Raw genomic sequence first — 57,671 nt, 5'->3', positions numbered from 1 at the left:
TTGTGGTAATTTAAGTTCAGCATTACTTTTTTCTAAAGCTTCTTTTGATGTTTCTTTTGAAGTTGATTTTACATATGATTGGGAAGTTTTGTTATCATCTAATGGTTTGTTGTTATTTTGATTTTTATCATTTGAGTTTGTATTTTTATTATCTTGTGGAGTTTTATTTTCATCCTTGGTATCTTGTGATTTATCACCTATGGCTTCTATTTTATATTCTCTTGGTTCAAATACATCAACAAGGAAATCTCCATCATCTTGTGGGGATATTTCTTTTAGTTCATTATAAGTACCATCACTAAGCTTCTCATTTAACATGTATTTTTCAGCATTAGGATTTAAATTGTTTTTTACTTGTATTTTTACTGGCTCATCAAATGATATAAGTGCTTGTTCATCATTTGATTGAATTAAGCTTGCTAGAAAACTAAAGGTTGAATTATTTTTATCTATATCTTTTGAATTAAATTTAACTTTTAAATCTTTATTATTATCTAAAACGGTTAATCCTAAATCTCTTAGAATAAAGCTTGCTTTACCATTATTAGTTTCCATAATCACTTTTTGATCTAAATCTTTATCGTTTAAAGGAATAGTTGCTTCTTCACCTTTTATAATTATATCTTCTAAGTTTTTAGTCTCTTCTTTGTAAACAGGTAGTTTCAAAGCATTTATGTCTGTTTTATAAAAATTGTAGGGTGCTTTATTTCCTTTATAAAATTCATTTAATGCTATAAGAGCTCTAAAAGCTTCTTCTGTAGCCATATAATTATCTTCAGTATCTTTCTTTAAGTGTTTAAAAGTACCATTTTCGCCTTTAAACTTTAGTAAGGCAGATACTAAGTTTTCACCATTTTTACTGAACTTTTCTCCTTGAGGATCTACTCCTGCGGCAGTTAAAGATAATATTGTAAATGAAATGCTTTCACTTGAATCTCCACCAACCCAAGCATTTGTGTAACATCCATTATCATTTTGTAGCTTTGAAAGAGTTGTTACTGCACTTTCAATTAAATCATTTATTTCCTTTGTTTTATTATCGGACATAGTTAATGCTAGTAGCACTGTTGCAGTAGTATCTATATCTGTACTTCCCCAGCCCCAAGCTGCTGAAGTAACTCCGTTTGTATTATCATCTATTTTAGATTTAATAAGTTCTTGTAATAAAACATTTTTATTATTCTTATATTCACCTTTTACATTTGCAAAATCCCAAGCAAAAACACCAAAGGCATCTCCAAAGGTATAAAATGTTTTTAAATTTAAATTATTGTATAATTCATTTACTAAATTCATACCATTGAAGTTATAAGGGTTATATCCTTGTGAAACAAGATACATTATTGATTTTTCATAAGAAGTTGCCCCTGAAAATTTATCTTTGCTTCCATGAGTCTTAACCCAATTTTTAACCTCAGAAGCATCTTGTTTTACTCCAAACTTTTGTAAATCTATAGCGCTCCATTCATCTTTATTATTTTTTTTCATGTACTCTAAAGTAGAATTTAATTCTTTTTGAATATCACTTTGAGATACCTTAATATCTTGAGCCATTACTATTGTGCTATTTAAGGATATTAAGTTTACAATAGTAAATATAGTTAATACTAATAAGGATAAAATCTTATTTTTAAAAATCTTTTTCATATTTTTATTCCTCCAATAAATTTATTTTAAAGTTTATATAAATGATTAAATTATTAATTGAACAAATTTTGACTAATTTAAAAGTCATTAAATTCTTTTTACATATAACTTTTTTCTATATCTTTTAAATATCTTCAATATTTTTTCATAGAAAATCATAGAGAAGATAAAACTTCCTCCTCCATGTAAAATATCAAAAGGTAATCCACTTATGAAAACACCTAAGATTTCTATAGCATTAGTAGTCTTTAGAAATACCACTATGTGCCATATATTCATTATCCAATCAAACATGAATCCAAATATAAAACATAAAATTGAGAATTTTAATATTCCCATATTTCTTTCTTTATTTTTATTACCTAAAACTCCACTAATAGCGCCAACAAGTCCCCAAGAAAACATTTGCCATGGAGTCCAGGGGCCTTGTCCAAAAAATATATTTGAGAGAAAAGCTGAAGTAGCTCCTACTATAAAGCCTTCATAAACCCCAAATACATAGCCTGTTGCAGCTACTAAAAAGGTTACAGGTTTAACATTTGGTAATGGTGCAAAAACTACTCTAGACATAGCTATAAATCCAGAGAGAGTTCCTAAAAATGCAATTTCCTTAACTCCTATTTTGCTTTTTTCAAAATATATATAAGTTGAGACTAATATAGATAAAACGCCAAAGGTTGAAATTAATCCAAAGCTTTCCTTTAGACTCGGAATTAAAGTTAATATCATAATTGCAATTACAGATAATATTCCAATAAAAATTCCTAACTTTTTCATAATTTTTCACCACACATAGAAGATGTAACAGATTTTAAGCTATACATATGGCCACCTAATATTTTGTTTATATTTGTTGAGTAAAAAATACTATTTTTTATTATTTCATCTTTAGTTCCTGAGGCAACAATTTCACCATTTAAAAGAAGCATTAATTCATCGCAATAGGTGTAATTAAAATTCATATCATGAGTTATAACTATTATTGAAGAACCTTGCTTTTTTAGTTTTAATAAAAGCTCACCCAAGTCTTCTTTTAACTTATTGTCCAAACCCCTAGTAGGTTCATCAAGTATAATGACTTTGGGTTTAAGTACTAGCATGGTTGCTATAGCTACTCTTTGTCTTTGTCCTCCACTTAAATCTTTTGGGTTTTGATCTTTAATGTTATAAATATCTAGATTTTTAAGAATATCTTCAATGTATTTTTCGTCCTGTATTCCATGATTGGCTAATGTAAATTTAAGTTCTTCATAAACAGTATCTTTTGAAATATAATCATTAGGATTTTGAGAAACATAAGCAACATATTTAGATAAATCTTTTAATGAAACCTTTTTATTATCTTTACCTAATATTTTTATATTTCCTTTATAATCTTTAAGGTTCATAATACATTTCATTAAGGTACTTTTACCAGCTCCATTCTCTCCCATAACCCCTAATATGCTTGATTTTTTTAATATAAAGTTAATATCTTTTAATACTGATAAGCCTTCATAGTCACTGCTTAAGTTTTTTATTTCTATTACAGTCTCACCTAATTTAGTTTCAATACTTTTTTTAGTTTGCAAAAATTCTTTAGATTTTTCTCTGAAAAGTTTCCTTATTTGCTTAATAGAAAGACTGTAATCTTGAATTTTACACAATTTTTGTAACCTTAAATAATCAGGAAGAAAAAGTTCTCTTTCATTTTTAGCTTTTTTATAAAAATCGTCCTTTGTGCCTAAAAAATCTATTTTTCCATCTTCCATATAACAAATTTTATCAGCTAGAGAAAACCACTTATCTACTCTTTGTTCTACTACAATAAATGTAATTCCTAAGTCTTCATTTATTTTCTTTACTAAATTAATAATATCTTCAGAGGCTACTGGATCTAATTGAGATGTTGGTTCATCCATAACTATACATCTAGGCATATAAGCTAATGCAGAAGCTAGTGCTACTTTTTGTTTTTCTCCGCCGGAAAGTGTTTTTATATCTCTAAAAGCTAAATGAGTTATTCCGATAAATTCAAGTGTTTCCCATACTCTTCTTCTAATTTCTTTACTTTCCACACCTATGTTAGAAAGACCAAAGGCAACTTCCCTATGTACCTTATTCATCAAAAGCTGTTTTTCTGGATCTTGAAAAACCATACTTATGTTAGATGCTCTAACAGTATGAGGCATATTTTCTATATTCTCTCCATAAAGCTTTACCTCACCTGAAATTTCACCTCCATAGAAATATGGAACAGCTCCTGTTAAGGCCTTGCATAGTGTAGACTTTCCTGAACCTGATTTTCCTAATACCAATAATATTTCTTCTTTGTCTAAACTTAAATTAATATCCTTGACTGAAGATTCTTGCTTATCAGGATACTTATAGTTTAAATTGTTTATTTTAATAAACTCCATTAATATTACTCCCTTAAAAACATAATTATAAAAATCAAATTGAAACATAAAAACAGTGATGATACACCTAGGTTTATACAATTGTTAAACTTAACTCCAGAATATATATCAAATTTCATATATCCTAGATGGCAAGAAATTAAATAAATGCTTAATGTAGCTAAAGATAGGGTTATTATTATAAAATCTTGTTTTTCAAATTTTTCTTTCATATAATAGGTTCTTCTATTACTTAAGAATCCTCTAACATATGCTCCTTCGCCTATAATGAAGGATTGATCTAGCGTATCTTCTAAAAGTATTAGCATAAGTGGCATATAGTTTTTAACCTGCTTAAACTTGCTCTTTTCATTAAAATCTATTCCTCTTAAAATATAAATTTCTTTTAATCTTTCAAATCTTTCTTTTAAATTTGGTATAAGTTTCACTCCTACCATAATAAGCAAAGTAGATTTAGGTAATTTATGAGAAAAATATGATACAGCTTTATCTGAATCTACTAAAACATCTAAAAAGAAAAATGTACATATTGCGCCATAAAGTTTTCCACTCATTATTGCACCATATATTAAAGCTTCTAAGGTAAATACTTTATCAAAAATTTCGAATAAAACTTTTGAACCTGCGGTTACAAATAAGCAATTAAATAAAATTATTAAAAGTGCAAAGGGTAAGAAGTAAATTAGACTATTTTTAATTTTTTCTTTTTGATTTTTAATTTTTAATATGAGTAAGTTAAAAAGTATTATAGTTATTATGATTACAAAATTATCTGTTGAAAATATAATACTTAGCATTAAAATAAACACTATTATTGGAGTTAGTACATGGTATGTTTTTTCATTCATTCTATCCTCCTATTAATTGATTTTTTGAATATCTCATAAAGCAAAAAAAAAATTCTAAAGACTACCTTTAGAATTTTAAACACGACAAATAAGCATACGCAAAATACAATTTTTTACATATGAAAATAAGCCACATCCTCCCTCCGAAGATAGGTTATAAACCCCATATTCATTAAGATATCCTGGCTTCCACTTCATCCTTCAAATAACCTTCCCAAGAAAATTTATAAAAATTTCTCAGTGGTATATCTATTTGTCGTCCATGGTTACAGTAGCGGGGGCTGCTGTGGCATCTAACCACATTCCCTCAATGAATACTGATATTCAATTACATTACTATATTACTATATACTTACAATAATAGCAACTTGTATTTATATTAAGTTAAGTGCTTAATTTTTATGCTATAAAATAGTGAAGGCTGATGCATTGACTAGACTGTCGTTACATCAGATCTACTATTAGTTATTTTTTATGATTATGCATTTAAAAAATTTCCTTAATTATGGCTTCAAACTAATAATATGTTCAATTCTTGATTTTGCGCCACAGCTTGATTCTATAACCTTATAATTTTTACTTCTCATTAATTGTTTACATTCATTTATATCTTGTAATAATTTTTCTAGATCATTTTTATTAGTATAACCTTTAAAATCATCATTGTTAATATGAAAATCTAATTTATCATATATAAAATCTGGTATTTCTTTTAATTTAAAACACTCTATTTCAACACAAATATAATATGCAGTTTTTGTAAATATATTGTGATTTAATATTCTTCATTCTTCTTCAAATGTTTTTGTTGCACCTTGAATCTTCAAAAAAAGTTTCTATTTTTGCGCAGTTCAATAGGTTTATTAGCCTTAGATAGTTTAACTCTGAAATGGCACCCATTTTGATTTTTCAGCTAAATCTTGCACAATCCTAGCCAATGAATTGCCAATCTCTCTTTCACTGTCAATTGATTTAACACAATGAACATGCAATATGTTTTGACTTAAATCTGATAAATCATGCCATTGTGGAAGTATTGGAAAATAAAATCGAGGTTCTTGGTTTTTTATCTCACAATTACATATTTTACATATGGTAGTTTTTTTGTTCATGCTTGTCCCCCCTTTGTCCTATTATTAATATCTATCATCTTGGAAGCTAATTAAACATATTTTTAGAATTGATTGAATGCTTTTGTTTTTTGCAAAGAAAATTATATAAGCTATAAATTTAAAATCCTATGAAATTAATATTTCATAGGATGGATATTGATAAGAAATATTGAGAATGTAAGTAAATTTTAGTTTTCTTATATTCTCAATATACCTTTTTATATGATGTTATTAATATACGATTTAGTTATTATCTAAATTTTCTTCATTTTCTTCTTTAGATTTATTTGTTGTTTCTATTTCTTTGCTTTTTTCTGAAACTTTTATATTATTAATTACTTTGTTAAGTTCATTGTTTGAAGCGTTTTCTAAACTAGACATAGCACTATGTAGTTTAGAAAGTTGTTTAGCATTAAAAGAACCACTTTCTTTATGAACTTTTCTCATGTTTAAATAAGAAGCTTCAACTCCTAATTGTGCTTTAGTAGCATTTAATTGATGTATATTTCCCATAGAATTTTTTGCTTCTATTAATTTAACAAGGCTTCTTGAAATTATAACACCATCTTTAACTTTATCTCCATTAAGTCTATCTCTTTCTGCTGCCTCTTTTTGAGCTTTTTCTTCAGTCTTTTCCTTTTGTTTATCTAATTCTTTTTGTTTTTCAATGACTTTTTCTTGTTGAATTTGTTTTTCAAGTTCTTTTATATTCTCATCAATAGTTAATAGTTGAGCTTTCTTCTCATCGGCAGATAGTTTGTCATTCCCGTTAATTTTCGACTTACTTTCCTTCAGTTTAGTTATTTGTTCTTGTAGATTTTCTATTAAGGACTTTTTCTTTACCTTTAAATTATTATCTGCCTTTAAATTTTCATTTTTTTTATTAGCTTCTTCATTTTTATTAATACTTATATTGGCAGTTTTAAAAAAGCTATTATTTTGGTTTACAGTTGAAATATTCACACTTACATCCCCCTTCTAATAATTATTATCGGATTTAATATTAGAATCTTTAGAATATCAATCCTTATAAGAGAAATATTACCAGAAGGCAAAGTATATTTAATTATATTATATAGATATATTTTTTAATATCATTTGGTATTTGTAGTAGCAAGTAAAGTCTTTGGGGTTAATTACTTTATTTCTCCAAATAGTAATGTTGCATCATCACTTACTTTGAACCTTGGATATACATTACAATTAAGATCTATTAGCTCTCTATTTCTCAATTTTTCTAGAAGTTCATTTACATTTTCTTTTTTTGCTTTATAGAAGAAATCTTTATAATTATTAGCTAAGTCTAAAGTATCATAATACCTAGAGAATCCATCGCTTAGAATAAAAAATTCAAATTTATCTTTTAGTTCTATTTTATTATAAATTCCATTATCTATAGCGTTCTTATCAAATTCTAATATCCAATATCCATTATTAGTATTTTTAAGGTATCTATTTTTTATAAGAATATCTTCGTTAGCTTTTTTAGCATCTAAGTAATCTAAATTATTTTCCATAGATATTCTTAATATTTTTTCTTTAGCTTCATCGTCAAGTCTTTCTATATTACTATCTTGAATCAAACGAAGCTCATTATTATAGCTATATATTAGAGGGGAATCCCCAAGGATAAAATATTCTAAATGATTATCAAGCTTTCTAATTATAGTTATTGTTGAAGACGGATAATCAACCTTATCCAAAGAGTTTGTACCACTAAACTTCATATACTCTTTTTTTATAGTGTCTATTCCAATTTTTAATATATCTAACAAAGGTCCATCTTCTAATAAGGCTTCTTTTAGATATGAATTCCATTTATTAACAAACCATTTGGCATCTGTATCAGAATTAGTTACTTTAATTTTATTAAGGCCTGTAGAACCGTCTAGTAACCAAGCTGAGTTTTCGTTAAATCCAAAGATATCTTCATTAAAAGCATTTCCCTCATTAGTTAAACTTTTGTTTATAATTAAATTCATCAGTATCTCCTTTAGTAAATTTATTTAATATATAAGAAAGTATAAAACTCCCTATCGTTAAAAAGTTATATAATATCAGCAGGATAAGATAAACCTATTTGTCTTCTAGCTTCATCCATAATTTCCATAACTATTTTGGAGTTTTCAAAGGTGTTTATTTTGGATTCAAATTTATTATTATTTATTAAATCAATAAATTCAGTTACTTCATAATACATATTTTCAGATACATGTGAAGTTGATAGTTCTTCTGTATTACCGTCTCTATATATTATTTTTACTTTTTCAAAACTATTAATTTGTTCTATTATTATACTACCTTCTTCTCCTTGAATTTCAGAAGGTAAATATGAGTTGCATATTTTTGAGTGGTTTATTAGTGCTTCCATGTTATCATATTTTAGACTAACAATTCCTTCACCATCAACCCCCGACTCTAGTAAAAGGCCACTAGCCTTTATTTCTTTAGGTTTTCCAAAAAGATTGACCATAGGAGCAATACAATACACTCCTATATCCATAAGAGAACCATTTGAGAATACAGGGTTAAAGGTATTTAATACCCTTCCTTGCTTATATTCATCATATCTTGATGAGTAGCGGCAGAAGTTTCCTACATATTTTCTGATTTGTCCTATTTTATGTAAGTTTTCTTTTATAATTTGAAAATTAGGTAATATAGTAGTTTTCATTGCTTCCATTAATAAAACATTATTTTCTTTTGCTGTTTTAATCATTTCAGAAACTTCTATACTATTTGAAGCAAAGGGTTTTTCACAAAGAACGTGTTTTTTATTTTTAAGAAATAAGATACTTTGAGAAGCATGAAAAGAGTTTGGAGAAGCTATATAAACTGCATCTACTAAATCACTTTGGGCCATTTTATTAAGATCTGTAAAAGTATGTTTTGCATTGTATTTTTTAGCAAATTCTTTGGCTGTACTTTCGTTTCTTGAATATACTGCATTTAAGCAAAAATCTTTATTTAAGAAAGCTCCTTTAAGAAAAGTTTCAGTTATTTTACTTGTACCTATTATAGCAAATCTAATCATTTTAAATCTCCTTTGTATATCTAGTGTACAGAATTATACACCAATTAATTTTATTTACACATAGTTTAAATAAATCATTTTAACTAGTATATAAATGATAACATATAGGAAAATTTAAGACAATTTACGCTATGTAAACATTTTTTTAACTAATTGCAAACATAATTATATGAAGTTTTTATATATGTTATATCAATCTTGTTATTAAAACTCATTATGTGTTAAGTTTTTCTTAAAATAATTTGATTATAATCTTAATCATATCTTTTTAATATTTTTAAAAATTACATCTAAATAGGATATCTTTTTTATTAAGTTTTTGTTTTAATTCTTTTACTAGTTCTACAGAGTTATCAAAGTGATTTGATAGGGATAAATTATAATTATTAAGATTCATTCTAAAATTTAATATAACACTGGTACCTTTACACTTTATTAAAAGTTCTTTAATATCTTCAAGTTTAATAATAACTTCTGCTTCACATTCGCCCCTATCATCTTCAAGTTCCATCTTACAAAAACTAATTAATCCACGCAAAATAAGCTCATCATCAGTAATAGTAGCGCCAAGTTTTTTACCTTCTTTAAGCATTTGTTCTATTTTAGGTTTGTTTCTAGCAATAGATAAAGAAGTTGTATAGCTAGAGGGAATGAAGGATATAAGTATAAAAAGAATAGGAAATGTAATTCCTCCTATTAATAGTAGCTTACGTATATGAGGTGTTAAGGGAATATTATTTACAAAGGATAGTAACACGAATAAAATAAAAATGGTAAAAGCGCCTATATATGTAATAATGGTAGGTTTATCTTTTACATTATTTAAGCGTTTATTATATGGATAAAACATAAGTAAAAACCTCCTTTTTAATTTCCATGGAGAATAAGCTTTTGACAAGGGTATCCAAACCCTACAATTATTTTATTTTTCATTTTTATATATTCCTTTCATAATAGTGCTTTTAAGATTAATTATGTTTTATAAAGAGTTTAATGTGATAGTATATTACAACAATATGTTGAATTATAAGTTGTTAATATGTTAATTATAGCATTAAATTCAATATAATGTATATGAGCTTGTTTTTTAATTTACATGGATTAAAGTATAAATATTAAAGCTATCATCAATGTTATTTAAATACTTAATACTAAATTTTATATATGTTATAATTATGTATATTGAGACATAATTGTAAACCTATCTGGAGTATATAGAATTTTAAATTTAGTTTAATTATGGAGGAAACTATATGAGTATAAAAGAAATTATACAGGAATTTGTTACTAACATAGATGAGGTTGATAAAAACCTTAATAATGAGATACGTGAGTTAAAAGATGAAATTAATTTTTTAAAGGTTGAGGAAAATCTAGGATTTTCCCTTCATAAAGAATTAAAAGAATTTTTTAGTAGTTTCTATTTTTGTGAAATTCAAGGTGTTATTTTACCAAATCAAATAAAATCAACTGATAAATGGGGAAACTGGTTTGAATTTGAGGAACAAAATAAAAAGATAATAGTAACGCTTGAGGGGATAGAAAGTAAGGCTGTAGATATAGAAGATTATATAAAGAATAGTTTTGAATGTTGGACAGGCGGATATGACTTTGGTAGAAGAATAAGTATTGGAAATATATATGGTAGTAGAGGTGAGATATTATTAGTTTTCAATAATGATAATGGAAAGGTTGAGTGGATTGACTGTGAATGGGGATGCTTTGGAAACTTAAATGAAGATCCAAATGGAGTTTTAGCAGATTCATTATACGATTTAATAAATTTACTTAATGAGAATATAAAAAATAATACAATAATTTAAGAAAGCTAATATTATTGTATTTAAATATAGAAAGAGTACAAATAGATAGTTATATAGATCTATTTATACTCTTTTTATTTTTTTAATTAAAAGAATTATACAACTGAAAACTTGTTATTTACGTTAAATTTAAATTCTTCTATAACAGCTTCAATTCTTTTATTTCCGTGTACTATATCAGAGATAGCCTTAGTTAAGTAGTCCATATTATCGCTTTGGAATACATTTCTTCCTATGGATACCCCTCTGGCACCTGCCTTCATAGCATCATATATATTATTTAAAAACATTTCTTCAGAGTCCACCTTATTCCCTCCTGCAATTACTACAGGAATAGGACATGCCTCAACAACACTTTGGAAACTCTCTATAGAGCCAGTATAATTAACTTTAACAATGTCAGCACCTAGTTCGGCTCCTACTCTAGCTGAATGTTTTACAACATCAACAGCATATTCATTTATAACATTTTTTCCCCTAGCATAGACCATTGCAATTAGGGGAATACCATATTTAAGGCATTCAGATGAAATATTAGCTACATCATTGAACATCTTGCCTTCATCAGCATCACCAATATTAATATGAACAGAAACAGCATCGCAACCTAATGCAATAGCTTCATATACGCTACCTGTAATAGATTTCAAACCAGAGTTAGGTGTATACATAGTGCTACCAGATAAATGCATTACCATTGCCACATTTCTATAAGCATTATAGTCGGTACAACTATTTATCATACCTTTATGCATTAGAACTGCATTTACACCATTTTGAGCTAGTCTATGAACGTTATTATCTAAATTTTCTAAACCTTTAATTGGACCTAGTGTTATTCCGTGGTCCATAGGTACGATTATTGTATTTTTAGATTTTGGATCGAATATTTTATTTAATCTACTGTATTTACCTCTCATATAATATTAACCTCTTTTCTGTAATAAATTTAATATATTATTACAAGTTACATTCTCAAATGACTTTTCACTTAATTTCAAACATGTTATTTTAGACAAGGCATAAAATGGATCATCCATTGGATATTCACTACCGAATATTACTTTAGTGTCTCCTAAAGTTTGAATTGCTTGTCTAACAATTGAAGTAGAAGCACAAGATGTTTCTAAATATAAATTTTCAAATTTTTTAGCATATTCAATAGATAAACTATCAGAAAAACCAAAACCCATATGACCTAAGATAAATTTTGTATTTGGACAATCTTTAATTAAGTCATGGCAATCTTTAGTGAAAGAACCTTCAAAATCTGTTGTGTGAAAGAAACAAGGTACTTCGAGTTCTGAACAAGTTCTTGCAAGTTCTTTAACTATATTAGATTTAAGCGAGAACCTATGAACTATCGGAGCTAGTTTTAATCCACAAAACCCTTGAGTTTTTACTGCATCTGTAAACTCATTAATAGATACTTCACCGTCATTAGGGTCAACGCAGAAAAAACCAAATACTCTGTCTGGATATTTATTCATGGCATCTTTAACTAAATAGTTAGGTATAGGCTTAGTTGCAATTGGCTTTTCACCAGAAACAACTTTATCCATCATTCTTACATCAATCATTCCACCAGGAACTAAAACACCTTTAGAAATGCCTATTTCATCATATCTTTCAATTAAAGCTTCTACAGAACCGTAGTTTTTGGCCGTAATATGAGCATGTGCATCTATAATCATATATAACACCTCCTTAAAATCTATAAAAATAGTATAATTAATTTAGGCTAGTCTTCGTAAAGTACTCGTATAACTTTACCTGGACATCTAGGGAATTCAGGAACTACAATGACTTTATTTTTTATTCCTGTAAGCTTCATAAATGTATTTTCTATATTTTCTATAATTGAGTCATTACATTTATAACCTTTAGCTAATACTATTTTTATAGTAAGATTGTCTTTGTTTACTATAAATCTATAGTCATTACCAACTTCATTCATTGATAAAAGCATTTGTTCTAAGAAGATAGGAGAATAATCCTTGCCATTTAAAACTACTTGCTGTACAGTTCTACCAATTAAAAATAACTTTTTATCCTTAATACCGCAGGCACAATCTATAGTTTTTATATAGCCTAAATCACCAGTTCTATATCTTACAAGTGGAGAACCTTTTCTAAGTAATGTAGTTATAACAACTTCTCCATTACTGCCCTCAGGTAATACTTCTCCTGTCTTTGGGTCCACTATTTCTACATAGGTATGAGAACCGTATATATGATAACCACTACCATCACTACATTCAACTCCTATTTGACCAGCTTCTAGAGAGCCATAAAAAGCATAACATTTTGAATCCCAAAGGTTTTCAAGACGATTTTTAAATGCTTTTGAACAACCTTCACCAGTAAGATATATTTTTCTAACATTAATACTTTCATTACTTTCAGAAATAGCTTCTCTTAACATTTGGCCTATATACATAGCATAAGTTGGCGTAGTTATAATTATAGTAGGTTTTAAGTCACGAATAATTTCTACTGTTTTTTCAGGAGTTGAATAAAAGCCACCTTTTCCAGTAGATATTACTGTTGCACCTATTTTACTTTGGCATGCATTATGAAATGAAAGCCCAGAAGAACTCATTTCATAAGGTAATGCATTTAATACAACATCCTCAGAGAGTATATCAAAAAGTTTGTTGCTCATAGAAAGATCTCTTATATATAAATCTTCCCAAGAATGAAACATATATATAGGTTTACCTCCGGTTGTACCAGTAGATGAAAATACTTGAGCTATTTCATTTGAAGGTATAGAGCAAGTATAATATTTGTCTTTACGTAAATCTTCTTTAGTCAAAAAAGGAATCTTTTTAAAGTCATCTAATGTTTTAATGGCATCTAAGCCTATGTCAGCTTTAGAAAATGCATTATTATAAAATTTGTTATTGTTAAAAACCCAATTGCATACAGATTTTAAAGCTTCTAAAGTATACTCTTCTTTTTCTTCTACAGAAAATTCTGTGTATTCTGTTTTGTTATTATTAATAAAATTATATAAAAAACCCAGTTTCTCTTTTGTACTAATAAAGTTATTATTGATTATTAACAATACAGTCACCTTCTAACATAATTCTAAAATAGTCACTTATTTTTCTATTATATTTTCATCAATTTTTATACCAACATGACGACCAGGAATACAAGTATAACCAAGAACTTTATCACCCTTTTTAAGTTCTGTACAGTTTAAAGGAGCTCCATTAGGCCCTATTACTCTAACATGCCAATCATCTTGTAATATAACATTTACTTCTATTCCAGCATCATCTTGAGCTTTGACTAAAAGTAAAGGTCTTCTTTCCATTTTTATTCTGCCAACTGAAACTGAACGAGTATTTCCTTTAGAATCAACAGTCATAACTTCGCTACCTGCTCTTAATTCAGAAAGATACGCTGTTTTATCATTTCTGCACCATGAATATAAGTGTAATGCACCAGCATTTACTCTAAATGGTCTAAGTTCCATGTATGGTAAGAAGTGAGTTTCAGAGCTTACAAGAATTCCACCATATGAGTTAGAACCTAAGATTAAACCTTCATCCTCTTTTAATAATGAGGTAGTATCTACACATACTCTATCTCCCATACCTATATGCTCAATACCAACAACTGTTAATTCCTTAACATCCATCTTGTATTCACCAAGTTTTGTTAATTGTTCTTTCAATTCTAAAACATCTTTCATTTCTTTAGATGTTAAAAGTACAGCATGACTTCCCATTTCCATAACCATTGAAGCTACCCAACCATCGCTTCCTTCAAAAACCCTTTTACAAACTCTACAATTATTCTTTTGAGAGAATGCAAGTACTAATTCTAACGGAATGTTAGTTTCAGACTTAAATTCTATTATTATGTTTTTATAATAATGTGACATTTCAACAGTATTATCTAATGATTCTCTATCATTTACACTTAAGAATAACCCTGTATCAACATTATCAAATTTGTTTAATACTTCTCTACTTTCAGAGAATACAATTACTTCTCTATCTTTTAATTCCTCAACTACTTCTAATGCTCTTTCAGTATTTTCATTGCATACAGAAAGTAATACTTTTGCATTTGCTGGTAACATTCTTACTACATCAGTTTGATCTGGTGTAATAAAGAAGCCCTCATAACCATTGTTAGTAGCAAGTGGTACTAAACATTTAATTTCTCCCTCATTTAATTTTGTAACATCAAACCATAAATCTTTTTTGTTAATCATAATTAACCTCCTAAAGTAACTTTAATTTATTTTTAATTTTTTTTGTAAGCATATTATTTTTTGAAAATTAATCTACATATTCTACATATTTTGGTTTAGCAATTGGTTTAATTTCTATAAGATTATCTATATTAAGGATTTCTCCATGATTAAATCTTTTAATTTTAACTTCTATTGGTAAATTTAAATTAGAATTTGAATTATCAAGTTCTTCATCAGCTTCACATTCTACTATAACCTCATCGTTTTGAATTTTTACTCTAAATACATCACCTACTACAGAATTAGGTAATTTAAATATTTCTTCTTGTAATTCTTTAAATGTAATTGTGCCTTTAGAAGTCTTTATTAAATCGATTTCTCTTCCGTGGTGAATAAGCACTGGTCTATCATTTCCACAGCTACATTTTTCATATTTAATTTCACCTATGTCGCCTAAATCATATCTTATCATCGGAAAAGCTTCTTTATTTAGAGTAGTTACTATAATTTTACCTTTGCCTTCTTTTACTGGTTTTAAAGTAACTGGATCTAAAATTTCAACATAAAAGTCTTTTGATATGTGAAGATGTCCCTCATCACAGCTTGCAGCCATATTTCCACACTCTGTACATCCATAATAATTATAGACTTTAGCTCCAAAGATGCTTTCTAGTTTAGCTTTCCTTCCTTCAGAAAGCATTTCTCCAGCAGTACATATTGCTCTAATGCAACCAAGATCTTTAAGGGATATGTCCATAAACTTAGCAACTTTATTAAGTTTTATTAATTCATCTGGAATTCCAGTAAGAATGCTTGGGCGTAGTTTATAAATTAGATTAGCAACTCTTTTTAATGGTGAAATTGCTGAGGCCTTACTAACCGGTATAACACAAGCTCCTTTCTTATGAATTGCATTGGTAAAGATATGAGCTGGAACTGAAATAGCATATGGGAATCTATTTAATACAATATCTGTACTTTTGAAATTTACTCCAAATTCATTTAGTTGATCTCCATAAGCATTAAAATCTTTTTCAGTAAGCCAAGTTGAAACAGGTTCTCCTGTTGTTCCAAAAGATTCGTGATATTGGAAAAGGTCTTCTATATCTACAGTTAAAGCTTCCATTGGTTTTAGCTTTCGAAGGTCTTCTTTTGTAGTTAAAGGTAATTTTGAAAAATCATCTAAAGATTTAATTTCAATATTACCTAGCCTGTCCTTGTAAAAGTTGGCTTTTGTAGCAATTTGTAATGCTGAATTCAATTTTGTTATTAATTGGGAATTACTGTCCATAATTACCTCCTTTAAGTTTGAAAAAGTGTATTTTTTTGCTAAATATGAATGTATTATACTATTAAATAACAAAATTTGCAAATTTGTTTTAATTTCATCTTTAGTATATTTATACAATATATTAAATTCAATAATTTAACAAATGACCCTTAAAATATTAAATTAATAATATTTTGTAAGTATTTATTCGAAATTATTAACTTTAAATGTATTATAATGAAAAAAATTAATATATTTCTATAAAAAGGATATTAGGAATATTTATTTTATTAAATTATAAAAATATTTAACGTCAAATAGATTTGTAAAGGATGAATACGTGCAAAAAATAATATATTAGTTGCAGAAAAACAAAAATGTGGAATTATAAACCATATAAATGAGAAAACAATTATATTAAAAATAAAGTAATGTTTTGTCAGTTTCAAGGGTTAGTAAAATGAATAATTATATAGATTAAATTAGTAAAATTGATAGGATTAATAATAATATAAATATTAAATATAAAGTGATTTTAAAAAGAGTTGCAAGAAAAGGTGAAAAAAAATTCAGAAGAAGATGATAAAATATTGTAAAAAAGAGATATAAACACGGTTTTTCATATTGTAATACTAAAACTTCTGAAAAATTTAAAGAAGAAATAATAAATTTTTCATCACCAACAATTCTTAGTATAACAGTAAAAGTTTTAAGGAAAATGATAAAAAATGCTACTTTAAAAAGGAAAAGTATTGAGTAATATTTTGAAGGTATCTGTGAGACTTATATAGAAAAGTAAACTGAAAATTAAAAAAAGATATTTTAAAATAAAAAATATCTTTTTCGCACAATTGCAATATTGGTTAAATGAAATTTCTTTTAATTTTACCTATTATTAACTTTTATTTTTAAAAAATATTTTTAATTCATTAAATGTTTTGCAAAAATATTTACATTTTGAATTCTCAAGATCTATTTTTGTACCAAATCCATAAAGCATTCCGATTGTATTTATATTATTTTGTTTAGCGGCAAAAGCATCTTCTTGTCTATCACCAATCATTAGTGTCTCTTTTATATTTAAATTGTAATTACTTATGGTTTCACCTATTCTATCTCCTTTACTTTTAAGTTCACCATTTAAATTAGATCCAGAGATATTTTTGAAAAATTTTTGTATATTTAAATTTTCACATATAGTTTTAGTAAATTCATAGGGCTTAGAAGTTACTATAAACATATTTATATTAACCTTATATAAATATTCTAAAGTCTCTTCTACCCCATCATATAATTTTAGTTCGTATAATCCCTTTTTAGAATATCTTTCTCTAAAGTAATGAATAGCTTTATCTATAAGTTCTTTATTTTTGGTGATTAGGAGTATTTCAAACATTTCTTCTAATGGAGGTCCTATTACTTTTTTGATATCAGTGTTATTTATTATATCTAAACCTAATTTATTAAAAGCATAATTTATAGACTTTATAATACCTTCGCTTGTATCAACTATAGTGCCATCAAAATCAAATAATAAGTTTTTTACCAATTTTATTCCTCCAAAAATATTTTAAGAGATTTTTATTATTTATTTTTGGCTATTTTATTCAGCTTTTGAAATATAATTATTAATTTTCTTTATACAAACCAATTAACATATTTTCTTTTAATTCCTCTCTGCTTAGAAATGGTTTTAAATCTTCTAATGGTCTAGATTCCATGAAACCATCTGCCTTTTGATAGGATGATTGTCTTGGTAGGATAGGTTGATCTGGATCTACTTTTAATATACATATAACAGGTCCATCAAAATTTAAGACTTTATTAATTTTATATTCTATTTCATCATTACTTTCTATAATTTCACTTTTAATACCATAGGCCCAACTTATTTTTTTTAAATCAGGTAAAATTAGACCACTAGTGACTCCTGAAGCTACGAAATTTTCGTTAAAAAAATTTTTTTGTGTAGCTCTTATTGTAGAATAGCCATTGTTATCTAATATAAACATTTTTATCGGTAAGTTTAAATTTTTTATTGTTTGCAGTTCTTGTATATTCATTTGAAAGCCGCCATCGCCATTTACACATATAGTCATTTTTTTATTGCTTGCAAGACATGCACCTATTGAAGCTGGTAATCCAAAGCCCATTGAGGCTAATCCTTTAGTTGCAAAAACTCTTTGTTTCTTTTTAACTTTAAAAGTTTGCATAGTAACGTCTAATCCTGTGCCTGAGCTTCCTGGAACAAACACTATATCTTCTGGAAGAATATCAGATAGTTTATCAATAAAAACATAAGTATTAACGTATTGCTTTTGTTCCTTGAATTCTTCTAGCACAATAGGATACTTCTTTTTCCAAGTATTGCATATATTTATCCAACTTTGTCTATTCCTTTTTTTAATTTTATTTTTATTTTTTAAAAGTAAGTTTATGAAGTTTTTGGCATCCATACAAACAGGTATATCAGGGGAAACATTTTTTTTCTTAAGTTCATTTTCATCTATATCGACCATTATCTTTTTTGCGCCTCTAGCAAAGGTTTTATAATTAAAGCCAGTTTGTAATAAGTTTAATCTAGCACCTATTGATATAAATAAATCAGAATTTTGTTGAACAAAATTTGCTGCACGTTGACCTACTGATCCAGGTCTCCCCATAAAAAGTTTATGAGAGTCCCAAATCAAATCTATTCCATTCCAAGTTGTAACAATTGGTATATCTAAGATGTCAACGAGATTAATAAATTCATTAATTGCTCCTGATATTCTTATGCCGTTCCCAGCCATCAAGACAGGTCTTTCTGAATTATTTATTAAATCTATAATTTCTTCAAGTATAATTTCATCACATTTTTTTTCTTCATTTTTTATATAAAAGGATTTTAGCTTTTCTTCATCTATATAAGCCGCTTGAATATCTAAAGGAATATCTATCCATACTGGACCTGGTTTTCCACTTTTAGCTATGTGTATAGCTTTAAATAGTTCATATTTTATATCTTCAGGTTTTTCTATCATAACAGCATATTTAGTTATAGGTTTTACAATAGAAACTATATCAACTTCTTGCATTCCCATTTGTCTTATATTTTGATTTCTAATTTGATCTTCAATCTTTACTTGACCAGAAATTATAAGCATAGGGGTTGATTCTATCCACGCACCAGTTACTCCTGTAATAGTATTAGTACCGCCTGGTCCTGTAGTAACTAGTGTTACACCTATATTATTAGTTACTCTGGCATAAGCTTCAGCAGCTATACTAGAAGCCTGTTCATGCAAATTGCATATATATTTTATTTTATTACTTCTACCTAATGAGTCATTCAAATGCATAGCTCCTCCACCAGGTATCATAAAAACATGCTTTACTCCTAAATCTTCTATAAATTTAATAACATAATCTGATAACTTGATCATCTTTTCCCCCTTACTCAGCAGCAGAAAAATCTTTAAACATTATTAATTGTTCTATTAACTCATTTCTTAATCTAGTTAGCTCATAGCCACCATTAACATTCATTTTATTTAATATATATTCCATTGTTAAATTTCCATCTCTCCATTTTCCACCTAGTCCAAGTAAAGTGCCGTCTATATAGTCAACATCATTTTTAATTGCTGTATCTGCTAAAAGTTCAGCAGTACCATTCTTATTATGAAAGTGCATGCCAACTTTTACCCCTAAATCATGGCAAGCTTTTATACTGTCTATAACATAATCAGGTGTCATTACGCTTTCTGTATCTGCAAAATATATAACTTCTACATCATTTTTCTTTGCAAATTCAGCAAAGCTTTTATTTTTGTCTATGGAATTATATCCTGAACTTGTAAAGTTTATAAAAACCTGATATCCTAAACCTTTTATTTCATCTACACGTTCTTTTAAAATTTTGAAATCTGTTTCATGAGATCTTGTTAAAATTCTTATAGCGTCTATTATGCTTTCATCTTTTGGTAGTAATTTTGATAATGGTCTTTGAATATCTCTCATTGCTGAAAGTTTAGTAATATTTTTTATAGATTCAAGTGTTTTTTTGATCTCATCATTTTTGGTGCTACAATATCTATATTCACCTTTTCCAATATCATGGTGTATATTGTGGAAAAATCCTAGTTCTAAATAGTCTATTCCTTTTCCAATTGAAAATCTGTATAGATCTCTCACAAATTCCTTATTAAAATACCAGCCTGTTTGATAGCCTACTTCTCTTATGGTACAATCAAAAACTTTTGTTTCTTTAACCATAATTATATCCTCCAGATTATTGATAAAGTTCAAAAAAATTACTTGACGGTATACATTTCTATTATTTCAGATCCTTCTGGTGGCTCATAAGAAATCTTACGTGTTAGTGTAGATATTTTTTCTAGTTTATTTTTAAGCTCTTTCATGTCTAATTCTAGGCATTCCTTTAAATCTATATATATTTTATTATTAATAATACTTTCATCAAAAACTGGTGCTATATATAAATACTTTTTTGCAGAATCAATTTTATTAGCTTTAAGCATCTTCACTGTATATCTTAAACACATACTACCTAACTTTTTTACAGCTTCCTCATACCTCTCAAGTGGTTTTTTTAAATTAAAACTTTCAGCAGTATTTTTAAAGCAATTAATTAATTGATAATGTTCAAAAATCCCCAATAAGTTTTCTTCTGATTCTGATGTTTCACTTCCTGTATGAACTCTATAATAACATAATGCCTCATTAATATATGCAACATCCCCACAACAAGCCATTAGAAAATTATTGTACCAATCTCCAGCCACCTGAAATGCAGTTGTTCTTCTTTTTATTAACAAATCCATAGTAGAACGTCTTAATAATAATTGAGATGGAACTGCTATTCCTGCCATCATGAATACTGCAGCTTGCTCTTCGCCCGGTATTATACAACTTTTATTGTAAAATGAGGGTGTTTTAGTACTAACTCCATTTTCATAGATTTCATCTCTATGAGTCATAACCATTCCAACATTATTATATTTTTCCATTATTTCAACACAGCGTTCAATACAGGTTGGTTTGATTGCATCATCAGATGATAAATACATTAAATATTTCCCTTCTGAACGTTCTCTACAAATATTAGAATTAATATCACTACCAAGATTTCTTTTATTTTTTCCGACAGAGAAATATCGATGTGTCCCCCTATATTTTTTTTCATATTTAAGTGCAATATCATATGAATTATCTGTGGAATTATTGTCTTGAAAAATTATTTCGATATTAGGATATGTTTGATTAAATGCGCTTTCAATACAATTTTCTAAGTAATGTCCATAGTTATAATTAGGAATTAAGATACTAACTAGTGGTTTTTTATTCATGATTATTTCCCCCACATATAATTTGATTAATATGCATAACAATCTGTATCCCATACAGTTGGGGCATGATGTCTCATAAATATTTTATATTCACTATTAATTTTTTTAATATACAATGGAATGGTCCATAAATCTGAAAGGTAGTGGTATGCACTTATGGATAATTTAGGTTTTTGTTCTTTGATTATTCCTATAGCACCTTCTAATGCTGCTAATTCAGAACCTTCTACATCCATCTTAATAAACGTAACTTTTTTCCCTTTAAGCACCGAATCTAATCTTACCACTTTAGCAGTTTTATTTCCTCCATCAATTATATGAGAACCCTCTTTTCCTCCATCAAATGTCAAAACTTTGTCTGTATTATATACGCCTAAATTATATAATTCTATTTTTTCTTTTGGATATATTTCCATTTTGTTTTTCAATAATTTGAAATTATCTTGTTCTAATTCAAATGCATATATCTTCCCAAACTTCATATTTACAGCTTTAATAAATGATTCTGATGAATCACCATCAAATGCACCTGCATCTACAAGATACTCTTTATCTGTAAGTGAGAAAACCCCACTATTATAATATTCTCCTGGTATTTTAATTTCATTAAATATTTTAAAAGCTATATGAGGTGCTATTCTATTACATAGTGCCTCAACATATACTTCTTTCGAATATTCATCCTCAAAAATATCTAGTACTTGTATAATTTGGTCTTTTTGATTTATAAACCATTGCTTGTCATAATGCTTATCAAAAACATTTAAAAATATTTCATCACATGAATAATTTTCAATTCCGAGTTCATCCAATTGCTTCGAGATTGGTGGATAATTTCCAACCATAATTAATACTACCACATCTTCAATTTTCATTAATTCATTAGGGGATATACATAACTTTCCCTTAAAAGTTTTTCCCCATTTGCTTTCATCATTATCACAAACATATTGAAAATCAAACCCTGGATGTCCAAAACAATCATCAAAAAATTCTCCTGTTCCAAATATACAAATATTTTTAGCCTCACTAAATCGAGTTCTTACTTTAATTTGCCTATTGTATATTTCATAATTTGTATCTATTGCATATTTTATAGCTTCTTCTATCTTATTTATATAATTCATAATTTCCTCCATTAACATTAGAGTTAAGAATTTTTCTTATTTATTACATCTCTTTTTCCTTGAACAGCTGAATCAACAATTTCTAATCCGACACTACAATGCCCACATGTATAATAGAATGGCCTATTTACAAATTCTCTAAATTCATTTCTCTTTTCTTCTAATGATAAATCTTTTGTTAAATCAACATAATCACTAGGATAATCTGCCAATCCCATATTATATATTGCTACTCCTCTATCACATGTGTGCACTTTTCCATTCTTAATTTGCAAATTACGAGGTGGCATTGTACATTGCATTTTAAGGTTAGTCATATATTGTTCATCCACATCTCGTTTATAAATTTCTGAAGGAATAACCCATGAAGGAAGATATAGTGATTCTGTATAGGTAATGCCATAAGATTTAACTAATTCTATATTCTTACGATATATCTCTTTTTGTTCTTCAGTGGCAACATGAAGATAATATCCAAATGCAATTATTATACGTGGGTCTGTAATTCCTTCTAATTGTTCTGGTTTAATTTCAAATAATCCATTAGTAGGAAAAGAAACAAACCCAAAATTCTTCTTTTCAGAAAATTTTCTAGCTATTTTTGATATATCTGGATGCATAAAAGTTTCTCCACCCATTACTGATATGGTTCCTACTGAATCTACCATATCTAAAAACAAATCAATATCTCTACATATTGTTTCTGCGGAAACATTTCCCCTTGCATGCAATGGATAATTATTTATATACTGTACACAATGCTTACAATTTAAATTACAAATAGAATTAATTATAAAACAACAATATGTTAGATCTATTCTTTCACCAGGTTTAGTAGTAGTAGTTTGAGCTTTTATTATATTTTGTGCTCTTTCACAAATTACAGATCTGCATTCCCCAGTTGCCCAACATCTTTTAGCTGAAAGAGTACTACCTTTTGAAAAACTACAAATACTGCCACTATACAAAATATCTCCACGAATTATATTTTTATAATTTTCCTTTCTTAATTCTTCCATTAGTTGAGGCATAATTACATGATTAGGAATACAATAAATTATTAGTGTATCTTGAGAAGCAAACTTTTTTTCATATGGCTTTTCAACAGCTATTCCATTTACAAATTGTAATTCTTCATACCTTTGATCCCAATATAGTGTTATATTGATTCCTTCTTGTAAAAGTCTCTTCCCAATAGCTTTTCCTTGTGCTGAGGCACCCCTCAAAATAATATTTTTAAAACCTTTAATATAATTGAATACCCCTTTGCAATCAACTTTTTCTCCAGATTTACATTTTTCATAGAATGCGTCTAAATCAAACATATATTTTCTCCTTAACTTTATTTTGAATTAATATTTATTCATAAAATTATCAATACATTCCATCATATATTGAAGTTTTTCATCATCTATTCCAGGATAAACGCCTATGAAAAATGCTCTATCAAGTACTTGATCTGTATATTTTAAGCTTCCCGAAATTCTACAATTTATATTTTTGTATCCAGGGTGTTTTAAAATATTGCCTACAAAAATAGATCTTGTTTCTATCATGTTTTTTTCTAAATAAGTTACAAAGTCCTTTTTATTGAAGTTAGCAGTTTCTTTTATTGTAAGTGGGAAAGCAAACCATGCTGCATCGGCTTTTTCATGGGATTTAGGAAGTATAAAACTACTCTCATATTTCTTGAAATGTTTAAATAACATATTGAAATTATGTTTTCTTCTTTCTGTAAAGCTTTGAAGTTTCTTCATTTGTTCAATTCCCATAGCGCATTGAATATCTAATGGTTTCAAGTTATAGCCTATATTACTATGAACATATTTATGATCAAAACCATCAGGTAAACCTTCAAATTTAAAGTCAAATCTATGATTGCAAGCACCATTAGGATTTAATTCACCTGTTTGACAGTAGCAAGCCCTCCCCCAGTCTCTTAAGGATACAGCTGTTCTATATAATTCTGTTGAATTTGTACATATTGCACCACCTTCACCCATTGTTATATGATGAGCTGGATAAAAACTAAAAGTTGATAAATCACCAAATGTGCCACAGAATTTACCATCATATTTAGAATCAAGAGCATCACAAGTATCTTCTATTACATAAAGATTATATTTTTTAGCTATTTCTATTACTTTATCCATATTTACTGGATTTCCAAGCATGTGAGTTACAATAATAGCTCTTGTTTTATCTGAAATAGCATTTTCTATTTGGGAAGTATCTATATTGTAAGTATTTTCTTCTATATCAACAAATACTGGTATTAGGCCATTTTGAACTATTGGGGCAACTGTAGTTGGAAAGGACATGGCAGTAGTTATAATTTCCTCGTCTTTTTTTATAGGATTTTTTATATTGTGAGAGCATAGAGAACTTACTGAAACTAAATTTGCAGAAGAACCTGAATTCAATACAAGACAATTTTTAGAGCCAATATATTCTTTAAACGTATCACAAAACTCTTTTCCTTTTTGACCTAGTGTAAGCCAGAAATCAAGAACTGAATCTACCATTGCAATCATTTCTTTTTCATCAAATATACGACCTGAGTAATGAACTCTTGACTGTCCCGGTATAAATTTCTCCTTACTTTTTCTAAGTTTATAAATTTCTTCAACTCTAAGGATTATCTCTTCTCTTAATTTACTTTCATCTTTCATAATTTCCCCCCTAAAGCATATATCTTAAATCAAATATTTTTTTATCTTCTATATTTGAAATATTTTTAAATTCATTCCACGCAGTAAGTATAATTATATTTTCAGCCTTATTCATTATTTCCTCTAAATCTTTAGCATACTTAATAGGTAAATCATAAGATTTTTTAAAGTTATCTATTGCCAAGGGGTCATAAGCTATAATATTATAATGACCTCTTTTAATTAATTCCTCTATAAAAAACTTTGCTGGTGTCTCTCTTATATCATCTGAATTAGGTTTAAATGATAACCCTAAGATTCCTATATATTCACTAGATTTAACCTCTTTTAAAACTTTATTTACAAGATAATATTTTATATCATTATTTACATCAAGAACACTTCTAAGAATTTTAGCCTCAAAGCCATTCCCTTTTGAAAGTGAATAAATTGCCTGTGTATCTTTAGGAAGACAATAACCTCCAAAGCCACAGCCTGGATAAACATACGTACTCATTTTAGCTGGTTCACCAAACCATCTTTTATCTATATGAAGTAGTTTAAAAGCTTCCTTTATATTTATATCTCCAACTTCGCATGCAATCATTGACATTTCGTTTGAAAAACTTATCATAGTTGAAAGAAGTGTATTAGAAAGGTACTTTACAAATTCACCAGTATTTAGAGATACCTTATAAATAGGCGCATTAAAACATTTATATATTTCTTCAATATATCTTCCTGTATTTTCATCACTCTGTCCTATTACTATTCTATCAGGATTTATAAAGTCGTCCCAAGCACATCCTTCTCTCAAAAATTCTGGATTATTAGCAAGCCCTACATCTTCACCAACAATAAACCCACATTCTTCTATAAAAGGTTTAACTCTATTTTTTGTTGTAGATGGTGGAACAGTTGACTTTATAATAAGTATTTTATACTGCCCTTTTTTCACATATTTTAAAGTTTCTTTTATTGCATTAATTAAGTATGTGAGTTCTGCCTTCCCACCTTCCCCACAAGGAGTTCCTACACAAAAAAATATAAACTTACTATTTTCTACTGCTTCTTTTAAAGAATCTACTAAGAGAAAATTATTATTTATATTTTTCTTTAGAATCTCTTCCATACTTTTTTCATAAAAAGGAAGTATCCCATTTTTTATCTTTTCTACCTTTTCACAATTTATATCATATCCATAAACTTTATATCCTTTTTCACTAAATCCAAGAGCAGTAGTTAGACCAACAAATCCAAGTCCCATTACAGTTATTTTATTTATCACAACATCCACTCCTATAATTCTCCATTGTTAATTTTTATATATTCTAAAAACCTTTCAACTCCAGTCTCAACATCTATAGATGGATTATACATTAAGGTTGTTTTTGCTTTACTTATATCAGGGCATCTTCGTGCAGGATTGTTAGTTAAATAATCTTTATCACTAGATATTTGAAACTGAGCATTACATTCATGTCCAAAAATCTTTTTTGCCTTATCTACATAAATATCTGCAAGTTCTTTTATTGAAATTTCAGGAGTATCTATACCTATATTGAAATAATCAAATTTACCATAAGTAAGTACTTTTAAATATCCTATTATAGCATCTGCTATATAACAGAAGGTTCTTGTTGGACTTCCATCAGAAAACATAACTATATCTCTATTTTCAAATACAGCTTTTGCAAAATCAGCAGGAACTCTTTGATCGTCTAGCTTCATTCCAGGACCGTAGTTATTAAAAGGTCTTGCTATTGTTATAGGCATATTGTATTGGTTAGAGAATAAATAGCACATAGTTTCTCCAAATCTTTTTGATTCATCATAACAAGCTCTAGGACCTAATGGCGAAACATTCCCGTTATATTCTTCAGAAGTTGGTATAAATTCATAAGTGGGATTTCCATATATCTCACTACTAGAAAAAAATAAGAATCCTTTTATGTTTTTATTTTTATAAAAATCAAGTAAATTTCTAAGCCCCCAGATATTGGCATCTAATGTTTCTATTGGATACTGTCTATAAAATATAGGAGATGCTATAGATGCCATATGGATAATTAAATTACAATTTTCTGTACCCTCGATATTTTCTATATTATCTTTTGTTATATCAAAATTATAAATTTTAAGATTACTATTTTCTTTGGCTATATTATGAATCCAATCTGCTTTTCCAAGTTTAAAATTATCAAGACCTATTATTGAATTGATTCCAAGACAGTCCATTTTTGAAGTAAAAAAGTTTATAAAGTAATATCCTAAAAATCCAGCACAACCTGTAATCAAGATATTACTTCCTTTAAAACAATTTTTTTCCTTTAAAGATAGATTTTCTATAATATAATCCATATCCTTTAAAACTATTCTATTTAGATTCATTTGTCACACCTCTATTAATATTATATATTTATGCTTTTTTGGTGGTTCATAGGAAAGTGTTCGATTTAAGTTAGATAAATTATTTAATTTTATTTTTTACCTTCTCATTTGCAAAATAAACTAATTACTATTTTTCAACATTTTATCAATTCCATCGCTAAATTCTATCTCGTGCTGAAACCCTATGTTTTTTAATTTACTAACATCAGGTTCAAGCCAAAATGTTTTATTTAAATCAATTGTTTTTGCACAAAACCTCAATTCTCCATCAGTACGAACAATATTTTTTACTTCTTCTACAAATGATTTAAGCAATCTAGGTTCTCCTACTGAGATATTATAAAGACCAACTGTTTCATCCTTTTCTCCTAGCAATCTTAATGCCTTTACACAATCAGTAATATATATGAAGTCCCACATATTTTGACAAGCTGATAATTCAGGTGCGCCCCCTTTTTTTAATGTTTTAATTACATAAGAAAGAAGTGTTTCTTCATTTTCTCCAACACCATAAACACTATAAATTCTTGGCCAAATAAAAGTAATTCCAAGTTGCTCGGATAAGATTTTTCCTATATGGTAAGATGCTAGCTTGGCAGCACCATACATCATAAATGGGTTAGGCACAGTAGTATCCTCGTTGCATAATCCATGTACTACTCCATATTCTGCCTGGCTTCCTGCACCTATAAACTTTTGGCAACCACATCGTTTTGCTAATCTGATAGCTTCTGCTGTATATTTTATATTACTATTTTGAATATCAAAATTATTTCTATCAGCTCCAGAAGCACCATTCCAAGCTAAATGGTAGAATATATCATAATTTCCACTCATTTTATCAAGTTTATCAAGTGGTAATTCTACAATATTAACTTCTTTAGGAAGTTTTCCTTTTTTGGAGGAATTAGGCCTTATTATAGATGTTACATTATGGCCGTTATTTATCAGTTCTTGACACAATGCCGTTCCAATAAAACCAGTAGCTCCTGTTATTACTATATTCATATCTTATCCTTTCTACCATTAATAACAATTATTATAAATGTACATAGCAAACGGTACCCCAACAATTATAATAATAATGATGCCTTATATTAACCTTATATTGTGGTACTAACTTTTTTAAATATAGAGGAATTTCCCAGAAATCATCTAATCTATGATATAAACAAATTGCCATCTTAGGTTTTTGTTTTCTAATAATATTTTCTGCTCCCTTAAGTGCATTTTGTTCTGCTCCTTCAATATCCATTTTAATTAATGTAATTTTATTACCTAATAAAATATCATCTAATTTAATTACTTTAGCTATATTTTTATTATTAGATTTATATATACTAATTCCATCAGATCGATCGTTCGCTGTCCCCTTACCATAAGTGATTTCACACTCTTGATTCCATACGCCTAAATTGTAACATTTAACTTTTTTAGTAATATCACTATCATAACAAGCAACTGCTTCAGTTAACATCCTGTAATTATCGGAATCTAATTCAAAAGCAAATATTTTTTCAAACATATTATTAGTTTCTTTAAGGAACGTATCTATAGTATCACCATTATATGCACCACAATCTACAAAACATTCATTTTTTGACAAGTTAAAAAGACCAGTGTTAAAATATTCGCCACTACTATATAATTCTTCATAGGAATAATTCGAATATAATGGAGAAATATGGTTGCATATAACATTAACAAATACTTTTCTAGATTCTTCATCACTTAAACAATTATATGCATCAATAAGCTTACCTGAATTATTTTTAAACCATTTTTTGTCACAGGGTAAATCCATTATTGTATCTAAAGATAAATCATTATATGTTATACAATTATTTATACCAAGATCTTTAAGTTGTTTTTCTACTTCTCTTGGATCACCTAGCATTAATATTACTACAACATTATCTAATGACTTTAATTCCTCTATCGTAATAAATTTTAGTCCTTTATAGTTATTATCCTTTAATATTTCCTCGGCTTTTTTATAATTGTTATCACAAAGCATATTTACATGGAATCTTTCCATAACATTTTGTTGTAAAAAGGCTTCCTTAAAATATGTTCCCAATCCAAATACACACACATTTTCTGCGTTATAGACTATGTTTTTTTTATTGAAACTTCCACTATTTGTTGCATATTCAATGGCTTTTTTTAATTGGTCTAAATATTTATCATTACACATATTTGGTACTCCTCAATAATTACCATATTATTATTTTATGAATTAGTGTAGAGTTTGCTACACATTTTTAAAAATTATTTTTCCAAAGGTTATTGATAGTATTAATGACGGATAAAAATTAAGAAGTAAAGCTTTCTATAGAAAGAAAACTCACTCCTTATAAAACTTTGTATTAATTATTTTTAATTTATATACTAATCTTCAATTTTTATTTTGTTGTGATATATTATTAATATATCTTTTTAGTGAAAGATATGCACTAAAATAATCGTTCTTTATATTATCTAGTAATAAATCAATGTGATTATATAGATTTAACTCTATTAATATATTAATTCTATAAAAAATAACTTTCATTACTCTGAAATTTATCCATTCTAATGCTTCTTGATCACTTAAGCCATATTTTTTTTTGGCTTTTATTTTTAAATCTTCTAATGCTAATATCGTTGAGTTATCATGTTCTAATTTTTCTATTATATTTATTTCAGTATCATTTATTTGGTATGTTCCACTGGTTTTATAAACTCTATAAACTCCACAATAAGAATCTATGAAGCCTATATCTCCTACTAACATCGCATTTAAGTATAAAAATAAGTCTTTATAAGTTGAATTTTCTTTAAAACAATTAACTTCTTTTAACTTATCTTTATTAAATAAGGATGTTACAACCGATGTAATATGACCATATTTATAACTTTTTTCATAATTTAAGAAATACTCTAATCCAGGTGTTACTTTATCGTTTTGCAAATTAATCCCGATTAATTTTCCAGAATCCATATATAGATTTTTACATTTTGCAAAAACCAATGATAAGTTTTCATTTTCATCAAACATTGATACTGCTTTTGAGATAAAACTATTATCTATTAAATAATCATCATGATCTATTATTTTCACATATTTACCATTTGCATAATTATAAAAAGCATTATTATAGTTATAATGCATTCCCATGTTTTTATCATTTCTTATATATTTAATTCTTTTATCTTTTAAATAATTTTTTACAACATTTTCAGTTCCATCTGTTGAACAATTATCTGTAATTATTATCTCCATATTGGGATAATCTTGAGATAATATACTTTCTATAGTTTCAGCTATATATTCTTTTCCATTATAAGTTGGAATAATAACACTCACTTTATCATTTTGTTTTAAATTAATATTTATTTTTTTATTTGTAGAATCTAAACTGTCCACTAATAATCACCTCCATATCCTTAATATATGTGAAAACTTTTATATGGTTAAAAACAAAGATTATAAAGGAATAATAGAATTAGTTAAAAAATATGATTAATGTAATGATATTTGTTTTATATATAAGTTCTAATTAACTTTATGCATTCAAACCATTCGAAAATGTAGATGAATATAAATGTTATAGATATATCTTATTTATATATAAATATAAAACAAAAAGAGAATTCATTAAATGAATCCTCTTTTTAGTTCTTATATAAAAAGTCATTATTATGTAGACTTTTATATTTTTTACTAAAGTTTGTATAAATTTTATTTTAGATCATTAATATTTCCTGCTTGGATGTTTTGTATATTCTTTTGAATTTTTTCATAAGGCCAATCCCACCATTTTAAAGTTAGCAATTTTGAGATCACCTCATCACTAAATCTTTTTTTTATAACTTTTGCAGGAATGCCACCAACAATTGAATATGGAGGAACATCCTTAGTGACTACTGCTCTAGTTCCAATAACTGCACCATCACCAATTGTAACTCCTGACATTATAATAGCTTCATAGCCTATCCATACATCGTTCCCTATAATAATATCACCTTTATTGTTCCAAGCATCTTTTATGCTTAAATTTGTATTCCATTCCTCATAGAAAATGGGAAATGTATAAGTTGATAAAGAATTTAAATTATGATTTCCACTATTCATGAGAAATTTTGCCCTGCAAGCAATGGAACAAAATTTTCCTATTATTAGCTTATCATTATTTATAGGATAATGATAAAGTATATTATTTTTTTCAAAGTCTTTAGGATCATCGTAAAAATCGTTGTACATTGTGAAATCGCCAATTTTTATATTAGATTTTGTAATCACATTTTTAAGATATACTATTTGATAATCATTAGTTCTCGGATATATTTTATTTGGATCTGGAATAACCATGTTTAATTCTCTCCTCTTTTAGATTTTTTGATGATTATTCCATCATTACAATACATATTTTCATATAATCACTCCTTAAATTATAACATGTATTAATATTTTAAATCTTTACGATTAGTTTAAATTACTTTCTTATATCAATAAAAGGATTTTTTCTTCTTACCATCTTTTAAATAAACCCCTTCATATTGATTGGAAGCTATAGCACCATCCCATAAGGAATTTTCAGAAATTAAGTTATCTATATAAAGATCATTAATTCTATGTCATATTTATGAATAGAATTAATAATATTAAAAATAGATTAGTAATGGATTTTCTAATTGAATGTTAAGTACAAAAAAATGAAGGGAGTTGAAAATCCATGTAATCTATTTATGTAATCTGATTATAAAATATATTGATTACTGGATTCAATAATAATATTAAAGAATTGTACTAGGACAGTTAATCAATAAATTCTAATTTATAAACAATACTTTTGAAAGGGAATTTGTAGCAAATAATTAAAAAGCTTTATGTAGTTAAACTATTTAATTATTTAACTACATAAAGTTTTTATTTTAGAAGTTCTAATACATTTTTAGCTTGTTGATTAGCTTGAGCTAGCATTGCTTGTGCTACTTGAAACAAAATACTATTTTTAGTATAGTCCATCATTTCTTTTGCAATATCAGCATCCCTTATTCTGGATTCTGCTGCTTCTAGATTTTCAGCAGTATTATCATTTATTGAAACTACATGCTCTAACCTACTCTCATAAGCCCCCAGGCTTCCCCTAAGTGAAGAAGTTTTTCCTACTGCTTCTTGTAACTTTTTTATTGCATCAGAAGCATCTTGTTGAGTTTTTATATTAACTCCATCTAAATTTAGAGAATGTGAAGTCATAGACTCAAACGTGATAACCATTGATTGACCTGCATTAGGACCTACTTGTAATGTTACGGAATTATTATCTTTATTTAATAAATGATTCTTATTAAACTCAGAGTCATTTGCACTTCGTGAAATCTCTTTTTTTAGTTCTTCAAATTCTTTACTTAGAGCGTCTCTATCTTCTTGGCAAAGTGTACCATTAGATGCCTGTACAGCCAACTCATTCATTCTTTGAAGCATAGAATGAGTTTCATTTAAAACTCCTTCAGCTGTTTGAAGCATAGAAATTCCATCCTGGGCATTTCTAGAAGCTTGGTGTAATCCTCTAATTTGACCTCTCATTTTTTCAGAGATAGCAAGACCAGCAGGATCATCACTAGCTCTATTTATTCTCAAGCCAGTCGTCATTCTTTCTATAGCTCTGCCCATTCGTTTTTCAGCAACAGACATTTGTTTCCATGCAAACATTGCATTAATGTTATGGTTAATTATCATAGTAAATCCCTCCCTATAGGTATTCTACCTCCTTTGACTTCCTTAATTTTTATAATTATACCATTAGTTTTTTTATCGAGGTAAATTTGTATTTCTTTACAAGATGTGGTGATAAAGTGATTTAATAATATTAAAATGTACTATAATTTAATTGAGAGTATTACTTTTGATTGTATCTAATGCTTTATTTAATGCATCTTCTGAATAATCCACTTTAATATCAGGTTCTAGAACTCTTTCATCATTCTTAGATTTATCAGGTCTTAAAAATTTTTTATGAGAAATTTGCCCTTCAAGTTTAGAATTTTTAAGCTGAAAATCAAGGGCATCACCAAAAGAAGAAGGCATATTACTACAAGGTTGTCCCACTAATGTTCCTAATTTACCATCTTTTACCCATGTGGCCATCCATTGCGCTGAGCTAAAGGTATTTTCATTCATAAGAACATATAATTTTATATTTTCATTTTTAGTAACGTTATTACTCTGGTTATCTTTATAATATCCACTTTTTTGTAAGAAACCATATCGTTCACTTGCTAATGGCGAAAATCTTAGTACCGCACCAAAGTTACCAGGTTTCATTTTAATAGCTTCTAATAATTTTAAACAAGCATTAGAGGTACCTCCACCATTATTACGAACATCAATTATTACATTTTTAATATTATTTTTAACAGCTTTATTTAAATCATCTAAAGTCTTACCAAAACTATTATTTAGTTCACAGGTTTCAAGCTTTATATAAATTGTTTTATCATCAATTGTTTTACTTGAGATTTCATGTTTATTGTTCACAGTATAAGAAGGAATTTGAAAGTTTACTTGAATATCCTTTTCACCCTCTTTATCTTTTACAGATAGGGACATGTCCTTAGAGCAATCAATGCCTGCAAGTGTTAAGAGGTCTTGAGATTTTACATAGTTTGAAATATTAACGCCTTTGGCAACATAATTTTCAGCTGGAAATAAATCATCAATAGTAGATATAACCTTATCTATAGATACTCCATTAATTTTTGTTACTACTTTATCAGTAGGAAGGTTTTTCTCATCTAATAGAACTAATTTTTGATTTAAGTATTTAAGTTTAACATCAAGATAATATTTATCCCTGCAATATATTCGGGTATGACCATCTTTTATAGAAGATAAATATCTACTAATACAGTATTGAAAATCTTTTGTGGTCATATCTTTATTAGTTTCTTTTAAAAATATTTCTTTTGCATTTTTATATTTTTCCGGAATTGTTTCTAAAAAAATGGGATGTGTAGTTTCCATTATTTTTATCATTTGCGTAGTATCCTCTTTTATTTCATTAGCTTTTAAAAGCTTTTCTAGTGAAGCATCACCTAAACTAACATAAGGCTTAGGAGTGTATATTTGTATGATTGTATTATTATACATATATATATATCCTATACAGATAATTAACAATAATATGGATGTTATTATTAAAATCTTTTTTTTCATATAGTATCCTCCAATCAGCTATTGACTTGAATAATAGACCCTTGTATTACATATTATAACACCCAAGTATTATTTTAGGCTATTTTTAATTTTATAACATTAATATCTAACTTTTATACAATTGAATATTTATTAAATAATATCTAAAAGCTATTAGATTATATCAATAAACTATTATAGCATTAAACTAATTTTCCAAAAATGTATAATTAATAACAGAATGAGAACTAAAAAATTAAATGTCTATAAATTAAAATAAGACTACAAAAATAAATTAAACCTCTTTGTAGTCTTATTTTTTATATAAAATTATTATTTGTATATTCCATATTTTATTATATCAACATATTTATCAAATTCTTTAAAGAACTGCTCCTTATTATTTAATAAATCTTCTACTCTATTTTTGTACATTTCAGTATATTTCTTAGAGAAGGCTTCAAATAAACTCATAGTTATGAATATAGCATCTTCTTTTTTTACAGTTGGTTTTAATAGTTCTAAGTCCATATAATCAAGAATGTATTTTTGTAGTATTTGCATATTTGAAGTATAGTTCTTTATATATAGATTATCTAAATTTTCTTTTAATTCTATAGGCATGTTTAGGAAGGCGTCTAATATAATTTTTGAATGAAGTGGATATTCTATTAATAATCTTTGCTTTGTCCATCCAACTTCCATTATCCTTTCGTAAAAATCGCCTTTATTTATTTTATTCATATCATTTATTAGTTTTTCTGTAATAAGATCTAAGCAATATTCTACTATATATAGATATAGATTCTTCTTGGATTTAAAATAGTAAAATAAACTTCCCTTAGCTATTTCAGAATTTTGAGCTATTATATCTGTAGAAGATTTATCATAACCTTTTTCAGAGAATTCATCTAATGCTGCTTTTATTATTTTATTTTGCTTTTCTTCAGTTAAATTTTTAAATTTATCATTCATTAAATCACCAATAATCCTTATATTTTAAAGTCTTTCTTATTGTAAATAATAAAGGTAGATGTTATAGAAATAACAATAATTATTAAGGATATTATAACATATTTACTTTCTAAAATTCCATTTTTACTCAATATATCACTAGGCATTACATAATGATAAGGAGATAAACATTTCATCCATTTTATTTTCTCAACTACACCAGAAAAGATACCAAGCATATAGGTTGTAAAAAATATAGAAAGTATACATGGGGTTGCCATACTAACTTTTTTTATTATAGTTGATATTAAAAAGCCTACACTTAAGAATACCAACTCTGCTAAAAACATTCCTTTAAATATAGATGTTAAATTAGATATATATTCATAATTCTGATTTTTAAAAGCTTCAAATAAAATTATGGTTACTAAAAACAAAATCAAGTTAAAAAATATTACTAAAGTAAGAGAGGATAAAATTTTTATTATTACTATTTCACTTCTCTTTATAGGCTGGGCATACAAAAATTCGATAGTACCTTCACTTTCCTCTTTGATAAGTGAATTTGCACCTAGCATTCCAGCATATATGCAAGCTGCCATTAAGATATATTGATTACAATATGCAAAATACTGAAGTAAGTCTGAAAAATCTATAGATTGAGATATACCTAGGGCATCTCTCATAGCTTTAGGTATAGAATTCATTTCTGATTTCATAAGTTCTGCCATTCCATTATTTTTAATGGATGGAAACATGGCCATAAATAATATTAAAAGACCAGACATAACAATTACCCAAATCAAAAAGGTTTTAATCATACTTTTTATTTCAACTTTATATAAGTTCATTTTAACAATCCTCCTCATAATAGCTCATAAAGCTTTCTTCTAAAGATGGATTTTCTATTTTTAAAGAATTCAAATTAATAGTATTAAGTTTGTTTATAAGAGAATTTATATTACCGTTATATAAGAAACTAGTAGTATTATCTTCTTGCTTAGGATTAGAGACTTCTTTAGAAGTAATTATTTCATCTAAAGAGTCATCACTTTCAATTATAACTTTTACTGTATCTTTACCTAGTAAATCTCCTATAGTCTTTATACCTATAAGTTTTCCTTCTTTTATGATAGCAACCTTATCACAAAACTTTTGAACTTCAACTAAGTTATGAGAAGAAAAGAATATTGTCATTCCGTTTTCATTTTCTTCCTTTAATAACTTAAATAATCTTTTTTGGATTAGTGGATCTAAACCGTTAGTTGGCTCATCTAAGATTAAAAGTTTAGGCTTATTTATAATAGCTTGAATTATAGCTATTTTCTTTTTGTTACCTAAAGATAGGTCAGAAATTTTTTTATCTTTGTCAACATCAAGAAGCTTACATAAATAATCTAGCCTATCTTTGTCGGGTGTTTTTTTAAAGCTGATTGCATAATTAAGGAGTTCTGAAACCCTCATATGCTTATAATAATTTACCTCACTTGGTACAAAGCCTATAAGTTCCTTAATCTTTTTACTATCTTTCTCACAATCTAAGCCGAAAATCTTAGTTTCACCAGAGGTTTTAAAGATAAGATTTAATAATGTTCTAATAGTAGTAGACTTTCCAGCTCCGTTAGGCCCTATAAAGCCGAAGAATTCACCTTGTTTAACTATCAAATCTAAATTGTTAATACCTCTGCTTTTACCATAACTTTTAGTTAGTCCTTTAGTCTCAATAGCATTCATAAAAATCACCTCCGAAATGTAATTGACTCATCAGTCAATTACATTCTATTCTCTTTTGACTGATAAGTCAATAACTTTAAAAAAATAACTAGTAAAATATAATAATTTTACTAGCTATAAATGTTTGTTATTTTACAATATATAAGAAAACTCCTTCTCTTTTATCATTCAATAAAATTTCTTAGACAGTTAATTATATATTAATATTTAATTTCTAGGGTAATTTATTACCAGCAGATATATATAAATCGTACCATTCTTGTCTTGTTAATTGAACATTAGAAGCTTTGCATATATCCTTAAGCCTATTTACATTGGTAGTTCCTACTATTGGTTGAATTTTAGCTGGATGTCTTAATATCCAAGCTATAGCTATAGCTGAATTGGTTACACATTTCTTTTTTGCAATCTCATCTATTTTCTTATTAAGCACTGGGAACTTATCATTATTTAAAAATACTCCCTCAAAGAAACCATATTGGAAAGGTGACCAAGCTTGTATAGTAATATCATTTAATCTACAATATTCTAATATGCTACCATCTCTATCTATGGATGGAGCTATTTGCATATTTACATTTAAACCTGAATCAATCATGCCTGTGTTAGTTAAACTTAGTTGTAATTGATTTATAATAATTTTATTATTTAAATATTTATTTAGAAGTTCTATTTGCATTGGATTTTGATTGCTTACCCCGAAATATTTTACTTTTCCTTGTGAATGTAATTTTGTAAAGGCTTCTGCTACTTCTTCTGGTTCCATTAAAGTATCTGGTCTATGAAGTAATAAAGTATCTAAATAATCTGTATTTAACCTAAGTAATATTTTATCAACAGAATCTATAATATGTTCCTTTGAAAAATCAAAAAATCCTGGTCTTATACCACATTTACTTTGTAGTAATATTTTTTCTCTGATAGTTGGATTCATGTTTATAGCTTCTGAGAAAATTTTCTCTGATGTTCCTGCTCCATATATATCTGCATGATCAAAGAAATTAATTCCCTCCTCTAAAGCTACATTTATTAAGTAATTAGCCTCATTAGCCGATAAAGCTGCCATTCTCATACAACCTAAAGATATTTCTGAAGCTTCTAGTTTTTTATTGCCTATATTAATTTTCTTCATACTAACCTCCTATAACAACGGTATCTATAATATAATAGATACTAAATCTATGCTGTCTAAATTTATTTTTCTTCTTAAAATTTTTCTATTAAATCTTCAAATGAAATTTTATCATTTTTAATAATTTCTCTATTATCTTCATCTTTTGAAACCATCCTAAACACTATAAACTCAGCAATTTTATTGGTAGAATTTTCTATTAGATGTATAGAGTTTTTAACTCTTATCACCGATTTTTCTTTTACGGTTTCTTTTATAATTTTCCCTTTATCAATCCAGTTAATATTAATTTCACCATTAGTTACAACAATACATTCTTCTATCCTTGAATGTTTATGCCAATCTTGAACTGATTTAGCAGGAATGGAGTTTAAATGAATTTCAAATTCTTTAAAAATAAAATAATTCACCTTAGTTCCACTACATTTCATCATTTTTATCGACTCTTCAACTTTCATAATCTCAACTTCTTTAGAATCCATACTCTCTACATTATTTGTTTTCAAACTATCTAATAATATTCTATTTACAACTTTACGTCCATCAGTCATCCAAATTTTAATTTCCTCTAATTTATGCTTATCAAAAACTTTTTTCTTATTTGTAAGAACATATTTCTTTAAATCCTCATCATTCATCGAGGATTTAAATTTTTCATGTGGATAATGTATGCTTTTAAAACCTTTATCTAATATTATTTTAACATTACTTTTAAATAACGATATGCCTAAGTCTATATCTTCATATCCCCATGTATTAAAAGATTCATCAAACATACCTACATTTAGTAATGTTTGCTTTTTTATAGATGAGAACCCAACCCAATATATAACCCATGGTGCTGGCCATTTGTTTAAATCTTCTCCAAATTCCCTATACATTTCTTCCCGTAAATCAAATATTTTATTTTTATTAAGTATTTCTATATATTTATCTGTATCAAAAGGGTCTATATTTAATGACTCAATATAATTCTTATTTTCATTAAACTCATCAAATCCATATACATATCCTAGTATTGCACAGTTTTCATTTACTTTATGATTTGTTATTGCCCTACTTATAGCATTTTTAGCTAACAGTATTCCACAATCAACAAATATTATTATTTCTCCTTCTGACATAGTAATTCCTTTATTCCTTGCAGTTGCAGCCCTATATCCTTTATTCTCTTGAAATATATATTTAAGATTTATTTTGTTATAATAATCATTTAATATTTCTACTGTATTATCGGTTGAGCCATCATCTATAATTATAACCTCATATTCTTCATACTTTACATTTTGACATACTATAGAATCTAGCGTTAATTTTAATAAGTCAGCTCGATTGTAGGTAGGTATTACTATACTTGCATTATATTTATAATTCATTTTGCTCATCCTTTCCGTATATTGGTTTGGTAATCAAATATCTAAGTCCTCTTACTTGCAATGCTTGTATCAATTTATCCAAATTTATCTTTTTTATTAAGCAAAATACAAATCCACCTAATCCACATCCTGTTAATTTTGCTCCAATTGCCTCGTTTTTTAAACACAACTTTACAATTTCATTTATTAATTCTGTTGAATTTTTCAAATATTTATCCATCAAATTATGTGCTTGGGTTATTCTTTCACCTATAAGTTCTTCATTTTTTTTCTTATTAAGCTCTAAAATTAGCGTTCTTATTAAAGCATTGCAATATTCAATATATTTATCAAAATATTCTTCCTTCTCATTAAATCTCTTTAACTTTTCACTATTTATTTCTTTAGTACTACTCTTAATTCCAGAATCTATAAGAACTATATAAGTATCATTATCAAAATTATAATTTACTAACGATATCTCATCTCTATTTCCATCATAAACTATTATTCCATTAGATTCACATGCATAAAAATCCATACTTCCTACATTACACCCAAGCTCTTTAACCTCAACAAATTTGCATAAATCACATAATTCTTTTGTATTTAAATTAGTTTTATAATAACAATTTAATTCCTTAAATAATGCTACTAATACAGCCGCACTACTGCTCAATCCAGATTGCATTGGGATATTAGATGTTATACTTATATTTATTGAATTTATATGCTTATACTTCTTATCAAAAGTCTTTAATCCAGCAACTACATAATCATAATAATTTCCCTCGTATTTATATTCATTGAATTCTTTCTTCGATAATTTTTTTTGTTCTAGACTACAATCTGATTTTATAAAAATCCCTGGAAAATCCATATTATATATTTTCACTGTAGTTTCCAATTCGATTCCACATAACACTGACTTTCCACCTGCCCAATCTAAGTCCTCACCAGCCAAACAAATTCTTGCATGCGCTTTACTCATAATAAAATTCTCCTAAACAAATACATCTTTTTCATCATTATATTGAATCTCATCTAGTTTATCTGAATCTTCTATCAATGAATTAATTAATATATTTAAATCATCTCTAATACAGAAAAATTTGCAATGAGTGCTTGGGTCTAATTTTGATATAGCGTCCTCTTTATCTTTACTAAACCAAATATTTTTGAACCCATCTTTTACATTACCTAAATTAAATTGTTCATACCCTCTTTTATATGGGCATGGAAATGTTCCATACGGTGTAATTACTGTTCTTAAATCTGATGCGGGACAACTTTTGTATTCTTTAGGCTGTTCTAATATCAAATTTTTGTATTGAAGTAATGACTTTGGGTATATTATTTTAAAATTTTCATTTTGTAATTGGAGTGCTTTATCTATCTCTACATATAATTTATCAAGTAAATTATCTGAATATTTAACCAGAAAATGTTTACTATCTACCATAGGTTTAATTTCAAAATAGTCACAACCTAAATTTTTTGCAATTTTAGCTGCTTCAAAAACTTCATTTACATTTGAAAACCCTTCATCTTCTATAATTAAAAAACTATATCCTAAAATACCTTTTTTTATTTTTGATAGCTCTCTCATATTGTCAAAAATTCTTTCCAAAGAGTCCTTGACATCATTAGGTCTTACTCTTTTAAATGTTTTCTCATTTGCAGCATCTATTGATACCCTTGTCCACTTTGCATATTCAGCTATTTGATTTATATATCTATCTATTAATAATCCATTAGTTGTAATACCAACATTGATTTTTTTCTCATTACATTTCTCAATAGCTTTTCCAAACCCTAAATGCATAAGTGGTTCTCCCCCACCTATAAATATTATTCCCTTTACACCACATTGAGATAATTCTTCTATTAATTCAAGTAATTCATCATTTGTAAAAGAATCTTTTTTATTAATTAGATTTGAATTTATACATTCTGGACACTTAAACATACATTTAGATGTGGGATCTAATTCTATAATTTGTGGAAAACCTTTTTGACCGTTGACATAATTTTTTATCCAGTCTTTATACTCTAAAGATAATAGTTTGTGATTAAAATTTAATGTATTCATATAGTTATCACTCCTTAACAATATTGTCTAAATTTTAACACTTTTCTATTTTTTTGTAAATATAGATAAATTTATAAGATACTATTTGACGTAGTTCTACATGAAATAGTATCCTTTTGTTATGTTATGTTATGTTATTTTACGGATGAATTACACTATAAAGATGAGCTAATTAGCATATTTCAGCTATATTAACAAAGCAATAATATTAATCTAATACGGGATTACATTGCAGAATATAGTATTAAAATAAGTTTGTTTAATATTAACAATTTATAATATTATTCACACAAGATAAGCGTTAGAAATCTAATGAGAAATTATTACAAAGACGAGAATTAAATATATATTTAATTTCGGTATTATAGAGTTTTATGAAAATAGGATTATCAATCTAAAAACATTGATAATCCTACCTTTAAGGTTTTAAACATTAATATTTATTTTAATAATATGAAATAAATATTTGATTATTTATTTTGACGAATATTCCTGTAAATATCTTCCTTTTTCCAATATCCACTTTTTATAATAGTGTCTTCAATATTTTCTTTAGTTACAAGGGTTACAGGCTCTATAATTGCTGGAACGTTTTTTTTTTCATTATTAATTGTTGAATTTATATCTATAGGCTCTCCTTTTATTAATTTGATTGCGGAAGCTATAGCTGTTTTAGCTAATTCTCTAGTATCTTTAAAAACTGTCATCGATTGAGTCCCTTGTATTATTCTTCTAATACCATCTAAATCTGCACCTTGACCTGTAACAACAACTTTACCATCTAAGCCTTGTTCTTCTAATGCTTTTATAGCCGCGCCAGCAGCAGCATCATTTGGGGCTAATATAGCATCAATTTTATTATTGGCTAGTAAAATATTTTTTACTATATTATAAGCTTTTTGAGGCGACCAATTGATTAATGATTCCTCTGAAATTATCTTAATATTATTTAGATATACTAAAGGAAGTATGAATTTCATAGCACCTTCTTTAAAAGTTCTAGCATTAAAATCGTTCGGATCACCAGATATAATAATATAATTTCCTTTAGGTACTTTTTTAATAAGAAATCTTCCTTGAAGTTCACCAGTTTGTATATTATCATTACCTATATACAGGTCTAAATCACTATTAAAGATAATTCTAGCATAAGCTATAACTTTAATTCCTGCCTTTTTTGCTAATTCAACTGCTGAAGCTAATGAAGCTGAATTAACGGGTATAATAATTAATACGTTAATTCCTTGAGATATAAGATCTTTTATTTGTTTGATCTGTAACTCAGGAGTATCATCTCCAATTTGCATTTTAAGTTTAATACCTTTGCTAATAGCCTCTTTTTCCATAGCCTCTTTATCTCTAAGCCATCTTGGAATAGTAGTAGAAGGAAAAGATACGCCGATTGAAATGTCTTGTCTAGTATTAAAAGTTTCTATTCCTAATGTTTGTTTTTCAACATATAAAACGGGAATAACAAAAGTATTTGGTCTTGTTATATACATGATATTACCTATGAAATAATTAGTTATATATATAGTATATTCAAGTTTTGGATTAGTACATATAAGTTTTTTAAAAAATTATTTTATGTTGATAATGAAGTTCATTAAGTTTTTCCCATAATGGCTTTATAAGCTCAATTTCTTTTATATCTTTTTCGATTATACAGATATTCATAAAATTCACTCCAGTCTAATTATTTATTTTTTATAAATGAAACTCCTACTCGTTATCGTTCGTATGAGTAAGTTCCATTAACTAAATCAGAGATGTAGAATGGTACTTATAAGTAATAATTTAAATATATACATTGTAATATACTCTCTACAAATTAAATTTAATATTAATTTTATTTTCTTGGTTTATGCATAAAATTTTCACTATTTCTTTTAAAACCATATTGCTCATAAAGTCCATGTGCATCCGTAGTAAGTAAAGTCCCATACAAAGTTTTTAAGTCTGTATCTTCTGTAATAAATTTTATAAGTGATTTTCCTAGCGCTTTACCCCTATGATCTTTGTCAATAATTACATCACAAATATAATACGTTGTAGCATAATCTGTAATAACTCTTGCAAATCCAACTTGATTGTTACAGCTATCAAATATTCCATAACATATAGAATTATCAATTGATTTAACAATAGTTTCTTCTGGACGATCTGTAGCCCAATATGTTTGTTTCATTAAATTCTTTATATTTTCAATTTGTAATTTAGATTTATCTTTACTTATATAATATTCTTTTAACATTTTTATATATCCTTTCGTATTATGTAAAACAAGCTTTTTTTATATTAATTATTGTTTATTAGGATGAATTTTATATTGAATTTATTATAACATAATTTATAAAACATCTTACTTATTAGATGTATAGTATGACTTTATTTTAAAAATGCTCCTAACCCAAAGAAAATAATAAAACTATAGAAGAAATAACCAAAAATTTTTACAGAAATATTTTCATTTTTGATTAAAGGCAATTTTTCTTTTAAGTTTAAAAAATTAGTATACAATGAGGTAAAAAGTAAAAACATTATAGATAATAGTGGCTTAATAAATAAGCCTGAAATAACAAACATATACCATAAAATAGCTATGATAGTTTTCCAAGGGGTTTCTGTTCTAAAACCTGGAATTATCTTGTAAATTTCTGACAACTTAATAGGGCTTGCATTAGTTGAGGCTAATGCTTTGTTGTCTTCGGTTAAATCATAATTTATTATAGGCTTTTTAAACATTTCTTTTTTGTTTTTTTCAAGTGATAAAGATTTTTTACTTTCATCAACTTCTTCAAATATATTTTCTAAATCCTTTTTAAGCTCTGATACAGTTTGGTACCTATTTTCAGGAGAAAGGTTTGTACATTTTTTTATTATAGGATTTAAGATACCTGGATTTTCAATATCTTGAGGATAGGCTCCAATAGTTAAAACATTTATAAGTATACCAATAGAGTATATGTCACTTCTAATGTCAGTTCTATTAAAGCAATATAATTCAGGCGAAATATAACCTTTTGTGCCTAATAATGCGGTATCCTTTTTTGAGTATTCTTTGAAAATTTTTGAAACATCAAAGTCAATAAGTTTAAGAATACCATCATTATTTATAATAATGTTAGATGGTTTTATATCTCTATGAATTATTGGAGGATTCAAATTATGGAGTTTTTCTAGAGCGCCACATAATGTAATCATGTATAACGCAACCTTTTTTTCATCTATAAGATAGGATTTTTCCTTGATCTCTTCTAATGTCAAACCATTTATAAATTCCTCAATAATAATTAATTCATTATCTATTTCAAATAAATCATATATTCTAGGTATATTGTAACTCTCAATAGATTTAAGCATTTTATATACATTAAGATTGTAATTTTCAACATGTTTTTTTATATATATTTTATTATCAAGTGTATTTTTTACTAAATAAACTTTACTTTTGTGAGTAATATTTAATTGAGTTAATGTAACATATTTAGATAATTCATTTTCACAAAAATCATCCATTATAATAAATCTCCTTTGGGCTTGATTTTATGTTATTGGAATTATATCATAATATAGGAGATTATTCAATTTTAAGCTAGGTGGTGAGACATATTTTGAATAGTGAAGAAACATCTGAGTTATATGATTTATTAAGTGGAATAAAGGATGAAGAAAAATTAGAATCATATATGAAAGATATAAAGGACAAATATAGAAATGATGATTTTGCTAGTCTTTTTTATGAGGTATGTAAAAGAAATAATTTAAAAAATAGTGATATAATATCTAAAATCAATATTAGCAGAAGTCATTATTATGACATTATAAATGGAGTAAAGAATCCAACTAGAGATAAGATTATTCAACTTTGTATTGTAGCAGGATTTACTGTAGATGAAACACAAAAAGCCTTAACTAGGACCAAGTGTGGCATATTACATTCTAAATCTGAAAGAGATACTATAATAATATTTTGTATAGTAAATAGATTTAGCTTAGTGGAGACAAATGAAAAGCTTTATGATAAAAGGTTAGAAATTCTTGTTTAAATAGTCTTTAATACAAGATTAATTTTCCTAAGCTTCTATATTATATAAACTAAACTGAAGCTTAGGAAAATGATATTTTTATGCTCTAAAAATAACTTTATTTTATATTTATTATTTTTTTATAATACATTTTTTTATATCTACATCAATAGATTTTCCATCTATTTTACCTTCTATAGTTATAGTATCACCTTTTTTTAGTCCTGATACTTTATCTACTTCAGCTTTATCTTCAAATGAGCAATTAACATGAGTAATTGCAAGATCCTTATATGAGGATAGTCTTACATGGGTTATTCCTAATACAACACTTATATCTTCAACATTTCCTGTTATAGAAGCTGATTTTCCTTTATAATCTTTATCTGCTTTAACTTCATTCTCGTCATAAGCTTTAGCTAAATCAGATGAATTTATTTTAATATCAGGTTCTGCTTGTTTAGTGGCTGAAGTGTTAGCTACTTTATCTTCTTTTATATCCTTTTTACCTCCAACAGCTATTGAAACTGAGCCTATAATCACAACAAAAATTAATCCTGTTACTATTTTGTGTCTCATAAAGAAATTCCTTTGATCTTTACCGCAATGAACACACTTGTTAACCCCTTTTGCTATTTCTGCATTACATGTTTTACAGTTTTTCATATTTGACATTTGAAAGTCCCCCTTATAAATTTAAAACTAATATCAGTTACAACAGTTTTTGTAACTGATATTAGTATATAATTTTTAAGAAGTTAATTGGTCCGCTAGTAGCGTACAATTTATAATACTGATTAATAAATATAACACATTCTATTTATATTTTTTAGCATATTATAATTTTTATTTTAAGTTTTATGGTAATTGTTTAAAAATATAATGTAAAAGATAATAAAAAGGTATATGTAATTGTTTTTATTTGATACTTTGATTAAGTTTAACTAGATTTTTAAGCTATTACAGAATTTGTATATTTTTACAATAAATGTTTTTGATGTTAATATTATATTATCATATTATAAAATTTTATAATATGAAAATTTTATTAAAGAGGTGTTCAATTATGAAAACAAAAACTTTAATCATCATTCCTTTAATTTTAGGTGCAACTATTTGTACAAGCACATCTACATTTGCGAATGCCAATACATTTGCAAGTGAAACTCAAAATGTAACTACTAGCTCTATATCAAAGCCTATTATAAATGAAGGTTACTTGAACTGGTTAATACAAAATAAGAGTTCAGATGTAAAAGTAACATTAGACAAAGAAAACAATACTCCTAGTTGGATTGAGGGTAAGTTAAGCGTAAAGCCAGTATTAAATTCTAATGAAGCTTTAGAATATTTGAATAATAATAAGGAAGCATTATCTTTATCACAAGGAGAATTTGAAGTGTATAGTGTTGTAGATAGTAAAAATGGGTATACTTATAAGGCTCAGTTTACTATACAGGGGATGGTTGTATACGGTACTCAAGTATTCCTTCATACAGATAAGAATGGGAATGTTACTAGCATTAATGGGAATATTTTACCTATTCCATTGAGAGACTATACATCAGATGTGAATATTTCTAAGAAAGCTGCTATTTATATAGCTAATACAATACCAGAAAATTATTCAGATATTAATGCTGCAGAAGCACGATTATGTTTATATAAAGAAAATGGACAAGTACGAGTTACTTATTTAGTATATTATGATAAAGCTGTAAATGGAATAAATCCTAATTGGAATACTATTATTGATGCAACAGATGGGCATATAGTAAAGCACACTAGCGTTATATTTACTCAAAGCTAAAAATAAAAACTGGCAGTTTAATTAGTTATTAAGCTGCCAGTTTAATAAGTATTAAATAAGGTTTTAGTATTATAAATAATATTAAAGTTAAAACAAAAAATTAATAACCTATTTTAAATAATAAACTACAGTTAGCTTATTACTATTTTATAATTAGTTTTAAGAGCGTAGTTAATTCTAAAGCTTGAATAGGAGTTACTATCATTCCTGCTATATCATTTATATCTACATTTATTCCATTAATATCACAAGTTGTAAAGTCCGTATTTTCTAAAGGTGTCTTATTAAAATAAGAATTTGTAAAATCAGAATTATTTAAAAGAAATTTTTCATTTTTTATCTGTTGAAAAACCGCTTCATTAAAGTTGGACTCTGTAATATATACTCCTTTAAACTTAGAATAAGAGAAGTTTGAGTATTTAGCTAATACAGATTCAAAAAGTACATGAGTTAAGTTGCATTCATCAAAACTTCCACCAACTAACTTGCAATTAACAAATTCAACTCTATGAATACTTCCTCCTCTGAAATTAATATTAGATAAATCACAGTTCTCAAATCTAGTATCTAATAAATCTATATTTCTTAAGTTACAATTATCAAAGATGACATTTTTAAATATACAAGAATCAATAACAAGACCAGAGTCATCTTTATCTGATATAGTTATATTCTCTACAAGTTTATTTTGAATTTTATAAGCGTCTAGTATATCTTCATTAATATCATCTATTTCTTCAAAATCATCTATAAATTTAGGTTTTTGGATTTTAAATGTTTTACTACTCATATATTATTTTTAGTGAAATAAAGTAAGGGAATATTATTTCACTAAGCATACACCTCTTTTCTTTTTTAAAGTAATTATAACATAATATTTTTTTATATAAGATATTTTAAAATAAAAACCTTTTGTATAAATAAAAAAGGCTCTAGGTTACATGATAGTAACTTAAAGTCTTCTATATAATATGGTTAAATAAAGAGTTTAATAAATTTTAAAATAATTTCATTAATTTTAGGATATACTTGTTTTATACAAGATATAACATCATCTGGATTTGTTGGAGCTTTAAATAAATAGGTTCCAGTACCATTTTGATGAAAGACTGATATTACGCCATGAGCTACGCCACCTATAGCTATATCTGCTCTCACGTAACCACCAATTGCAATGTGTTTGGCAATTGCTACTCCACCTAATGACATACCATAAGCTAGTGCTACTCCCCCATTTGCTAACAATGCTGAAATAGAAATAGCACCTAATGCAACAATAAGTCCTAAAGATAATACACCAAAACTTAAAATACCAAATGATACTAATCCAAAGCTGAATATACCGGTAGATATAAAACCAAAAGAGAACACACCTTTGGCTATTTTAAATGGATTTGTACTCACATGGACAAGTGGAACTCCAAAGATTTTAGTTTTAGATATATAATCTAAGTGCTTTTTATTAAAATTTATGGATATGTTAGAATCTTTTATTCCTAAGTTTTCTCTAAACTCAGCTGCGATTTCTTCAGGGTCGCCAAGTAACATATAAGGATCATTTTCTCCAGTAACTTTTTGTTTCTCAAGGAGTGATACATATAAATCTTCTTTTATTTGGCTTGCTTTTTTCCCAGTAACAGCTATATTATATATAACTTTATCAATATAATTTTCAAATGACTCATTCATAATTTTGTACTCCTTTCTTTTTAAATACATAAAATTTTATTTGTTGTTGAGTCAAATAATTTCCATAAAGCAATTTGATGCTTAAGGCTTTCACGACCTTTAAGTGTTATCTTATAATACTTCCTTGGAATTTTTCTTTCTTCTGCTGATATAACTCTGTAACTTTCAATTAATTCATTATCTTCAAGTCTATAAAGTATAGGATATAAAGTTCCTTCCTTTAATTTATAATAGCCATCACTGTTTTTATCCAATAGCTGAATTATTTCATAGCCGTACATATCTCTTTCAGCTATTAATTTTAAAACTATTATGGAAAGAATCCCCTTCTTTAGTTGATTATCAAGGTCTGGCAACAAAATTACCTTCCATTCAAAAGTATTTAGTATTACTAAGTATATTATATTGCTAAATATATTGTTTGTAAATATCTGGTGGTATAATTTTAAAGGATTAGTCTGGAAAATAGATATACTATCAATATTTAACTTAATTGTTCTATAAAAACCTTAGACTTTAAATAATAAGAATTAATTATATTTGTTTTCATCTAAAAGGTATAGATTTAAACTAATACAGATAGAAGATTTAAATTTAAACTAGTACAGAAAGCTTAAAAATAAAATTTAAGTTAAAAGAAAAGAACGCTGTATCTATTAAGATTAAGCGTTCTTTTTGTCATTAATGAATATTAATAGTAAAGCTGAATTTGTTTGTGATATTGATAATAGTGACAAATGAGAGATAGATTTTCGGGGTTTATAATATTAATTGAAAGCATTTTTATATTGTTTTGGATAATCAATATCTAAATTTCTGATTTTGGCCTCATTTAGTACAAGGTATGGATTTCTTAATAGTTCTCTGCCGAATGCAACTAAATCTGCTCTATTATTTGATAGTATTTCTTCTGCCATATTAACATCTGTTATTGATCCAACAGCTATTGTAGGAATATTACATTTTACTTTAATTGTTTCTGAAAAATTCAACTGATATCCTGGATATGCATTTATTTGGGCTGGAATTAATCCGCCTGTACTTACATGAACAATATCAATATATTCTTTAATATCATTTATAATTTCAACCATATTATCTAAAGTTATTCCTCCACTTTTATAGTCATAAGATGAAACTCTAAGAAAAATTGGTTTTTCTTTTGGCCATACTTCGGCTACAGCTTGTAATACTTCTTTAAGAAATCTAGTTCTATTTTTTATATTTCCACCATATTCATCTGTTCTTATATTTGATAATGGTGATAAAAATTGGTGTATCAAATAACCATGAGCTGCATGTATTTCTATGGCGTCAAAACCAGCTTTTTCAGCTCTTTTAGCTGCTTCTTTGAAGTTTAGAATAATTTCTGTTATTTCATCTTTAGTTAATTCTTTAGGTAAATCACTTTTTTCATCAAATTTAATTGCACTAGGAGCAACAATTTCACCATCTATTCCAGTATATTTTCTCCCACCGTGATTTAACTGAATAGCAATCTTAGAACCATATTTCCTAACACCATCAACAATATTCTTTAAGCCATCTATTTGAGTATTATTCCAAATTCCTAAATCATTATCTGTTATACGTCCATTTTTAACTACGCCTGTAGATTCAACTATTATAAGTCCCACTCCACCAATAGCTCTTGTAATATAATGATTATAGTGAAATTCATTTGCTTTACCAGTATTGTCGGAAGAATACATACACATTGGTGGCATAACAATCCTATTTTTTAAATTCATATTTTTTAAAGTATAATCTTTGAAAGTATTCATAATTTTAATCTCCTTTTATTTAAATTTATTGCTTATTGACAGTATATTGTATATACTATACTTTGAAAAGTAGTGATATATTTTTCATATAATTTCAAAAAAGTAAGTAATGTGATAAATCAATGGATGAAAGGAGTTTTTTTTATGTCAGAAATTAGACTTGAACGTGGAAATCCTTCTGATAAATGTCCTATAGAAGCAGCAATAGACATCATAGGTAGTAAATGGACGTTTTTAATAATAAGAAATTTATTATTGGATGGAACAATAAGATTTGGAGAGTTATTACACTCTTTAGATGGAATAAGTCCAAAAACTTTATCTCTTAGACTTCGAGAACTAGAGAAGTTTGGCTTAGTTAAGAGGATAGTTTATCCTGAAATTCCTCCAAAAGTTGAATATGAATTAACTGAAAGAGGAAAAGAGTTAGAAGCTGTATTTATAGAATTAAAAAGATGGGGACTTAAAATTACAGAATAGTAATAAATTTTAATTTTTAAGGCTATTAGTAAAGTTAAAAGATACCAATAGCCTATTTTAACTTGTGGTTTAAATTAAGATTTTACTAGAAAAGGTTTCTATATAGCACATGTTTTTTGTAATAATATTCTATAAAGTTTTATTATTTATTTCATCTAGAATTTTAGCTATAAAGTCTTTTAATAGAGAACCAGATTCATCACCATTTTGTCTGCTTTTAAGGGATATAGTTCCTGCAGTTTCTTCTTTTTCGCCTACAATTATTATATAAGGTACTCTTTCATTTCTAGCTTCTCTAATTTTAAAACCTATTTTTTCTGTTCTATCATCTAAACTAACACGTATATTATTCTCTTCTAATTTTTTTACTATATTATTTGCATAAGCGTTATGTTTATCAGATATAGGTAATACCTTAACTTGAACTGGTGATAACCATGTTGGGAATTTACCAGCAAAGTGTTCTATTAAAATTCCTATAAATCTTTCAATACTTCCAAAGATTACTCTATGAATAACTATTGGTTTGTGCTTTTCACCATCACTACCTATATAATTTAAATCAAATCTTTGTGGAAGCTGAAAATCTAGTTGTATAGTTCCACACTGCCAAGTTCTACCTAGGCTATCTTCTAAGTGGAAGTCTATCTTAGGACCATAGAAAGCACCATCGCCTTCATTTACTTTAAAATCCATATTCATTTCTTCTAAAGCAGCCTTAAGTGAAGCTTCAGCAAGGTTCCAGTCTTCATCAGAACCTAGAGAATTTTCTGGTCTTGTAGAAAGTTCAACTTTATATTTAAAACCAAACTTTTCGTATACTTCATTAATAAGCTTAGTTACACCTTTTATTTCATCTTTAATTTGTTCTGGCAACATAAATATGTGAGCATCATCTTGAGTAAAGGCTCTAACTCTCATAAGTCCATGTAAAGCTCCTGATAATTCATGTCTATGAACCCTACCTAGTTCTCCTGCTCTTATTGGTAAATCTCTATAAGAGTGAACTTCAGATTTAAATACAAGCATTCCACCAGGACAATTCATTGGCTTTATTGCAAATTCTTCATTATCAATATTAGTAGTATACATATTTTCTTTATAGTGATACCAGTGACCGGAAGTTTCCCAAAGCTGTCTGTTTAATATCATAGGAGTTTCTATTTCAACATAACCATATTTTTTATGAAGTTCTCTCCAATATTCTATTAATTTATTTTTTAGAACTACCCCATTAGGTAAGAAAAATGGGAATCCAGGACCTTCCTCCATTAAAGAAAATAGTTTTAATTCTTTACCTAGTTTTCTATGGTCTCTCTTTTTTGCTTCTTCAAGCATATTTAAATATGAATCTAATTCGCTTTTCTTGGAAAAGGCTGTTCCATATATTCTTTGAAGCATTTTATTTTTTTCACTACCTCGCCAATAAGCGCCTGCAACTGATAAAAGTTTAAAAGCTTTTACTTTTGAAGTGGATAAAACGTGTGGACCAGCGCAAAGGTCTACAAAATCTCCTTGTGTAAATAAAGTTATTTCAGCGTCTTTTGGAAGATCGTTTATAAGTTCTACTTTATAAATTTCTTTATTATTTTCCATAAGATTTAAAGCTTTTTCTCTAGAAACTATTGATCTTTCAAGTTTTAAATCCTCTTTAACTATTTTACTCATTTCTTCTTCAATTTTTTCAAGGCTATCCATAGTAAAAGTTTCTTCTACATCAAAATCATAATAAAAACCATTATCTGTTGAAGGGCCAATAGCTAGTTTTGCATTTGGATATAATCTTTTTACAGCCTGAGCAAGTATATGAGAAGCTGTATGTCTTAAAGCACTTCTTCCTTCTTCTTCATTAGAATTAATAATACTTCCATCTTTTGATTGAATTTTTAACATAATAACACACTCCATTCATTAATTTTTAACAAAAAAATCGTCCCTAAGCTAAGGGACGATTAAACTCGTGATTCCACCCAAATTACAGAAGAATGATTTTTAATTAACTTCTGCCACTCAAATACCATTAACGCTGGCAAACGGAATTATCTACTAAGATATTTTATAATATCCAGACTTCAATAATCAACTTCGAGGTGGTTTTCAATAGAACTTATTTAAGAAACCTTTCAGCCGTTGGATTTCTCTCTCTTAAAATAGTAATTTATTTACTCTTCCTCATCATAATCTTTAAAATATATAATCTTGCTTATTAACTTAGTACGTACATTTTTATAATAAAAAAACTCATCCCAAACTAAGGGACGAGTTATATCGCGATTCCACCCAAATTACAGAAGAATAAAGTTTAATTAACCTCTGTCACTTAAATACCTTTAACGCAGGTTTACGGAATTATCTACTAAAGATATTTTAGAATACCTAAATTTCAATAATCAACTTCGAGGTGGTTTTCAATAAAACTTATTCAAGAAACCTTTCAGCCAATGGGTTTCTCTCTCTTAGAATAGTAATTTATTTACTCTTCCTCATCATAGCTTTTAGCTTTATACTGATTCTATTCCAAAAAAATTATATTGTCAAGATTTAAGAACCAATTTTTAATTAAATTTGTTTTTTAGCTTTTCTTTTTCTTATTAAGTTTTCTATAAAAACTGTTACTATAGCAAAAGCAGAAGTTATTCCAAGAATATTTAAAATGCTATTTGATCTTCCGGTATGACCTCTACCATTTTTCATACCCATGTATTTACCTTCGGCGTTTTGTCTATCTCTTGAAATTTTAGAATTACCTTTTTCACTATGTCCATTTTGCTTATTTTTAAAGTTTTTTTCTTCACCATTTTTGAAACTAGGAGAATTATTTTTATTTTGATTATTTTTAAAATCCTTATTCCTAAATTCTTTAGAATCATCATTATTAGGAGTTTTAAAATTCTTAAAGTTTTTATTATTACCATCAAATTTTACTTCATTTTTAGGTGTTTCAAGCATTAGAACTTTAGGAAAATAGTTTTGAGCATAGAAGCTATAGATACCAAACACTAAAATAAAACCTATTAAGACTCTAGATACATAAATATACTCTCTTTTTATTTCTGTTATTTTTAGAGCATTTTTGGTTTTTGTGCTTATTACCCTCCATCTTAAACCTAAGTGAATACCTATAAATGCAAGTGCTATAAATGAGGAAGAAATATGAATTTTAGTTAAAAAAGTTGTATTTCCTAATCTTAAAAATGAGAATAAACTTTTTGAAATAAAGATACCTGTTATTAATGCAACTATTATTGAAATAGTCATAAGTATGTTTATTATGAATTCAAATTTACTTTTAGAAGAAAAATTTTTAACAAATAGTTTTTTACCTACTTCTTTAATTAAGTTCCAATTTAAAGCTATATGAGTTCCTAAAAGTATAGCTACTATAATACCTAAAATTTCATGAAATCTTTCACCAGCTCCTATGTTTTTAAATAGTAGGCAAAAAACAATTATCATTAAAATATCTACACTTATTTTTAGAATATTTAATTTTTTCATATAATAATACCTCCATTATTTCTTTGTAATTTAGTTTAATTACAAATTAACTTATAGGTATATTATTAAATAAAAACCTTAAAGAAACCTTAAAGAATACCATGAAATATTTATAAAATATAGTAGTTTTTTACTATATTATGATTTATGATAATAAAAGGGGGAAAATTTTTAAAGTTTTAAGGGGGAAGTTATGAAAAAAAAATTATCATTATTAATATGCTTGCTTTTTATGAGTATAGCTTTTCTTGGATGTGCTGAAGATCCACCAACTAAGTTTGAAAGAAATGTTAAGGTTGGGAATAATGAAGTGTTATTAGAATCTAAAACAGCATTTAATGGTAAAGTTAATATCTATATACCTAATGATTTTGAAAAAATGCCAGAAGAAGTTATGAGTAAAATATCAAGTAAAGATAAAAAGCCTGATAGCATGTATACAGATTCAACACAATCTATAATTCTTGGCTTTATTGACACTGGTACTAAGACTACTGATAGTAAAGTTGGTAATGGAGATAAAGAATTTGCTAAATTAATGATGAGTAGTATTTATCCATCAATGAAAATTACTAATTGTGATGTTGAAAAAGTTAATGGGAAAAATATTTTAAAGTGCGAATATGAGTTTTCAGAAGGAAATCAAACCTTATATTTTTATGCATTCGGTTTCGAATTAGATAAAAAGTTTTGTGGTGGGATATTCTTTTGTGAACCTGGGGAAAAAGATAATTATAAACCAGTAATTGAGAATGTAATTAAATCTATAAAAATTAAAAATTAAGTTTAAAGAGGCTATATCAGATTGAACATTTTTATTCAATCTGATACAGCTATTTAATAATTCTCTTTTTTATATTGATTAATCATACATAATTTATATGTTTTAGTCTAATAAATTTCCTTTTTCAGAAGATACCTTTATATCTCCTGTTTTAATTTTTTCATATATTTCATTAACTTTTTTTATTGTATCTTCACTTAGATTTGGATTTTTTTTTGGAAGACCTACTCCATCATTTTTAACACTATATATTAAAGTTTTTCCACCTTCAAAATTTCCTTGGGTGGCAGCTTTAATAACATCGTATGTTGCATCATCTAGATTTATAACAGCTGAGGTTAATACAATTGACTTTTTTCCTAAATATGTTCCACTTTCATACTGATCTCTATCAACACCAATTATCCAAGCTTCTTTACCAGCAAAAGCCATCTTTTTAGCTTCATTTATAGCTCCGATACCTGATTGACCAGCAGCAACAAATATAGCTTTTACACCTCTATCATACATTTCACTAGCTAATTTTTCAGATAATTCAATGTTGTTAAAAGCACCTACATATCTAACATTTTCTGGTTTTAACTCTATATTAGTGCCTAAGTTATCATTTGCATATTTTATACCTTGTTGGAAGCCAAAGTTAAATCTTTGTACTGGAGGCATTCGCATTCCTCCCATAAAGCCTACAGCACCTTCTTTTATTTGAAGAGCTGTTGCTACACCTGCTAAAAAGCCTGCTTCATGTTCTGCAAATAGAATTGCAACTGTATTATTTGCAATCTTTACTTTACCATCTGCTGACTTAGGAGTTGTATTTACTATTATAAATTTTATATCTTTATACTTTTCTTGAGCTTTTGCTATAGTTGTCTCAAATCTAACTCCTGGTGTTACTATAAGGTTGTACCTAGAATTAACTAAATTATCAATTGCCTGAAGATATTGGGTTTCTGTTGTTTGAGTTGGTTTTAAATATGTACTAACTAAGTTAAACTCTTTAGCTGCTCTTTCTACACCTTCCCAAGTAGCTTGGTTGAATGATTTATCATAAATAGTACCTGTATCTGTAACCATTCCTACCCTAATCCCTTCTAATTCTAAAGTGTGAGCTTTTGTATTCTTATAATGGTTAACTAATATACTGGTAACTACCAACATAGAAGCTATTTTAGTTATAGCCCTTCTTTTATCCATATAAAATCCTCCCCAAAAAATTAATTCTAATTATATATAATTTATAATCTTATATAACTAATTTTTAAGATATATTTAAAGGAAACTC

Annotated in this window: 52 protein-coding genes, 1 riboswitch and 2 other annotated features (1 of these 55 only partly in view); of the genes, 5 read left to right on the top strand and 47 right to left on the bottom strand. The window is 27.1% G+C overall.

The genetic code is table 11. From position 1 onward, the window contains the following. The 9 genes from BUB01_RS09205 to BUB01_RS09165 all read right to left on the bottom strand — a co-directional run. Positions 1-1,647, bottom strand: the 5' portion of a protein-coding gene (locus BUB01_RS09205) for a prenyltransferase/squalene oxidase repeat-containing protein (RefSeq protein WP_072986417.1). The gene continues 96 nt to the left of window position 1, outside the view; only the first 1,647 of its 1,743 coding nucleotides appear in the window; its start codon is at positions 1,645-1,647; the stop codon falls past the left edge of the window. A gap of 87 nt (positions 1,648-1,734) precedes the next feature. Continuing rightward, complete coding sequence (locus tag BUB01_RS09200) at positions 1,735-2,424, bottom strand: ECF transporter S component (RefSeq protein ID WP_072986416.1); 690 nt, start codon at positions 2,422-2,424, stop codon at positions 1,735-1,737. Next, on the bottom strand, positions 2,421-4,046 hold the full coding sequence (locus BUB01_RS09195) for an ABC transporter ATP-binding protein (protein WP_072986719.1): 1,626 nt from the start codon (positions 4,044-4,046) through the stop codon (positions 2,421-2,423). Before BUB01_RS09195 ends, BUB01_RS09200 begins: the two co-directional genes overlap by 4 nt. A gap of 5 nt (positions 4,047-4,051) precedes the next feature. Then, positions 4,052-4,894: an energy-coupling factor transporter transmembrane component T gene (locus BUB01_RS09190; protein WP_072986415.1), complete on the bottom strand. Its 843-nt coding sequence runs from the start codon at positions 4,892-4,894 to the stop codon at positions 4,052-4,054. Between the two features lie 157 nt (positions 4,895-5,051). Further along, positions 5,052-5,243, bottom strand: a riboswitch (cobalamin riboswitch). A gap of 529 nt (positions 5,244-5,772) precedes the next feature. Further along, a complete protein-coding gene (locus tag BUB01_RS09185; protein ID WP_072986414.1) occupies positions 5,773-6,006 on the bottom strand; it encodes a hypothetical protein in 234 nt (77 codons plus the stop codon). Positions 6,007-6,249: 243 nt separating this feature from the next. Next, the gene (locus tag BUB01_RS09180; protein ID WP_072986413.1) at positions 6,250-6,969 is read right to left on the bottom strand and encodes a hypothetical protein; all 720 of its coding nucleotides are present in this window, start codon (positions 6,967-6,969) and stop codon (positions 6,250-6,252) included. A gap of 173 nt (positions 6,970-7,142) precedes the next feature. Then, a complete protein-coding gene (locus BUB01_RS09175; RefSeq protein ID WP_072986412.1) occupies positions 7,143-7,988 on the bottom strand; it encodes a hypothetical protein in 846 nt (281 codons plus the stop codon). A gap of 65 nt (positions 7,989-8,053) precedes the next feature. Then, positions 8,054-9,040, bottom strand: coding sequence for a Gfo/Idh/MocA family protein (locus BUB01_RS09170; RefSeq protein ID WP_072986411.1), 987 nt, complete (start codon positions 9,038-9,040; stop codon positions 8,054-8,056). 277 nt (positions 9,041-9,317) lie between these two features. Further along, positions 9,318-9,890: a hypothetical protein gene (locus BUB01_RS09165; protein WP_072986410.1), complete on the bottom strand. Its 573-nt coding sequence runs from the start codon at positions 9,888-9,890 to the stop codon at positions 9,318-9,320. Between the two features lie 403 nt (positions 9,891-10,293). On the opposite strand from BUB01_RS09165, the gene BUB01_RS09160 reads away from it, so the two are divergent. Further along, a complete protein-coding gene (locus BUB01_RS09160) occupies positions 10,294-10,863 on the top strand; it encodes a hypothetical protein (RefSeq protein WP_072986409.1) in 570 nt (189 codons plus the stop codon). 95 nt (positions 10,864-10,958) lie between these two features. On the opposite strand, the gene BUB01_RS09155 is transcribed toward BUB01_RS09160, so the two are convergent. The 30 genes from BUB01_RS09155 to BUB01_RS09005 all read right to left on the bottom strand — a co-directional run bounded on the left by BUB01_RS09155 (position 10,959) and on the right by BUB01_RS09005 (position 45,835). Next, the gene (locus tag BUB01_RS09155) at positions 10,959-11,783 is read right to left on the bottom strand and encodes a 2-amino-3,7-dideoxy-D-threo-hept-6-ulosonate synthase (protein WP_072986408.1); all 825 of its coding nucleotides are present in this window, start codon (positions 11,781-11,783) and stop codon (positions 10,959-10,961) included. Between the two features lie 6 nt (positions 11,784-11,789). Beyond that, positions 11,790-12,557: an amidohydrolase family protein gene (locus BUB01_RS09150; RefSeq protein ID WP_072986407.1), complete on the bottom strand. Its 768-nt coding sequence runs from the start codon at positions 12,555-12,557 to the stop codon at positions 11,790-11,792. Between the two features lie 47 nt (positions 12,558-12,604). Beyond that, complete coding sequence (locus tag BUB01_RS09145) at positions 12,605-13,933, bottom strand: phenylacetate--CoA ligase family protein (protein WP_072986406.1); 1,329 nt, start codon at positions 13,931-13,933, stop codon at positions 12,605-12,607. Between the two features lie 36 nt (positions 13,934-13,969). Then, a complete protein-coding gene (locus BUB01_RS09140) occupies positions 13,970-15,097 on the bottom strand; it encodes a 3-dehydroquinate synthase II domain-containing protein (protein ID WP_072986405.1) in 1,128 nt (375 codons plus the stop codon). A 67-nt stretch (positions 15,098-15,164) separates the two neighbouring features. Then, positions 15,165-16,442 carry a phenylacetate--CoA ligase family protein gene (locus BUB01_RS09135; protein WP_278337127.1) on the bottom strand — a complete coding sequence of 426 codons (1,278 nt, stop codon included), beginning with the start codon at positions 16,440-16,442 and terminating at the stop codon, positions 15,165-15,167. An 802-nt stretch (positions 16,443-17,244) separates the two neighbouring features. Further along, positions 17,245-17,898 carry an HAD hydrolase-like protein gene (locus BUB01_RS09130; RefSeq protein ID WP_072986403.1) on the bottom strand — a complete coding sequence of 218 codons (654 nt, stop codon included), beginning with the start codon at positions 17,896-17,898 and terminating at the stop codon, positions 17,245-17,247. A 79-nt stretch (positions 17,899-17,977) separates the two neighbouring features. After that, a complete protein-coding gene (locus BUB01_RS09125; protein WP_072986402.1) occupies positions 17,978-19,774 on the bottom strand; it encodes a thiamine pyrophosphate-binding protein in 1,797 nt (598 codons plus the stop codon). A gap of 10 nt (positions 19,775-19,784) precedes the next feature. Continuing rightward, a complete protein-coding gene (locus BUB01_RS09120; RefSeq protein WP_072986401.1) occupies positions 19,785-20,606 on the bottom strand; it encodes a beta/alpha barrel domain-containing protein in 822 nt (273 codons plus the stop codon). A gap of 38 nt (positions 20,607-20,644) precedes the next feature. Further along, a complete protein-coding gene (locus tag BUB01_RS09115; RefSeq protein WP_072986400.1) occupies positions 20,645-21,700 on the bottom strand; it encodes a glycosyltransferase family 2 protein in 1,056 nt (351 codons plus the stop codon). 26 nt (positions 21,701-21,726) lie between these two features. Continuing rightward, entirely contained in the window at positions 21,727-22,827 is a 1,101-nt protein-coding gene (locus BUB01_RS09110) for an FkbM family methyltransferase (protein WP_072986399.1), read from the bottom strand. 23 nt (positions 22,828-22,850) lie between these two features. Then, positions 22,851-24,152 carry a radical SAM family protein gene (locus tag BUB01_RS09105; RefSeq protein ID WP_072986398.1) on the bottom strand — a complete coding sequence of 434 codons (1,302 nt, stop codon included), beginning with the start codon at positions 24,150-24,152 and terminating at the stop codon, positions 22,851-22,853. A gap of 27 nt (positions 24,153-24,179) precedes the next feature. Beyond that, positions 24,180-25,499 (bottom strand): lipopolysaccharide biosynthesis protein RfbH, encoded by a 1,320-nt coding sequence (rfbH, locus tag BUB01_RS09100; protein ID WP_072986397.1) that lies wholly within the window; start codon positions 25,497-25,499, stop codon positions 24,180-24,182. A gap of 10 nt (positions 25,500-25,509) precedes the next feature. Continuing rightward, positions 25,510-26,766, bottom strand: a complete 1,257-nt coding sequence (locus tag BUB01_RS09095) for a UDP-glucose dehydrogenase family protein (RefSeq protein ID WP_200802860.1) — start codon at positions 26,764-26,766, stop codon at positions 25,510-25,512. An 11-nt stretch (positions 26,767-26,777) separates the two neighbouring features. After that, positions 26,778-27,869: an NAD-dependent epimerase/dehydratase family protein gene (locus tag BUB01_RS09090; RefSeq protein WP_072986396.1), complete on the bottom strand. Its 1,092-nt coding sequence runs from the start codon at positions 27,867-27,869 to the stop codon at positions 26,778-26,780. A gap of 120 nt (positions 27,870-27,989) precedes the next feature. Further along, the gene (locus BUB01_RS09085) at positions 27,990-28,877 is read right to left on the bottom strand and encodes an NAD-dependent epimerase/dehydratase family protein (RefSeq protein ID WP_072986395.1); all 888 of its coding nucleotides are present in this window, start codon (positions 28,875-28,877) and stop codon (positions 27,990-27,992) included. 31 nt (positions 28,878-28,908) lie between these two features. Further along, entirely contained in the window at positions 28,909-30,066 is a 1,158-nt protein-coding gene (locus BUB01_RS09080) for an FkbM family methyltransferase (RefSeq protein ID WP_072986394.1), read from the bottom strand. 201 nt (positions 30,067-30,267) lie between these two features. Next, positions 30,268-31,278 carry a glycosyltransferase family 2 protein gene (locus tag BUB01_RS09075; protein ID WP_072986393.1) on the bottom strand — a complete coding sequence of 337 codons (1,011 nt, stop codon included), beginning with the start codon at positions 31,276-31,278 and terminating at the stop codon, positions 30,268-30,270. Between the two features lie 315 nt (positions 31,279-31,593). Next, entirely contained in the window at positions 31,594-32,223 is a 630-nt protein-coding gene (locus BUB01_RS09070) for a CatB-related O-acetyltransferase (RefSeq protein ID WP_072986392.1), read from the bottom strand. Positions 32,224-32,781: 558 nt separating this feature from the next. Further along, complete coding sequence (locus BUB01_RS09065; RefSeq protein ID WP_072986391.1) at positions 32,782-33,594, bottom strand: flagellin N-terminal helical domain-containing protein; 813 nt, start codon at positions 33,592-33,594, stop codon at positions 32,782-32,784. Positions 33,595-33,741: 147 nt separating this feature from the next. Beyond that, positions 33,742-35,070, bottom strand: a complete 1,329-nt coding sequence (locus BUB01_RS09060) for a S41 family peptidase (RefSeq protein ID WP_072986390.1) — start codon at positions 35,068-35,070, stop codon at positions 33,742-33,744. 312 nt (positions 35,071-35,382) lie between these two features. After that, on the bottom strand, positions 35,383-36,024 hold the full coding sequence (locus BUB01_RS09055; protein ID WP_072986389.1) for a TetR/AcrR family transcriptional regulator: 642 nt from the start codon (positions 36,022-36,024) through the stop codon (positions 35,383-35,385). A gap of 17 nt (positions 36,025-36,041) precedes the next feature. Then, positions 36,042-36,854 (bottom strand): ABC transporter permease subunit, encoded by an 813-nt coding sequence (locus BUB01_RS09050; RefSeq protein WP_072986388.1) that lies wholly within the window; start codon positions 36,852-36,854, stop codon positions 36,042-36,044. Between the two features lies 1 nt (position 36,855). Further along, positions 36,856-37,737 (bottom strand): ABC transporter ATP-binding protein, encoded by an 882-nt coding sequence (locus tag BUB01_RS09045; RefSeq protein WP_072986387.1) that lies wholly within the window; start codon positions 37,735-37,737, stop codon positions 36,856-36,858. A 214-nt stretch (positions 37,738-37,951) separates the two neighbouring features. Continuing rightward, on the bottom strand, positions 37,952-38,869 hold the full coding sequence (locus BUB01_RS09040) for an aldo/keto reductase (RefSeq protein ID WP_072986386.1): 918 nt from the start codon (positions 38,867-38,869) through the stop codon (positions 37,952-37,954). A gap of 74 nt (positions 38,870-38,943) precedes the next feature. After that, positions 38,944-40,245, bottom strand: a complete 1,302-nt coding sequence (locus BUB01_RS09035; protein ID WP_072986385.1) for a glycosyltransferase — start codon at positions 40,243-40,245, stop codon at positions 38,944-38,946. Continuing rightward, complete coding sequence (locus BUB01_RS09030) at positions 40,235-41,215, bottom strand: mevalonate kinase family protein (protein ID WP_072986384.1); 981 nt, start codon at positions 41,213-41,215, stop codon at positions 40,235-40,237. The genes BUB01_RS09035 and BUB01_RS09030 overlap by 11 nt, the downstream gene beginning before the upstream one ends. 12 nt (positions 41,216-41,227) lie before the next feature. Further along, positions 41,228-42,316: a radical SAM protein gene (locus tag BUB01_RS09025; protein ID WP_072986383.1), complete on the bottom strand. Its 1,089-nt coding sequence runs from the start codon at positions 42,314-42,316 to the stop codon at positions 41,228-41,230. A gap of 470 nt (positions 42,317-42,786) precedes the next feature. Continuing rightward, positions 42,787-43,818 carry a sugar ABC transporter substrate-binding protein gene (locus tag BUB01_RS09020; protein ID WP_072986382.1) on the bottom strand — a complete coding sequence of 344 codons (1,032 nt, stop codon included), beginning with the start codon at positions 43,816-43,818 and terminating at the stop codon, positions 42,787-42,789. A gap of 347 nt (positions 43,819-44,165) precedes the next feature. Next, entirely contained in the window at positions 44,166-44,570 is a 405-nt protein-coding gene (locus BUB01_RS09010; protein WP_072986381.1) for a GNAT family N-acetyltransferase, read from the bottom strand. Between the two features lie 134 nt (positions 44,571-44,704). Continuing rightward, a complete protein-coding gene (locus BUB01_RS09005; protein ID WP_072986380.1) occupies positions 44,705-45,835 on the bottom strand; it encodes a serine/threonine-protein kinase in 1,131 nt (376 codons plus the stop codon). 95 nt (positions 45,836-45,930) lie between these two features. Here BUB01_RS09005 and BUB01_RS09000 point away from each other — a divergent pair, with 95 nt between their 5' ends. Continuing rightward, positions 45,931-46,365 (top strand): helix-turn-helix domain-containing protein, encoded by a 435-nt coding sequence (locus BUB01_RS09000; RefSeq protein WP_072986379.1) that lies wholly within the window; start codon positions 45,931-45,933, stop codon positions 46,363-46,365. 111 nt (positions 46,366-46,476) lie between these two features. Here the strand turns inward: BUB01_RS09000 and BUB01_RS08995 are convergent, their stop codons facing one another. Further along, positions 46,477-47,019, bottom strand: a complete 543-nt coding sequence (locus tag BUB01_RS08995; RefSeq protein WP_072986378.1) for an OB-fold protein — start codon at positions 47,017-47,019, stop codon at positions 46,477-46,479. Positions 47,020-47,410: 391 nt separating this feature from the next. Here BUB01_RS08995 and BUB01_RS08990 point away from each other — a divergent pair, with 391 nt between their 5' ends. Then, the gene (locus BUB01_RS08990; protein WP_072986377.1) at positions 47,411-48,154 is read left to right on the top strand and encodes a hypothetical protein; all 744 of its coding nucleotides are present in this window, start codon (positions 47,411-47,413) and stop codon (positions 48,152-48,154) included. Positions 48,155-48,296: 142 nt separating this feature from the next. Here the strand turns inward: BUB01_RS08990 and BUB01_RS08985 are convergent, their stop codons facing one another. The 4 genes from BUB01_RS08985 to namA form a co-directional block, all read right to left on the bottom strand. Next, entirely contained in the window at positions 48,297-48,944 is a 648-nt protein-coding gene (locus BUB01_RS08985; protein ID WP_072986376.1) for a pentapeptide repeat-containing protein, read from the bottom strand. 185 nt (positions 48,945-49,129) lie between these two features. After that, positions 49,130-49,843, bottom strand: coding sequence for a DUF1700 domain-containing protein (locus BUB01_RS08980; protein WP_072986375.1), 714 nt, complete (start codon positions 49,841-49,843; stop codon positions 49,130-49,132). Positions 49,844-49,863: 20 nt separating this feature from the next. Next, positions 49,864-50,199, bottom strand: coding sequence for a PadR family transcriptional regulator (locus BUB01_RS08975; protein ID WP_072986374.1), 336 nt, complete (start codon positions 50,197-50,199; stop codon positions 49,864-49,866). Positions 50,200-50,610: 411 nt separating this feature from the next. Then, positions 50,611-51,627, bottom strand: a complete 1,017-nt coding sequence (gene namA / locus BUB01_RS08970; RefSeq protein WP_072986373.1) for an NADPH dehydrogenase NamA — start codon at positions 51,625-51,627, stop codon at positions 50,611-50,613. Between the two features lie 144 nt (positions 51,628-51,771). Here namA and BUB01_RS08965 point away from each other — a divergent pair, with 144 nt between their 5' ends. Then, complete coding sequence (locus BUB01_RS08965) at positions 51,772-52,107, top strand: winged helix-turn-helix transcriptional regulator (protein WP_072986372.1); 336 nt, start codon at positions 51,772-51,774, stop codon at positions 52,105-52,107. A gap of 129 nt (positions 52,108-52,236) precedes the next feature. Here BUB01_RS08965 and thrS read toward each other — a convergent pair whose 3' ends face one another. Together thrS and BUB01_RS08955 are read right to left on the bottom strand one after the other, a co-directional pair. Beyond that, a complete protein-coding gene (gene thrS / locus BUB01_RS08960) occupies positions 52,237-54,000 on the bottom strand; it encodes a threonine--tRNA ligase (RefSeq protein ID WP_072986371.1) in 1,764 nt (587 codons plus the stop codon). Positions 54,001-54,048: 48 nt separating this feature from the next. Beyond that, positions 54,049-54,295 (bottom strand) — a binding site (T-box leader). Between the two features lie 63 nt (positions 54,296-54,358). After that, positions 54,359-54,606: a binding site (T-box leader), on the bottom strand. Positions 54,607-54,666: 60 nt separating this feature from the next. Further along, positions 54,667-55,605, bottom strand: a complete 939-nt coding sequence (locus tag BUB01_RS08955) for a DUF4405 domain-containing protein (RefSeq protein WP_072986370.1) — start codon at positions 55,603-55,605, stop codon at positions 54,667-54,669. Between the two features lie 193 nt (positions 55,606-55,798). On the opposite strand from BUB01_RS08955, the gene BUB01_RS08950 reads away from it, so the two are divergent. Beyond that, a complete protein-coding gene (locus BUB01_RS08950; RefSeq protein WP_072986369.1) occupies positions 55,799-56,389 on the top strand; it encodes a hypothetical protein in 591 nt (196 codons plus the stop codon). 102 nt (positions 56,390-56,491) lie between these two features. On the opposite strand, the gene BUB01_RS08945 is transcribed toward BUB01_RS08950, so the two are convergent. Next, a complete protein-coding gene (locus BUB01_RS08945; protein WP_072986368.1) occupies positions 56,492-57,583 on the bottom strand; it encodes a BMP family lipoprotein in 1,092 nt (363 codons plus the stop codon). Between the last annotated feature and the right edge of the window lie 88 nt (positions 57,584-57,671).

The sequence above is a fragment of the Clostridium cavendishii DSM 21758 genome (assembly GCF_900141845.1).
GTDB classification, from domain to species: Bacteria; Bacillota; Clostridia; order Clostridiales; family Clostridiaceae; genus Clostridium_AG; species Clostridium_AG cavendishii.
The sequence above is the reverse complement of the archived record's forward strand: the minus strand, read 5'-3'. Positions and strand labels throughout refer to the sequence as shown.

Bases quoted from the DNA above. Each gene is read 5' to 3' on its own strand.
- BUB01_RS08980 (WP_072986375.1), bottom strand. From the start codon at position 49,843: ATGAATGAGTCATTTGAAAATTATATTGATAAAGTTATATATAATATA.
- BUB01_RS09190 (WP_072986415.1), bottom strand. From the start codon at position 4,894: ATGAATGAAAAAACATACCATGTACTAACTCCAATAATAGTGTTTATT.
- BUB01_RS09150 (WP_072986407.1), bottom strand. From the start codon at position 12,557: ATGATTATAGATGCACATGCTCATATTACGGCCAAAAACTACGGTTCT.
- BUB01_RS09200 (WP_072986416.1), bottom strand. From the start codon at position 2,424: ATGAAAAAGTTAGGAATTTTTATTGGAATATTATCTGTAATTGCAATT.
- BUB01_RS09010 (WP_072986381.1), bottom strand. From the start codon at position 44,570: ATGTTAAAAGAATATTATATAAGTAAAGATAAATCTAAATTACAAATT.
- BUB01_RS09125 (WP_072986402.1), bottom strand. From the start codon at position 19,774: ATGATCAAGTTATCAGATTATGTTATTAAATTTATAGAAGATTTAGGA.
- BUB01_RS09025 (WP_072986383.1), bottom strand. From the start codon at position 42,316: ATGAATACATTAAATTTTAATCACAAACTATTATCTTTAGAGTATAAA.
- namA (WP_072986373.1), bottom strand. From the start codon at position 51,627: ATGAATACTTTCAAAGATTATACTTTAAAAAATATGAATTTAAAAAAT.
- BUB01_RS09170 (WP_072986411.1), bottom strand. From the start codon at position 9,040: ATGATTAGATTTGCTATAATAGGTACAAGTAAAATAACTGAAACTTTT.
- BUB01_RS09115 (WP_072986400.1), bottom strand. From the start codon at position 21,700: ATGAATAAAAAACCACTAGTTAGTATCTTAATTCCTAATTATAACTAT.
- BUB01_RS09195 (WP_072986719.1), bottom strand. From the start codon at position 4,046: ATGGAGTTTATTAAAATAAACAATTTAAACTATAAGTATCCTGATAAG.
- BUB01_RS09065 (WP_072986391.1), bottom strand. From the start codon at position 33,594: ATGATAATTAACCATAACATTAATGCAATGTTTGCATGGAAACAAATG.
- BUB01_RS09160 (WP_072986409.1), top strand. From the start codon at position 10,294: ATGAGTATAAAAGAAATTATACAGGAATTTGTTACTAACATAGATGAG.
- BUB01_RS09020 (WP_072986382.1), bottom strand. From the start codon at position 43,818: ATGTATATAACAAGACCAAATACTTTTGTTATTCCCGTTTTATATGTT.
- BUB01_RS08990 (WP_072986377.1), top strand. From the start codon at position 47,411: ATGAAAACAAAAACTTTAATCATCATTCCTTTAATTTTAGGTGCAACT.
- BUB01_RS08995 (WP_072986378.1), bottom strand. From the start codon at position 47,019: ATGTCAAATATGAAAAACTGTAAAACATGTAATGCAGAAATAGCAAAA.
- BUB01_RS09005 (WP_072986380.1), bottom strand. From the start codon at position 45,835: ATGGATGATTTTTGTGAAAATGAATTATCTAAATATGTTACATTAACT.
- BUB01_RS09110 (WP_072986399.1), bottom strand. From the start codon at position 22,827: ATGAATTATATAAATAAGATAGAAGAAGCTATAAAATATGCAATAGAT.
- BUB01_RS09080 (WP_072986394.1), bottom strand. From the start codon at position 30,066: ATGTGTAATGATAAATATTTAGACCAATTAAAAAAAGCCATTGAATAT.
- BUB01_RS09045 (WP_072986387.1), bottom strand. From the start codon at position 37,737: ATGAATGCTATTGAGACTAAAGGACTAACTAAAAGTTATGGTAAAAGC.
- BUB01_RS09070 (WP_072986392.1), bottom strand. From the start codon at position 32,223: ATGGTTATTCCAGATCCAAATAAAATATATCCGAGAACTAATGATTAT.
- BUB01_RS09155 (WP_072986408.1), bottom strand. From the start codon at position 11,783: ATGAGAGGTAAATACAGTAGATTAAATAAAATATTCGATCCAAAATCT.
- BUB01_RS09140 (WP_072986405.1), bottom strand. From the start codon at position 15,097: ATGATTAACAAAAAAGATTTATGGTTTGATGTTACAAAATTAAATGAG.
- BUB01_RS09035 (WP_072986385.1), bottom strand. From the start codon at position 40,245: ATGAATTATAAATATAATGCAAGTATAGTAATACCTACCTACAATCGA.
- BUB01_RS09040 (WP_072986386.1), bottom strand. From the start codon at position 38,869: ATGAAGAAAATTAATATAGGCAATAAAAAACTAGAAGCTTCAGAAATA.
- rfbH (WP_072986397.1), bottom strand. From the start codon at position 25,499: ATGAAAGATGAAAGTAAATTAAGAGAAGAGATAATCCTTAGAGTTGAA.
- BUB01_RS09175 (WP_072986412.1), bottom strand. From the start codon at position 7,988: ATGAATTTAATTATAAACAAAAGTTTAACTAATGAGGGAAATGCTTTT.
- BUB01_RS09050 (WP_072986388.1), bottom strand. From the start codon at position 36,854: ATGAACTTATATAAAGTTGAAATAAAAAGTATGATTAAAACCTTTTTG.
- BUB01_RS08965 (WP_072986372.1), top strand. From the start codon at position 51,772: ATGTCAGAAATTAGACTTGAACGTGGAAATCCTTCTGATAAATGTCCT.
- BUB01_RS09105 (WP_072986398.1), bottom strand. From the start codon at position 24,152: ATGTTTGATTTAGACGCATTCTATGAAAAATGTAAATCTGGAGAAAAA.
- BUB01_RS08955 (WP_072986370.1), bottom strand. From the start codon at position 55,605: ATGAAAAAATTAAATATTCTAAAAATAAGTGTAGATATTTTAATGATA.
- thrS (WP_072986371.1), bottom strand. From the start codon at position 54,000: ATGTTAAAAATTCAATCAAAAGATGGAAGTATTATTAATTCTAATGAA.
- BUB01_RS08945 (WP_072986368.1), bottom strand. From the start codon at position 57,583: ATGGATAAAAGAAGGGCTATAACTAAAATAGCTTCTATGTTGGTAGTT.
- BUB01_RS09120 (WP_072986401.1), bottom strand. From the start codon at position 20,606: ATGGTTAAAGAAACAAAAGTTTTTGATTGTACCATAAGAGAAGTAGGC.
- BUB01_RS09165 (WP_072986410.1), bottom strand. From the start codon at position 9,890: ATGTTTTATCCATATAATAAACGCTTAAATAATGTAAAAGATAAACCT.
- BUB01_RS09060 (WP_072986390.1), bottom strand. From the start codon at position 35,070: ATGAAAAAAAAGATTTTAATAATAACATCCATATTATTGTTAATTATC.
- BUB01_RS08985 (WP_072986376.1), bottom strand. From the start codon at position 48,944: ATGAGTAGTAAAACATTTAAAATCCAAAAACCTAAATTTATAGATGAT.
- BUB01_RS09185 (WP_072986414.1), bottom strand. From the start codon at position 6,006: ATGAACAAAAAAACTACCATATGTAAAATATGTAATTGTGAGATAAAA.
- BUB01_RS08950 (WP_072986369.1), top strand. From the start codon at position 55,799: ATGAAAAAAAAATTATCATTATTAATATGCTTGCTTTTTATGAGTATA.
- BUB01_RS09055 (WP_072986389.1), bottom strand. From the start codon at position 36,024: ATGAATGATAAATTTAAAAATTTAACTGAAGAAAAGCAAAATAAAATA.
- BUB01_RS09090 (WP_072986396.1), bottom strand. From the start codon at position 27,869: ATGAATCTAAATAGAATAGTTTTAAAGGATATGGATTATATTATAGAA.
- BUB01_RS09085 (WP_072986395.1), bottom strand. From the start codon at position 28,877: ATGAATATAGTAATAACAGGAGCTACTGGTTTTATTGGAACGGCATTG.
- BUB01_RS09030 (WP_072986384.1), bottom strand. From the start codon at position 41,215: ATGAGTAAAGCGCATGCAAGAATTTGTTTGGCTGGTGAGGACTTAGAT.